41 protein-coding genes and 2 tRNA genes (2 of these 43 running past the window's edge) are annotated in these 57671 nt (G+C 42.7%); 22 read left to right on the top strand and 21 right to left on the bottom strand.

Annotated elements, in window-relative coordinates:
* The 4 genes from J0656_RS02025 to dcm form a co-directional block, all read left to right on the top strand.
* Positions 1 to 1638, top strand: the 3' portion of a protein-coding gene (locus J0656_RS02025; RefSeq protein WP_207031145.1) for a M1 family metallopeptidase. It extends 213 nt beyond the left edge of the window; only the last 1638 of its 1851 coding nucleotides appear in the window; its start codon lies off the left edge, out of view; it ends in the stop codon at positions 1636 to 1638.
* 112 nt (positions 1639 to 1750) lie between these two features.
* Positions 1751 to 2194, top strand: a complete 444-nt coding sequence (gene rnpA / locus J0656_RS02030) for a ribonuclease P protein component (RefSeq protein WP_207031146.1) — start codon at positions 1751 to 1753, stop codon at positions 2192 to 2194.
* Positions 2178 to 3803 carry a S41 family peptidase gene (locus tag J0656_RS02035; RefSeq protein WP_207031147.1) on the top strand — a complete coding sequence of 542 codons (1626 nt, stop codon included), beginning with the start codon at positions 2178 to 2180 and terminating at the stop codon, positions 3801 to 3803. The genes rnpA and J0656_RS02035 overlap by 17 nt, the downstream gene beginning before the upstream one ends.
* A 267-nt stretch (positions 3804 to 4070) precedes the next feature.
* Entirely contained in the window at positions 4071 to 5318 is a 1248-nt protein-coding gene (dcm, locus tag J0656_RS02040) for a DNA (cytosine-5-)-methyltransferase (RefSeq protein ID WP_207031148.1), read from the top strand.
* Positions 5319 to 5458: 140 nt separating this feature from the next.
* Here the strand turns inward: dcm and J0656_RS02045 are convergent, their stop codons facing one another.
* The 3 genes from J0656_RS02045 to rpiB are packed head-to-tail and all read right to left on the bottom strand — an operon-like array spanning position 5459 to position 7262.
* Entirely contained in the window at positions 5459 to 5902 is a 444-nt protein-coding gene (locus J0656_RS02045; RefSeq protein WP_207031149.1) for a GNAT family N-acetyltransferase, read from the bottom strand.
* A complete protein-coding gene (locus J0656_RS02050) occupies positions 5902 to 6825 on the bottom strand; it encodes a cation diffusion facilitator family transporter (RefSeq protein ID WP_207031151.1) in 924 nt (307 codons plus the stop codon). Before J0656_RS02050 ends, J0656_RS02045 begins: the two co-directional genes overlap by 1 nt.
* A 5-nt stretch (positions 6826 to 6830) precedes the next feature.
* A complete protein-coding gene (gene rpiB, locus J0656_RS02055) occupies positions 6831 to 7262 on the bottom strand; it encodes a ribose 5-phosphate isomerase B (protein WP_207031153.1) in 432 nt (143 codons plus the stop codon).
* Positions 7263 to 7856: 594 nt separating this feature from the next.
* On the opposite strand from rpiB, the gene rnr reads away from it, so the two are divergent.
* From rnr to J0656_RS02070, 3 genes are read left to right on the top strand one after another with little or no spacing between them, the layout of a single operon-like run.
* Positions 7857 to 10040, top strand: a complete 2184-nt coding sequence (gene rnr / locus J0656_RS02060) for a ribonuclease R (RefSeq protein ID WP_207031154.1) — start codon at positions 7857 to 7859, stop codon at positions 10038 to 10040.
* Between the two features lie 52 nt (positions 10041 to 10092).
* Entirely contained in the window at positions 10093 to 10773 is a 681-nt protein-coding gene (locus J0656_RS02065) for a head GIN domain-containing protein (RefSeq protein ID WP_176619089.1), read from the top strand.
* Positions 10774 to 10775: 2 nt separating this feature from the next.
* Positions 10776 to 11438: a LysE family translocator gene (locus J0656_RS02070; protein WP_176619088.1), complete on the top strand. Its 663-nt coding sequence runs from the start codon at positions 10776 to 10778 to the stop codon at positions 11436 to 11438.
* A 35-nt stretch (positions 11439 to 11473) separates the two neighbouring features.
* Here J0656_RS02070 and J0656_RS02075 read toward each other — a convergent pair.
* The 7 genes from J0656_RS02075 to J0656_RS02105 form a co-directional block, all read right to left on the bottom strand.
* Positions 11474 to 11544 (bottom strand) — tRNA-Cys (locus tag J0656_RS02075).
* A 76-nt stretch (positions 11545 to 11620) separates the two neighbouring features.
* A tRNA-Cys gene (locus tag J0656_RS02080) sits at positions 11621 to 11692 on the bottom strand.
* A 64-nt stretch (positions 11693 to 11756) separates the two neighbouring features.
* Positions 11757 to 12113 (bottom strand): dihydroneopterin aldolase, encoded by a 357-nt coding sequence (gene folB / locus J0656_RS02085; protein WP_108245644.1) that lies wholly within the window; start codon positions 12111 to 12113, stop codon positions 11757 to 11759.
* 47 nt (positions 12114 to 12160) lie between these two features.
* The gene (locus J0656_RS02090) at positions 12161 to 13120 is read right to left on the bottom strand and encodes a PorP/SprF family type IX secretion system membrane protein (protein ID WP_176619087.1); all 960 of its coding nucleotides are present in this window, start codon (positions 13118 to 13120) and stop codon (positions 12161 to 12163) included.
* A 22-nt stretch (positions 13121 to 13142) separates the two neighbouring features.
* Entirely contained in the window at positions 13143 to 27422 is a 14280-nt protein-coding gene (locus J0656_RS02095; protein ID WP_207031156.1) for a T9SS type B sorting domain-containing protein, read from the bottom strand.
* A 15-nt stretch (positions 27423 to 27437) separates the two neighbouring features.
* A complete protein-coding gene (locus J0656_RS02100; RefSeq protein WP_207031158.1) occupies positions 27438 to 29516 on the bottom strand; it encodes a PorP/SprF family type IX secretion system membrane protein in 2079 nt (692 codons plus the stop codon).
* A 6-nt stretch (positions 29517 to 29522) separates the two neighbouring features.
* A complete protein-coding gene (locus J0656_RS02105; RefSeq protein ID WP_207031159.1) occupies positions 29523 to 31781 on the bottom strand; it encodes a T9SS type B sorting domain-containing protein in 2259 nt (752 codons plus the stop codon).
* Positions 31782 to 32048: 267 nt separating this feature from the next.
* On the opposite strand from J0656_RS02105, the gene J0656_RS02110 reads away from it, so the two are divergent.
* From J0656_RS02110 to J0656_RS02125, 4 genes are all read left to right on the top strand, one after another.
* On the top strand, positions 32049 to 33734 hold the full coding sequence (locus J0656_RS02110) for a glutamine--tRNA ligase/YqeY domain fusion protein (RefSeq protein WP_207031161.1): 1686 nt from the start codon (positions 32049 to 32051) through the stop codon (positions 33732 to 33734).
* A gap of 296 nt (positions 33735 to 34030) precedes the next feature.
* The gene (locus J0656_RS02115; protein WP_166249734.1) at positions 34031 to 34360 is read left to right on the top strand and encodes a YtxH domain-containing protein; all 330 of its coding nucleotides are present in this window, start codon (positions 34031 to 34033) and stop codon (positions 34358 to 34360) included.
* A gap of 3 nt (positions 34361 to 34363) precedes the next feature.
* Positions 34364 to 34714, top strand: coding sequence for an LPXTG cell wall anchor domain-containing protein (locus J0656_RS02120; protein WP_207031164.1), 351 nt, complete (start codon positions 34364 to 34366; stop codon positions 34712 to 34714).
* Positions 34711 to 34926, top strand: coding sequence for a DUF6327 family protein (locus J0656_RS02125; RefSeq protein WP_207031166.1), 216 nt, complete (start codon positions 34711 to 34713; stop codon positions 34924 to 34926). The genes J0656_RS02120 and J0656_RS02125 overlap by 4 nt, the downstream gene beginning before the upstream one ends.
* Positions 34927 to 34994: 68 nt before the next feature.
* Here the strand turns inward: J0656_RS02125 and J0656_RS02130 are convergent, their stop codons facing one another.
* Positions 34995 to 35930 (bottom strand): SPFH domain-containing protein, encoded by a 936-nt coding sequence (locus tag J0656_RS02130; protein ID WP_207031167.1) that lies wholly within the window; start codon positions 35928 to 35930, stop codon positions 34995 to 34997.
* 93 nt (positions 35931 to 36023) lie between these two features.
* A complete protein-coding gene (gltX, locus tag J0656_RS02135) occupies positions 36024 to 37520 on the bottom strand; it encodes a glutamate--tRNA ligase (protein ID WP_207031168.1) in 1497 nt (498 codons plus the stop codon).
* 161 nt (positions 37521 to 37681) lie between these two features.
* Here gltX and J0656_RS02140 point away from each other — a divergent pair, with 161 nt between their 5' ends.
* The 6 genes from J0656_RS02140 to J0656_RS02165 all read left to right on the top strand — a co-directional run bounded on the left by J0656_RS02140 (position 37682) and on the right by J0656_RS02165 (position 45587).
* Positions 37682 to 41104, top strand: coding sequence for a hypothetical protein (locus J0656_RS02140; RefSeq protein WP_237688815.1), 3423 nt, complete (start codon positions 37682 to 37684; stop codon positions 41102 to 41104).
* Positions 41097 to 41516, top strand: coding sequence for an rRNA maturation RNase YbeY (gene ybeY, locus J0656_RS02145; protein WP_207031169.1), 420 nt, complete (start codon positions 41097 to 41099; stop codon positions 41514 to 41516). Before J0656_RS02140 ends, ybeY begins: the two co-directional genes overlap by 8 nt.
* 2 nt (positions 41517 to 41518) lie before the next feature.
* Positions 41519 to 43387 carry a tRNA uridine-5-carboxymethylaminomethyl(34) synthesis enzyme MnmG gene (gene mnmG, locus J0656_RS02150; RefSeq protein ID WP_207031170.1) on the top strand — a complete coding sequence of 623 codons (1869 nt, stop codon included), beginning with the start codon at positions 41519 to 41521 and terminating at the stop codon, positions 43385 to 43387.
* Between the two features lie 98 nt (positions 43388 to 43485).
* Positions 43486 to 44031 (top strand): hypothetical protein, encoded by a 546-nt coding sequence (locus J0656_RS02155; RefSeq protein WP_207031172.1) that lies wholly within the window; start codon positions 43486 to 43488, stop codon positions 44029 to 44031.
* Positions 44009 to 44839: a class I SAM-dependent methyltransferase gene (locus tag J0656_RS02160; RefSeq protein ID WP_207031173.1), complete on the top strand. Its 831-nt coding sequence runs from the start codon at positions 44009 to 44011 to the stop codon at positions 44837 to 44839. Before J0656_RS02155 ends, J0656_RS02160 begins: the two co-directional genes overlap by 23 nt.
* A 241-nt stretch (positions 44840 to 45080) precedes the next feature.
* A complete protein-coding gene (locus tag J0656_RS02165; protein ID WP_207031174.1) occupies positions 45081 to 45587 on the top strand; it encodes an OmpH/Skp family outer membrane protein in 507 nt (168 codons plus the stop codon).
* Positions 45588 to 45645: 58 nt separating this feature from the next.
* Here J0656_RS02165 and J0656_RS02170 read toward each other — a convergent pair whose 3' ends face one another.
* The 6 genes from J0656_RS02170 to J0656_RS02195 form a co-directional block, all read right to left on the bottom strand.
* Positions 45646 to 46095: a DoxX family protein gene (locus tag J0656_RS02170; RefSeq protein ID WP_207031175.1), complete on the bottom strand. Its 450-nt coding sequence runs from the start codon at positions 46093 to 46095 to the stop codon at positions 45646 to 45648.
* 52 nt (positions 46096 to 46147) lie between these two features.
* Positions 46148 to 46714 carry a Crp/Fnr family transcriptional regulator gene (locus tag J0656_RS02175; RefSeq protein WP_207031176.1) on the bottom strand — a complete coding sequence of 189 codons (567 nt, stop codon included), beginning with the start codon at positions 46712 to 46714 and terminating at the stop codon, positions 46148 to 46150.
* A 12-nt stretch (positions 46715 to 46726) separates the two neighbouring features.
* Positions 46727 to 47302 (bottom strand): DUF7010 family protein, encoded by a 576-nt coding sequence (locus J0656_RS02180; RefSeq protein WP_207031177.1) that lies wholly within the window; start codon positions 47300 to 47302, stop codon positions 46727 to 46729.
* Between the two features lie 181 nt (positions 47303 to 47483).
* Positions 47484 to 47939, bottom strand: a complete 456-nt coding sequence (locus J0656_RS02185) for a hypothetical protein (RefSeq protein WP_207031178.1) — start codon at positions 47937 to 47939, stop codon at positions 47484 to 47486.
* Positions 47940 to 47951: 12 nt separating this feature from the next.
* Complete coding sequence (locus tag J0656_RS02190; RefSeq protein WP_207031179.1) at positions 47952 to 48347, bottom strand: DoxX family protein; 396 nt, start codon at positions 48345 to 48347, stop codon at positions 47952 to 47954.
* 12 nt (positions 48348 to 48359) lie between these two features.
* Positions 48360 to 49511, bottom strand: a complete 1152-nt coding sequence (locus J0656_RS02195; protein ID WP_207031180.1) for a DNA polymerase III subunit — start codon at positions 49509 to 49511, stop codon at positions 48360 to 48362.
* A 181-nt stretch (positions 49512 to 49692) separates the two neighbouring features.
* On the opposite strand from J0656_RS02195, the gene J0656_RS02200 reads away from it, so the two are divergent.
* From J0656_RS02200 to J0656_RS02210, 3 genes are all read left to right on the top strand, one after another.
* A complete protein-coding gene (locus J0656_RS02200) occupies positions 49693 to 50883 on the top strand; it encodes a phosphoglycerate kinase (protein ID WP_207031181.1) in 1191 nt (396 codons plus the stop codon).
* A gap of 118 nt (positions 50884 to 51001) precedes the next feature.
* Positions 51002 to 52603: a lytic transglycosylase domain-containing protein gene (locus J0656_RS02205; RefSeq protein WP_207031182.1), complete on the top strand. Its 1602-nt coding sequence runs from the start codon at positions 51002 to 51004 to the stop codon at positions 52601 to 52603.
* A 12-nt stretch (positions 52604 to 52615) separates the two neighbouring features.
* Complete coding sequence (locus J0656_RS02210; RefSeq protein ID WP_207031184.1) at positions 52616 to 53620, top strand: DUF4837 family protein; 1005 nt, start codon at positions 52616 to 52618, stop codon at positions 53618 to 53620.
* Between the two features lie 73 nt (positions 53621 to 53693).
* Here the strand turns inward: J0656_RS02210 and J0656_RS02215 are convergent, their stop codons facing one another.
* From J0656_RS02215 to tatA, 3 genes are all read right to left on the bottom strand, one after another.
* Entirely contained in the window at positions 53694 to 53864 is a 171-nt protein-coding gene (locus J0656_RS02215) for a DUF6747 family protein (protein ID WP_176619067.1), read from the bottom strand.
* Between the two features lie 240 nt (positions 53865 to 54104).
* Positions 54105 to 56183: an OmpA family protein gene (locus J0656_RS02220; protein ID WP_207031186.1), complete on the bottom strand. Its 2079-nt coding sequence runs from the start codon at positions 56181 to 56183 to the stop codon at positions 54105 to 54107.
* A 195-nt stretch (positions 56184 to 56378) separates the two neighbouring features.
* Positions 56379 to 56576, bottom strand: coding sequence for a twin-arginine translocase TatA/TatE family subunit (tatA, locus tag J0656_RS02225; protein WP_166249756.1), 198 nt, complete (start codon positions 56574 to 56576; stop codon positions 56379 to 56381).
* Between the two features lie 166 nt (positions 56577 to 56742).
* Here tatA and J0656_RS02230 point away from each other — a divergent pair, with 166 nt between their 5' ends.
* Positions 56743 to 57612, top strand: a complete 870-nt coding sequence (locus J0656_RS02230; protein WP_207031188.1) for a M23 family metallopeptidase — start codon at positions 56743 to 56745, stop codon at positions 57610 to 57612.
* Positions 57613 to 57671 carry the start of a GH3 auxin-responsive promoter family protein gene (locus tag J0656_RS02235; RefSeq protein WP_207031190.1) on the top strand. It continues 1441 nt past the right edge of the window, so 59 of the gene's 1500 nt are visible here — the first part of the coding sequence; it begins with the start codon at positions 57613 to 57615; the stop codon falls past the right edge of the window.

A 57671-nucleotide genomic window follows, 5' to 3' on the forward strand; every position in this document is an offset into this window, starting at 1 on the left:
GCCTTCCAGCCCGGTAGTGAAATGGACATCAGGCTACAAAACATCAAAGATCCGGATAAACGGATGATGGTCGATGGAAAAAGCAGGATCGCATCCCTTTCGGAAAGTGAAATGGGCTACCTTCATGCTGAATCGCTTACCCAAGACGGCCAACCTGTTTCCTTTACAGAAGAAGGCACCATTCTTGTGGTCGATTTGGCCAAGCCTATTCCTTCCGGAGGAAAAACCACTTTGGAAATGAGCTTCAAGGGGCAGGTCCCTCTTCAAATTAGACGTTCTGGAAGAAATAGTAGCGAGGGCGTTGCGCTTTCCATGAGCCAGTGGTATCCAAAATTGTCAGAATATGATTTTGAAGGATGGCATCCAAATCCATACATAGCCCGTGAATTCCATGGGGTTTGGGGCGATTTTGATGTAAAGATCACCTTGGACAAAGATTATACCGTTGGAGGCTCTGGATATCTTCAAAATCCAGATGAAATTGGCCATGGATATGAAACTCCTGGCACAAAAGTAAAAACCAAGGGCAAAACCTTGACTTGGCATTTTAAGGCTCCGAAGGTTCACGATTTTATGTGGGCGGCCGATCCTGAGTATATCCACGACATTTATGAAATGGAAGATGGACCAACACTTCATTTTTTCTACAAGGATAACCCAGAATTCAATGAAAATTGGAAAAACCTTCAGCCAAAAACGGCGGAAGCCATGAGGTTCTTCAGCAATAATGTTGGGAAATACCCTTATAAGCAATACTCCGTGGTTCAGGGAGGTGATGGCGGAATGGAATATGCTATGAGCACCTTGATCACCGGCGAACGTGAATTCGGAAGCTTGGTCGGGGTAATGGTGCACGAAATGGCACACTCTTGGTTCCAGCACGTGCTTGCAACCAACGAATCCGAACATGAGTGGATGGACGAAGGTTTTACTTCGTTTATTAGCAGCTTGTGCATGAACCAGATCATGGAACAGAACAAACAAAACCCTTTTGAGGGTTCTTACCGTGGATATTACGCTCTGGTAAACTCAGGTCTTGAAATGCCACAGTCCACCCATGCGGACAGATATACGACGAATTTTGCCTATGGGGTTTCAGCCTATAGCAAAGGTTCTATTTTCCTATCCCAATTGGGCTATGTGATCGGACAGGACAAGTTGATGGAGACCATCCAAAAATATTTTGAAGACTTCAAGTTCAAGCACCCTGTTCCGAACGACATCAAAAGAACGGCAGAAAAGGTATCCGGTATGGAACTCAACTGGTATTTGACCGATTGGACGCAGACTACCAACACCATTGATTACGGTATCAAAAGTGTTGATGCCGATGGGGAGAACACCAAAGTTACCATGGAGCGCATAGGAGAAATGCCCATGCCTTTGGATATCCTGGTCGTTGGCAAGGATGGGACACAAAAAACATACTACGTTCCATTGCGTATGATGTACGGCGAAAAAGAAAACCCATATCCAAATTTGGACCGTACCGTTTTGGAAGACTGGCCATGGGCCTACCCAACGTACGAATTTACCTTGGACATGCCCTTGGAAAACGTGCAGGCCATTATGATCGACCCTTCTCAATTGATGGCCGATGTGGATGGTGAGAACAACGTATACCAAGCAGGGGAATAAGCAGCTTTCCTTTAACAGAACAACAAGGGTGGCCGTTTGTGCCGCCCTTTTTCATTTAATCTTGGATTTATTTAAGTAATTTGACCTTTCCAAAGAACTAGTCTCCATCACAATGTCTGAAGAAAATACAGATTCAAACGATACGAATACATCCCTAAGGTCCCCTCAAGGGGACATTTCCTTTCCAAAAAAAGAGAAACTGACCAATAAAAAATTGTTCGAAGCGCTTTTTACAGAAGGCAAGTCCCTTCATGAATTTCCGGTTAAGCTGATCTACCTCCCTTCAAATTTTAGTGATGGCGCCAGAGTAAAGGTCGCTGTTGTCGCCCCAAAAAGAAAATTTAAAACGGCGGTAGACCGCAACCGCATCAAACGATTAATGAGGGAGGCATACCGGCTCAACAAGCCCCTCATTTTTAACAACATTGAAAGGAATTTTGCGTTCATATTTTTATACCTTGGCAAGAAGGCTCCAAGTTTTGATGAAGTAGAAATAGCCATGAAAAAGCTGTTGGATGCCTTTGTAAATAAAGAATCCCATGAAAAGATTGATTAGAAAGCAGGTTTTGATTCCCGTGTTGGCAATTGTGGTCTTGGTCGGGGCCAGTAGTTTTAAAAGCGACTTTTTTGAAATTGCCAAACAGATAGAAATTTTTACCACCCTCTTCAAGGAGCTCAACATGAACTATGTGGACGAGACCAATCCCGCCGAGCTGATGGATTCCGCCATAAAGAACATGCTTGGGGAACTGGACCCTTATACCCAGTTCCTTAATGAGCAGGATGTAGAATCCTTTAAAATCAACAACGCTGGGGAATACTCAGGTATAGGTGCCCTTGTCCGCTCATATGAAAATAAATTGTTGGTCGTAGAACCGTATCAAGGGTATGCAGCCGACAAAGCTGGATTAAGGGCCGGGGACGAGATTATTAAAATTGGGGAGACTGTGGTCGCTGATTTCGACGATAACGCCGGAGAGCTGCTCAAAGGGGCCAACAACTCCACTGTTGAGGTTACTTTTTTGCGACAGGGAGAAACCAAAACCACCACCATCACCAGAGGAGGCGTGGAGGTAGATGCCGTTCCGTTTTATGATATGATCGATGATAAAACCGGATATATTGTTTTGTCCCGTTTTAACCAAAAAGCATCCAAGCAAACACAATCTGCTTTACAGGACCTTAAGGGACGTGGTGCCGAGCGGTTGATCCTTGATCTTAGGGGGAATCCGGGCGGGCTATTGTCCGAGGCCATCAACGTTACAAATCTATTTGTTCCGAAAGGAGAGCTTATCGTTACGACAAAATCCAAGGTCAAGAAATTCAATCAGGAATATAGGACCAGGAACAAGCCCGAAGATGAAGAAATCCCTTTGGTGGTGCTTGTAAATGGAAAAAGCGCATCGGCCAGTGAAATTGTTTCCGGAGGGCTTCAGGATCTAGACCGTGCCGTTATCGTCGGGGCAAGGAGTTTTGGCAAAGGGTTGGTACAACGCCCCCTCAAACTAACTTATGGTACGCAATTAAAGGTAACCATTTCCAGATATTACACCCCTTCGGGCAGATGTATACAATCCTTGGATTATTGGAACAGGGATGAGCAAGGAAATGCCGTTCGGAACACAGCGTTCAATGAATTTACCACCAGAAACGGAAGAAAGGTCTGGGATGGCGGGGGCGTAATGCCCGATATCACCATCGAATCCTTAAAAACAAATTCGTTGATCGACGCTTTGGAATCCAACAATATCGTTTTTGATTTTGCCACAGAATATTTTTACGATCACAGTTTTGATTCTGTGGACAACTTTAGCTTTTCAAGCTCGGATTATAGTGCTTTCAAGGCCTATGCCGCAGAGCAGAACTTCTCTTACCAGACAAAAACCGAACAAGTCTTGGAAGAAACCATCAATGGAGACGACACCTTATTGGGAGCCGATGTACAGGAAAAGTACAAGGATCTTCTCCTAGCGATAAATAGGGGAAAGATAAATGCATTGGATACCTATAAAGATGAAATCCAAAAGAATTTGGAGGACGAAATCATTACCAGGTATTTTTACAGGGAAGGCCTTTACAAGTATTATCTAAAACACGATGATGCAATTCTAACCGCAAAAGAACTATTGGCAGACAACACTAAATATTCCAATATTTTAAAGTAAAAAGTGCCTTTTACCAAATATCCTTATCAAGGCCAAAATATCGTTCCCAAAAAACAGCTCCATTGTCCCATGATCTCCGTGAAAACAACTCTTGAGGCGTTGCCCCAGGGTTTTCAATTTGCATAGGCCTTAAAGGGGTTGTCTTTTAATGCCTTCCTTTACCCATAATTTTGATGTGGGAACGTTCGAAAATCGGGGTCAAGGCCCATTTCCACAAATTTGTACGGCAATCCCTCATAAAAAAGGGAATTAATTCTATTTTTGGGCATGCAACAACTTAAGGTCTGTGAACTTTTTGCGGGTGTTGGCGGCTTTCGCCTAGGATTGGAAAACACGGAACACTACAAAGTGGTGTGGAGCAACCAATGGGAGCCTTCCACAAAAATACAGCACGCTTCTTTGGTCTATGAAGCTCGTTTTGGGGTGGAAAGTCATTCCAATTCCAATATTGAAACCGTCAAAACCAAAGAAATTCCCGACCATGATGTTCTTGTTGGTGGATTTCCGTGTCAAGACTACTCTGTTGCAACTTCCCTAAAGAATTCCAAGGGTCTTATTGGTAAAAAAGGGGTGCTTTGGTGGTCCATTCACCGAATTTTGTCCGAGAAAAAAAATAAGCCAACATATCTTTTTTTGGAAAATGTGGACCGGCTTTTAAAATCGCCCTCTAACCAAAGAGGAAGGGATTTTTCTGTTATGCTCCGTAGTTTATCAGATTTGGGCTATGCTGTGGAATGGCGCGTAATAAATGCAGCAGAGTATGGCATGCCCCAGCGCCGAAGGCGCGTTTTTTTTCTGGCATATTTTAAGGATACGGATATTTACAAAAAGCTTCAAAAAACCAATCCCTCCAAGTGGATTTTAAAGGAAAGCACTTTTTGTGACGCTTTTCCTGTTGACCGATCGGCAAAAAATCTGGTTGAATTTGATTTGGAAGAGGATTTGGTATCGTTGTCCAATAATTTCAATAAGGAACAAGGCCTCTCGCCATTCCTGAACACAGGAATTTGTATAAACGGAAAAGTATCTACTCTAAAAACTACGCCATCCTATGATGGAAAAAGGACCGTACTCTCCGATATTTTGAAAAAAGGTCCTGTTCCTTCCGAATATTACCTTGATGGCGCCGATTTGCCCAAATGGGAATATTTAAAGGGCGCAAAAAAAGAAATACGCAAGACCAGCGCTGGTTTTGAATACAATTATAGCGAGGGCAGCATGGTTTTCCCCGATGCCCTTGATCAACCTTCCAGAACTATTATAACCGGTGAAGGCGGCAAGTCCCCGTCCCGGTTTAAGCACGTGGTCCAAACCTCCAAGGGACTGCGAAGACTCTTACCTGTTGAATTGGAACGGTTGAACATGTTTCCAGATGATCATACCAAATTGGAGGGCATTTCGGATGCCAAGCGTGCTTTTTTTATGGGCAACGCTCTGGTTGTGGGCATTGTGGAAAAATTAGGTGTTTCCCTGTTCCGGAAAATAACCGAACTTGAAAAGCAACTTCAATGCTGAAAAACCTGTGAATCTTATTCTAAAATTGGATTTTTTGGAGCAGATTGGCGTGGCGTTTAATCAATTGATGTTGTCATTCTTTCTGTGTACTTATTAATCTTTTGAAGAATAACATCCCTATGGTTCCCTTGAGGGGACCATTATTCGCCCTTTAGCATCCTTTTGTGTGGAATGCCATCTTCCAAATATTCTTCTCCAGTGGCATTAAAACCTAATTCCGTATAAAATTTTAAGAGATAGGATTGTGCGGATATTTCTATGGATTTATCGGGAAACCTTTGGTTTATAGCTGCCAATGAGGCTTGCATAATCTGTTTGCCCAATCCATATTTTCGTTGTTCTTGGCTTACCACTACCCTGCCAATACTTATGTTGTCAAAATAATCACCTGGTTTAAAAATCCGAGTATAGGCAACAACCTCGTTATCTTTAATTCCCATGACATGGAGCGCTTTTTGGTCCTTGTTGTCCACATCTTGATATACACAATCTTGTTCCACTACAAAAACCTCGCTACGAAGTCGTAGAATTTGGTAAAGTTCTTTGGTAGAAAGCTCATCAAAAGTTTTAACGGATACTTGCATTAATCTTGGACTATTACGCTTTTGGAATCACACTTATCAAACTCGGGCTGTATGTTGACATGGTTTATGCCATGTTTATGGTAGACATGTTCCTCAATTTTTTCAAGGATTTCATCAAACTCGGAAAGGCGGATATCATTTTTAAAATCGATATGGGCCTCCATGTGCACTTCATCTTCATTGAGCTGCCATATATGCACATGGTGCACATTTTTCACCGGTTCTATGGTACAGATGGATTCCACAATGTCCTGGATTACCACTGATTTTGGGGTGAAAAGCATTAATACCTTGGTGGAATCCTTCAATAGGTCATATCCCATATAGATCAAATAGACACCTATGATCATGGTAAGGATGGCATCAACCCAATAGATTTGGAAATATTTCATCAAAATACCTCCTATCAATACGGCCACCGATGCCATCATATCGGTAAGTAGGTGCAAATAAGCGGATTTCATGTTCATATTGTCCTCCGAATCTTTTTTTAGGAGCAATACGCTAAAACCATTGCCCGCAATGGCTATCAAAGCGAGCCAAATTACCAAGTTGGATTCTATTTCTTGTGGTTCCATCAACCGTTCAACAGCTTCCTTCATTAAAATTATGGCCACGACCACCAAGGTCGCTGCATTGATAAACGCAGCCAAAATTTCCGCACGCTTGTATCCAAAGGTCTTTAGATTGGATGCCTTTTTCTTTCCCAACCGCCTTGCAACATAACTTATAATCAGGCTAAGTACATCACTAAAATTATGAAGCGCGTCGGACAACAGTGCCAAACTTCCTGAAAGCAATCCCCCAACAATCTGTGCCAACGTAATGCCAATATTCAGAAAAATAGAGATAAGAAGATTTCTTCCCTTAAGGTCGGGATGTGCATGCGAATGTGAATGTCCGTGGTGATGATGGTGGCCCATAGAACTTAACTACAAGGAATTTTTTCGATTCTACGTTCGTGCCTGCCCCCTTGAAACTCTGTTTTCAAAAACGTTTCCACCATATCCAAGGCTTGGGGAAGTGCTATAAATCGTGCCGGTAAACTTAAAATGTTGGCATCGTTGTGCTCCCTGGCCAATTGGGTAATCTCTTTGTTCCAGCACAGGGCGCCCCTAACACCTTGGTGTTTATTTATGGTCATCGTGGCCCCGTTGCCGCTACCGCATATAACAATGCCAAAATCTACCTTCCCTTCTTCCACATCTTTTGCTACGGGATGGGTAAAATCCGGATAGTCAACACTATCGGTTCCATCGGTTCCGTAGTTGACAACTTCTATTCCCTTAGATTTCAACAGACCGATAATGGCAAGTTTGTAATCGGTTCCCGCGTGGTCGTTTCCTATGGCAATTTTCATGGTTATAGTATTAAAATGGGTACATAGCAAAGGTACAACATCTTTTCATGTTCCGTTGTTTATAAAAATGATGGGATTTTTGCATTGGGTTAAAAAACAACCAATTAACAATAACACCATTTTGTTAATTATTTACATAAAACTTCTGGTAACGAAATTTTGTAATTCAATAAAATCGATCAGTAGGAATAATTATTTAATGTTGCGCTGATATTCGATTAAAAATTAATCAACCAATATCAAGAACTTTTTTACGGTAATTAACATTAAAAACACATTAACTTTTCAATAAATTGATGTTGATAACGGTTATTAAAAACTGTGTACAAAAAATCTAATCGTTTGATTTTTAAATTTCTTGTGGTCTTACAAATTGTGAACAAACTATTTTGATCGTTCAAAGCAACTTTTTTGAAAGAATTTTATTCCACATTTCAACGATCCATCATAACCATCATTTTAATTAAATTTTAAAAAGAAGAAAAAATATAATATTGATTATTGTTGATAAAGTTGACTTTGTTTGAGATTACTCTTCCTTTCCTTGTTGGTCAAGGATTATAATTCGTATTTTTCAAAAAAATAAGGACGTTAATGTCAAAGAAAAAGAAGAGAGCTGGTAGTCAGCGAAAGAATGAAATTACGAAGGGCATTTTCACCGTACTGGAAAAGGAACCATCTAAAAGCTTCAATTATAAGCAAATAGCATCAAAACTCGGAATAGACGATACACAGGACCGAAACCTTTTGATCAAACGTTTGGGACAGTTAAAGGCGAGTGAACGTATTTTGGAGCCCGAACGGGGCAAGTATCAAAAGAAGCAATCACTTCATACATATTACACGGGTAGGGTGGATTTGACCACAAGTGGCAACGCCTATATCATTGTGGATGAACTGGAAGACGACATCTTTGTACAGAACAATAATTTGAACAGGGCCTTTCATGGGGATACGGTCGAGGTTTTTATCAAACCAAGGCGTAAGAGCAAAAAAATGGAAGGTGAAATTTCCAAGGTACTCGAGCGCAAGAAGACCTCTTATGTAGGTATTGTGGACAAGCAAAAGAGTTTTGCTTTTGTTCGCCCTACGGATTCCAGGATGTATACCGATATTTTTGTCCCACCGGAAAAATTGAAAAAGGCGAACGATGGAGACAAGGTATTGGTCAATCTGGGTGATTGGCCCGATGGTACCGATTCGCCCTATGGAGAAATCGTGGAGGTATTGGGGAGACCTGGTGAGCACAATACCGAAATACATTCAATTTTGGCCGAATACGGTTTACCGCACGAGTTCCCTTATGAGGTAGAACAGTTTGCCAAAACATTGGATACCAGTATAAAGGAATCGGAAATTGCCAAGCGAAGGGATATGCGCGATGTGCTTACCTTTACCATAGATCCAAAGGATGCCAAGGATTTTGACGATGCCCTTTCCTTCCAGAAATTGGAAAATGGCAACTACGAAATAGGTATCCATATAGCCGATGTCTCACACTATGTTCGGCCGGATACCATTTTGGAGGACGAAGCCTACGATAGGGCCACATCGGTATATTTGGTGGACCGTGTGGTTCCCATGTTACCGGAGGTACTGTCCAACATGGCTTGTTCCCTTCGACCCAACGAGGAAAAATATACGTTTTCGGCGGTTTTTGAGATGGACGACAATGCCAAATTGGTCAACCAATGGTTTGGCAGGACCGCCATTAATTCCAACGAACGTTTTGCCTACGAGGAAGCACAGCATATTATAGAAACCGAACAGAATAAAATTCCAAAGGATATATCCATTCGCGGAAACGCTTATTCCGTTTCGGATGAAGTTGTGGATGCCGTTCTCACTTTTGATCGGTTGGCAAAAATCATGAGGCAGGCCCGAATGGACGCCGGAGCCATTTCTTTTGATAAGATAGAGGTCAAGTTCCATTTGTCCGAAGACAATGAGCCTGTCGGTGTTTTCTTTAAAGAAGCAAAGGACGCCAACAAATTGATCGAGGAATTTATGCTCCTGGCCAATAGAAAGGTTGCCGAGTTTATAGGAAAACAGAAAAAAACGTTTGTGTACCGGGTGCACGACAAACCGGATGAGGACAAATTAATGGCCCTTAACGGTGTTATTTCCAGATTCGGACACAGTATAAACCTAAAGGACAGTAAGACCATTAACCAGTCCCTAAACAAGTTGTTGGAGGACGTAAAGGGCAAGAAAGAACAAAACTTGGTGGATACCTTGGCCATCCGTAGTATGAGCAAGGCCATTTATACCACGGAAAATATTGGGCATTATGGTTTGGGATTTGACTACTATACCCATTTTACATCGCCCATACGGCGTTATCCGGATGTAATGGTCCACCGCTTGCTACAACATTATCTAGATAATGAAAAAGCACCAAAAGCCACCGTATACGAAGAAAAGTGCAAGCATTCCTCAGATATGGAGCTATTGGCGGCCAATGCGGAGCGGGATTCCATCAAGTACATGCAGATCAAGTTTATGGAGGACCACAAGGACCAGGAATTCCTTGGGGTGATTTCAGGCGTTACCGAGTGGGGCATATATGTAGAGATTGTTGAGAACAAATGTGAGGGCATGGTACGTATCCGCGATATTAAAGATGATTACTATATTTTTGATGAACGCCAGTATGCCATAGTGGGAGAGCGAACCAAACGGATGTATCAGTTGGGAGACGAGGTTTACGTAATGGTAAAAAACACTGATTTGGTCAAACGGCATCTCGACTTTTCGTTGATCGGTAAAAAGAAATAATACTATTTTGGAATAAAGTTTGTTATCCTATTGAGAACCAAATTTTTATAACATGAGAATTATTACGATTGTTATTTTGTTCCTATCCCTTCAATATATTGAGGCCCAGGATGCTACCATAACCCAAAACCTACAAAAGTTTACCGAAGTAAAGGGTTTTGATGGTATTTCCATCAATTTGATACGATCAAATGAAAACAAAGCGGTGATCACTGGTGCAAATACCACCAATGTGGCCATTGTCAATAATGAAGGTATTTTGAAAATCCGAATGGAGATCGTTAAAATATTCAGTGGATATAGAACCTATGTAGATCTTTATCACTCTGAAGAATTAGTGGTTATAGATGTAAACGAGGATGCAAGAATTTCTTCCGATGATACCTATGTGCAAAAAGTCTTGGAACTTAAGGCACAGGAGGGCGGGGAGTTGGAAATCAATTGTGAGGTGGACCAGCTGTTGATCAAAGCGGTTTCCGGCGGTAAAATTTTTGCTGGGGGCTTTTCCAATAACCAAGACGTGATCATCAATACCGGTGGTGAATACAGCGGAAGAAACTTTAAAACAAAGTTTACCACCATTAACGTCAATGCAGGTGGCAATGCCGAAATTTATGCATCGGACTACGTAAAGGCCAATGTAAAGGCCGGTGGCGAAGTACTGGTATATGGTGATCCGAAGAAAATGGACGAGCAGACCCTTTTTGGTGGAAAAATAAAAAGAGTGAATTAAAAATGATTGATGATATCCAAGCTGCGATCCCTTTGGGATTTCTATTGAGCTTTATGATCGGACCTGTTTTCTTTGTTTTGTTGGAAACGAGTGCCACAAAAGGTTTCAGGGCGGGTGTAAGTTTGGATATAGGGGTAATTTTGGCCGATATTGTTTTTTTGCTCATTGCCTATTTCAGCAGTTTTCAGTTATTGGAGAATTTGAGCAACGAACCTGGTTTATTTGTTTTTGGGGGGATGATCTTATTGGTCTACGGAATTTTTCTTTTTGTAAAGAAGGCCAAGAAAAAGACCAATGTCAGGGCATCCAAGGGTACTTATTTTGGACTGTTGGCAAAGGGTTTTCTTTTGAATTTTATAAATATCGGCGTATTGGCATTTTGGTTGGGGCTTATTATCGTTGTCGGACCCAGTTTGGAGAACAATCCCAATAGAATGATGGTATTTTTCGGTACCGTACTGGTAGTCTATTTTGCAACCGACCTGATCAAGATCATTTTGGCCAAACAGTTGAAAAAATACTTGACCCAAGAACGTATCGTTTTGATTAAAAAGGGATTGGGAATTGTATTGATCATTTGTGGTATCATATTGATAAGCAAGGGTTTTTTACCGAGCGACAGGTTCGATCTCCAGGAACGTATTGAAAGAATAGAGGATTTGTAAAACAAAAAAACCCAGCACTTAGTGCTGGGTTTTTGAGGCATCGAGCGGATTCGAACCGCTGTACAAGCTTTTGCAGAGCTCTGCCTAGCCACTCGGCCACGATGCCAAAGGGATCGCAAAGCTAAAAATATTTTATGAATATTTGGATTGAAAATAATCTAAATATTCATGTAATAAATTTGAGGCATCGGGTGGACTCGAACCACCATAAAAATCCTTGCGGGACTTTGTCTATCCAATTCGACCACAATGCCGTTTAAAATGATAAAAGCAAAAATATAAAAACATAATTTTATTCAATGCTTAATTATCAGCGGTTTATCGAGTAATTCCGAGTTTCACCGAAACACTTTCCACATCGCCCCCAATGGGTGGATTAATTTTGGAAACTTCTACTTCCACTTCGGTTACTTCTTGTATTTCTTTAAAAATACGATCAATAATACGCTTGGCCACATGTTCCAATAAATTGGAACGTACCTTCATTTCTTCTTTTATAATATTGTTCAGATGAACGTAATCCACAGTTTCACTCAACTGATCGGAGATTGCAGGTCGGGAAAGATCTGCGGAAATCTCAAGATCTACCCTGTAATCGCTCCCAATGAGCATTTCTTCCTTTAAACATCCATGATTGGAGTGTATCCTAATATTTTTTAACCTGATTTTACCCAAAACTGTGAATTATAAGAAAGGGCAAAAATACGTGAAAACACATTAAATCAATACATACATCTACAGTTACTTATTCCTTGGAAAAGATCCATTCCAACGGTAACTACATGCGTACCTGTGCTATATCCCAAAATTTCATTGGTGATTACCTGATAGGAATAGCCAAAATAGAAATTGCTTTTTTTAAGACCGGCTATAGGTGCTATGTACAATGGTTTTCCTAATTGATCGTTCAAAAAGCGATAGGTGAGACCCACGTAATAGTAATCTTCAAAATCACGGAAACGGAACTTGGCGTTCAGATCGGTAACGGAACGGCCATCGCTTTCGAACCACTGAAAGAATACAGAGGGTTCAATTTCCAGTTTACTGTTCTTGCTCTTGGAAATGCTGTACCCGGAATATACGTAGTAGTTTCTAAGCTTATTGGGTTCTATGGTAATAATATCGGTATTGAAATTGGACAGATCCTTGTTCAGGACATTCCCTGCATTTGCACTAAAGAAGAACTTGTCATAACGATAAAGTACCCCAAGATCAAAATTGTGGTTGGTGGTGGCCTTATCGTCAGCTGGTAATTGCCCGTTGTTCTCCCTGAATTGCTCCACATCTATCCTAAACTGGTTAAAGTTGTAAGAGATACCAAAAGAGAGAAAGATATCGTCGTACCTATCCAGTGTCAAATGGTGTGCAAAAGAAACCCTGGCACCTCTTTGTCTGGTATATCCATTGCTATCGTTATAGAGCATCATACCAACTCCCGATCTATTCCCTATTCTGGCATCTGCGGCCAAGGTCTGTGTATCTGGAGCATCTTCTATTCCTACCCATTGCGTAAGACCGTTTAGACGGACTTTTATATGATCACCGATACCTGCATAGGTAGGTGACATTAAAAAGGGATTATCGGCAATGTATTGGGATAATTGGGGTACGGTCAACTCTTGTCCCTTGGCAATAAATGCCAAGGAAAACAATAAGATGGCTACGTATATTCTTTTTTGCATGGGGCTATAGCAGGTTAAGTGTTTATTCTCTGTATAATGTAAAGTGACCTACAAACTCTCTGTTATCCTGTGCTCCCTCAAGTCGTACAACATACCAGTAATCTCCGGTAGGCAATGGTTTACCTTCGTAATTACCATCCCAACCCTTAACGTTGCGGGTCATCTCTTCCACTACTCTACCATAACGGTCATAAATCTTGATTAGTACGTCGGGGAACCCTTCAATGTTGTCAGGTATCCAAAAGTCGTTGCGACCGTCGCCATCTGGGGTGAAAAAGTTCGGGAATTCGATATCTATGAACTCCATAAAGATCTCTGCAGTGGCCTCACAACCATTCTGATCAATCACTGTTACCGTATACGTTCCTGTACTGCTAATGAAGTACGTGTTATCGGTTCCATTGGCCACATCATTGAAGTAGAAGGTATAATCCTCTACACCACCATCGGCAATTGCTGTAATTTGATTGATGGTTGTGTTCTCCAAGGTCAGTACCAATGGTTCAAAAGTAGCTATGGTAAAGTCATAGGTGGCGATACATCCATTGGCATGTGCTATGGTGAGGTAATGGTCGCCTGGCGTCATATTGGTAAAGTCGGCCGACAATTGCATATCTGCCGGGTCTGTGGAATCCAAGGCATACATTAGGTCACCGGCAATGGATTCGTCTTCCAAAGCAATGTTCAAATAGTTGTTAGGAATGTTTCCGGTACACTCGTACATAGGGGTTACCGTGGCAGCCAATATAACTCCTGGGTCCATTTCAACGATTACATTAGTTTCACAACCTTGCGCATCCCTGATGAACACCACATGTGCACCCGCGGTCAAATTTTGGAACAAGGTCTGATCTTGTACAAAATTTGCATCGGCACTACTGTTCAAACTTGTTTCGTATGGAGCTGTTCCTCCAGAAATTTGAATTTCAAAGGAACCATCACCACTTTCAAAACATACCTCATCGGTAATATTGATGGCTTCCGCAACAATGGGCTCTGGTTGCTCAAGTTCGAACTGGAACGTAATGAAACATCCGTTTACATCCTGGGCAATAACATCGTAAATGCCCGGTGCCAAATCGGTAAAGGTGTTTACGGTATCGAATCTATTAAGGCTAGGAGAAATGGCGTATAAAATTTCACCTGTTCCACCGGATACCTCAACGGAAATGGTACCATCTTCCATTCCGGCACAGGTAATATCGGTAAATTCTTGTCTTTCAACCTGCAAAGGAGCTGGGTCCAGGATAGGGATCATTGGAGATTCTTCCATACAATCTTCGCTGGTCACCCTAACATAATATTCACCGGCCATAAGGTCATCGAACCTTCCTGTGGTATTGGGTCCATCTACCAAATTGCTGAAACCGGGATCGCTGAACAATTCGTAGCTATAGTTGCCCAGACCACCAGTGGCTCTGGCAATAATAGTTGCAGTGGCTTCTCCGGCACAATTGATGAAAGCTGCCCTGTCATCTATTTCCAATATCAATTCAGGTGGCTCTCGAAGACTGACCTGATTGGAAATCATGGCAGTACATTGATTGGCATCCCGTACTTCAAATTGATACTGACCGGCTCCCATGTTCAAGAAATCATGATACGTAGGATTATCAAAATCTTCCCAAGTTGATGTGTTTTCATCAAAATACTGGTAAGGAGCTGTTCCACCCGTAGCGGATAAACGCATGCTTCCATTGGTCAAACACGTCAGGTCCTCAAGTTTGATCAGAGAAGCTCTTACCTCTGTTGGTTCCGAAATGGTAACGGTATCTGTTGTATCACTACAGCTCCAATTATCGGTAACCGTAATACTGTAGGTTCCGGCACCTAAATTGTTGAACATGTTGCTTCTTTGGGGACCTGTGGTGAATACAATGGTCGTTCCCGCTTCATCATAATAATTCAATTGATAATCATAGGAACCACTTCCTCCACTAACTGAGTGTGCCCACACAGATGCACTTTGGTCACCATAGCACAATAGATCTATTGGGGCAGCGTCTATACCTGCTATTATAGGTGCAGGTGGTAACAATGTCAAAGTTCTATCTTCAAAACAACCGCCAGCATCGGTAACCCTAATAGTATAATCATCTGCTGACAATCCAGTGAACACATGGCTTTGTACATCATTGATAGTGAAGACCTGCATTGTGTTCATATTGGTTAAAACGATATCATATGGGGCATATCCACCTACTGGTGCTACAAGAATTTCACCAAGATCATTGGTACAGGTAACGCTGGCTACTTGTTGTGGTGTAAAATCCAACTCAGCGCTTGGTGAAACTATGGTCACGGTACCTGAGGTGGCATCACAAAAAGGAGTACCTGTCGCGGTGACTTCAACATAATAGTTGCCACCTATCAAATCTGGGTGCGTTATCGCAAATGAACCCGACGCTGTGTTTTCATTTCCGGAAACGATCAGGGTTCCATCAGTTCTATATACTTCATAATCGTAAGCTCCTGCATATCCGGTAACATCTATCGTAATTTCACCTGCATCATAAAAGCACATTGCCGCAGCGGTCGCCGTTGCCACCACATCTATGGTATCGTAAGGAGCTACAGTGTAAATTGTCTGTACATAACAACCGGTAACATCATTGGTTGCCCTGAATGTATAACTACCGGGTTGGGTCAACTCAAAAGTTGCCGTAGTTGCTGTAACCGAGCTAGGTACCACACTTCCATAAGGATTTCCAACGGGCAACAATTCGAATGTGTAAGTATCGCCAGGGGTAGATTCCGTAACGGTCAGGATTACGCTTTCTGGATTCAGACAAGTTATAGCTATATCTTGAGAGGCATCCAATGTGAACGTGTTCAAAGGTTGAACTGTAATACTATCCGGGAATTCACAACCATTGGCATCCCTAACCACATAGTTGATGGTTTGTACGGTTCCATTGTCAACAACATCAAAAGTAGCGTTCGAACCGAAACCATTTCCATTAAAACTGTAGAAATATGGAGCGGTTCCTCCCGTGGCGGTAACAGATATGGTTGATTTATCCACTGAATTGCTAGGGGTACAAACGAACGGCGTTGCCGAAGCTGTCGCATCCAACACGGAAGGCTCAATAATGCTCTCTGCCTTAACGTCCTCACAAGATCTGGAAGAAACCACACGAACTTCGTAGTTTCCTGCAGGCAGATTTTCGAACAAAGGATTATTTTGTAATGGTCTGCTAGGCGCACCGGCACTTAGTCCGATCAATTCATATTGGTAAACAGGGTTGGTTGCGGTAGACGGATTAAGTACAGCTAAAATACTTCCATCACTTCCACCGAAACAGCTAACATTTTGTACTGTAGCATCCAATAGTTCTGGATCTATCTTGTCATCCAATACTTGGGAAACAACATAGGTACAAGGCTCGGTAGTATCCAAGTCTGTTATGGTAAATACATAGGTCCCTGGTTCCGTAAGGTTGGTGAAAACACCATCAGTATTAGTGATAACGGTCGATGTAACCGGGCTCACCGTACTGTATTGTAGGTTAGAAGAACCACCGGTCACCGTTACGGTTATTTCTCCTCCCGGATTGATGGTACAATCCATAGGTTTAACAACGGCTGCCGTGGCAGTCATAGCGTTGGTCAATATCACAGGTCCTACGGTGGTAAAACAACCCCATTGGTCTTCAATATAAACTTCGTAGGTACCGGCGCCCAATCCAGGGAATACGGTATTGGTCTGTGGTGAACCTACGTTGGCTCCATTTCGGATCAATTGATAGGTATAATTGCTTCCTTGGCCACCACTAACAGGATTGGTTGCTGGTATGCCCACAACTTCAATTTCTCCTTGAAGGTTGGTACAATTGGCTTGATTGATTCTTAAATCGGCCACAATAGGGTCGGGAACGGTAAGGTCAACATCTGTAAGTTGCACTGAACATCCTTCTTGGTCCATTACCCAAACTTCGTAAGTTCCAGCGGAAAGACCATCAAATCTTGCATTGGCCACGTAGTTTGCCGGGTTGTTCGGATCTGGGTTCGGAGTTGTATCTACATAGTAGGTATATCCGCCCCATCCACCTTGAACGTCGACAACTTCAATAATTCCGTCATTTCCTGGATCACAGGTTATCGGTGTTATTTCAGTATTTCCTGTAATGGCCGAAGATGGTCCTGCAATGGTAAAGGCTTCAATATTGGTACATTCCGGGAAGGCATCTTGTGTAATTTCCACAATATAGCTGCCTGCCGCTATGTTGATTGCCGCTGTTGGTCCTGTTGTAGCAGAGCTTCCATTGGCAACTACGGTATCATCGGACGGATCTGTCGGTGTTCCGTTGGTATTGTAAATGGTCCAATTGAACCCACCGGAATACGTGGCATCCAAAAGTTCAAAGGTTACTTGACCACTAGCCGTTCCATAACAAATTACATCGCTCACCACATTTACATCAATGGTAAAGGTATTGGGGTCTGCAATGGTTTCCGAAGTAGTGACGGTACAACCAGTATCAAGATGTCTGACCACAAAATTATGTGTTCCTGCGCTCAAACCACCGAATACGTTGGATGCTTGCCAAGTAGCTCCATTATCAATACTGTACTCGAAACGACTTGGGTCTCCCGCCGTAGAGCTTACGGTAATGGTGATTTCACCATCGGCCCCTGGATTACAGCTTATCGGATTGGTTATAGCAGCCGTTGCATTGGTGATTTCATCAAATGGCTCGATAGTGGCGGTGGTAGTTCCCACACAACCATTGTCGTCATACACATTGATGGTATAGCTTCCCCCGTTCACATCAGTTTCAATATAAACAGGGTTACTGCCGGATTGAACCACTACGGAGCCTACATCATTGATGAATTCGTAACGAACGTAAGTACCGCTTCCCCCTGTGATGGAAGAACCATCAACAGTGATAATGGCATTGTTCATGTTGTTGCCAGCAGTACAGGCAAATTGATCAACGGTCGGTGCAGGTACTATTATTTCCTCTGGTTCACTAATGGTAACCGTTTCAATATGGGTACAGTTGTTGGCTGCCGTAACTTCAATAGTATATGTTATACCAGTTACGGAACCAGCAAGACCAGTAAAGTTTGCAGTAAAGTTTGTATTTGATGTAGGTGCGATCGGTACGGATATTGATCCATCGGTGGCTGAAATGATTTCAAAGGAGTAGGGACCAATTCCATTATCTACTGCGGTTAGAGAAATTGTACCGTCATCGGCCCCATTACAGGTTACATCGGTATAGGTTGAGGTAAAAGATGGCAGCGGCGCATCGGGTACATCAACGGTAATGGATTGGGAACAGTAGGGAGCTGTTGTGCCAATATCGTACACCAATACTACATAACTACCGGCCGCCCCTGCTCCTGCCCAAGTAAATTGGTTGGAGGCATCCAGAGTCAAGGCTCCTCTTGGTTCATTATATGGGTCCGGACCGTCAATTTCGAACTCATAGTTTCCTGATCCGGAAAGTACTTCTATTTGTAATTCTCCGTAGGCCAGATTACCTGGTTCACAATCCAATGCAACAGTTTGTATTACATTGAATTCCAATGGAGGGTATATATCAAATGTTTCGGAATCCGAGCAACCATTTAGATCTCTAACCGATACGGATTGATTTGTGCCGGAACTTAGGCCTGAAATGGTATATTGGTCGCTGCCATCAAAAGTGAACGCCTGGTATGCCGAACCGTTCACGCTTATTTGGAACGGAGCCATTGCCACTGCGGCATTGTCCAAGGTTATGGTCACTTGGAACTGTCCTTCGTCCACACATTCGTCTACTACTACTAGCGATATTTCCGGGCTTGGATCTTCAAGTACGGTTATTGTCTCGCTTTGGATACATCCGTAGGCATCCATTACATATACCATATAATCCCCGGCCTCTACATTGGCAGAGGAGCTGCTGGTCCATCCAGCACTTGTAGCAGTTGGTGCCGGGTCGGTATCCAACAAATATTGGTATGTATACGGAGCGGTACCATATCTTCCTGTGGCGGCAATAACTCCGGCATTTGGGTTACAGTTGTCGTTTTGTGGACTTGTCACATCTAAATCCAGCGCATTGGCAGATTCACGAATCGTAAATTCTCCACCGTCTACGGAACAGCCATTATTTGGTCCTCCAACTTCTGATAACAACAGATAGTATTCCCCTGGAGGAAGTACACCAAAATTGTTAATGGTCACCGTTGTTGGAGTGTTAACGGGTGCTGTTCCGCTATAGCCCGTTGATACATTGGATTGCCTATTAAAAATTTCATAGTTTACCGAGGTTGCCAAAGCATCAAACCCGGTGAAAGTAAAGGAGATGTTTCCATCTGAGGAACCGGTACAACTCACATTGTTTATGGCATCCAGATTAGATGTCATTAAAGAAGGTGTATTGATCGGAGCTGCAGCTTCTTCAAAATAATAACAGTTGGTAGTGAGGTCAAAAACCACAAAGGTATAGGTGATGCCTGGAGTAAGGCCCGTAAAAGTTGCTGTGTCCCCACCTGGTGTATCAGGAGGAATATAATCGTTCGCTTGATCATCCACGTAAGGAGCGGTATAATTTTCCAAGATGGCAAACTCATAATTTCCACTTCCAACAGCAGATCCTACGGTAACTATTGCAGTACCTCCAGATACGCAATCTGCGGTAGTTGTACTCACGTCAATATCAAGATCATTGGGTGGGGATGCAATAATTTCTGTTGTATACGAAGCACATCCGTTGGCATCAACAACATCTATTTGATAGATTCCAAATTCCAATACGGTAAAGGTATGGTCTCTGGATCCAGGTGTAGTTGTATAGGTTTGAGGAGCAATACCGTTGTTGGCGGTAAGTATATAGGTATATTCAGCCGTTCCACCTGAAACCCCTGATACCGTTATCGAACCTGGGTTTGTTACACCAGAACTGGAATCACAAGTAATAGGTACATCCGTTGTAGTATAGGTAATAGGGTCTGGCTCCGATATTACAACAGGAAACGGGTCGGAAACACAACCTTTTGAATCTGTCACCGTAACTTCGTAGTCACCGGCAGGCAATCCTGTTGTTTGGCTGCCGTAATTGGTGGGGCCATTGGTTTCGACCACATTGATAGTGTATGGAGGAACGCCCACGGAAGTATCGATTACGATATCCAATGCCCCTGTATTTTCCCCATTACACAAAATATCCGTTGGTGTAATGCTGCTGATCACGGGTTGAGTTGCCGGGGTAATAATAATACTGTTTGTGGTAACTGTACAACCGGCGCTATCGGTAACACGGAACATGTAAGTTCCATCTATATTAGTATTGAATTCGTTTCCTGTAAATCCAGTTGAATTGTATGTTGCTCCGGCATCGTTGGACCATTCGTAGGTATAGATCCCCGAACCGCCCACTGCATTAATAAGAATGCTGGCATCGTCCAAACAAGTCAAATCATTGTTTAGAAAAGCTGATGCGGTCAAAGCTGGATTGATCGTTGCTGTATCAGTGGCGGAACAACCATAGTCATCACGGACCTCAATGGTATAGGTTCCGGCACCCAAGTTTATGAAGGTATACGTTATATCTGTGGCCGGAGTTGGGGTCATCCAAGCACCATTGTTTATTCTAAATTGATAGTTTCCGTTACCACTTGTTACATCTACCTGAATGCTTCCATCATTGTTTCCACTATAACATAACGTTGGTGTCAAATCAAACGCAATCATTTCAGCTGGATCAACTGTGATGGTTACGGTATCCTCGCACATATTGGCATCTCTTGCCCTTACCACATAGTCTCCGGCCGCTAAACCAGAGAACGTACCATTGGGTTGGTAGGCCGCTAATACGGTGCCACTGGTGTTTTCCAATTGATACTCATAGGTAGGTGTTCCGTCCGTTGCAGTAGCGGAAATGGTAGCCCCTCCATTTGTACATGTTAGTTCGTTGACAACGGTTGCGGTAACATCCAAAACATCAGGCTGAGCCAATGTCTGGTTAAGAACTACGGAACATGCAGAATCCCTTAAGTCTATAATTTCGATGGTATGTGGTCCTGCATCAAGGCCGGTTATGATAATTGGACTTGAAAGCTGGGTACCAGAAATTGCACCTCCGTCCACCTGATAGGTAAACCCAGTTGTTGGATCAAAATTTTCAACTTCAAACGTGATTGTACCGTCGGCTGCACCATTACAGGTAAGATCTGTAAATGCTGTTATGGCGCCGTTAAAAGCATTGCCATTCTCAACGGTAACATCCAATGTGAGGGATCCACCACATACTTCTGGAATTTGGTAGGCCTCAATATCATCGATTGCGATGTCGTTTCCGTCTGTTACGGAAGAGTTGGTACGGATTACAATATCCAGATTGGAGTTTGCTCCAGGGTTTAGGGTTACATTATAATCGTGCCAGTCGGAAGCTCCATTGTTTTTAGGAATGTTTCCCGTTGTAGTACTTTGGATAACGGTGCCGGAACCATCTACCAATTGTATTTCAATGGATGGATCACCACCGCTTGTTCCTGTTCTCAAAAGGTTAAAGGCCCAAAGCGATACGGTGATATCACGGTTTGGAATGACCTCGACATCGGTTTTTTGATAAACAATACCGCCAACTCCGGCCACTCCGCCAACATTGATGGCCAAGAACCTTCCATTAGCTATAGCGGTATGGTCGTTTGGACTTTGCCAACTTCCGTATGGATTGGCAATAACTTGTGTTACAGAGTATTCACCATCTTGTATATGGGTGTCTGTACCAAAACCACAGAGGCTTGCACTGCCGTTTTGTGGCTCGTAACAATAGACCGGGTCGATTTCAGAAATACTTGTATTTGGCCCTGTTCCAAAATTTTCTGAAAGTAGTATACTTGGTGTAGGAGCCGAATTACTGGTATAGTTTACGGTAATGGTATGGTTCCCAACAGGTACATTGCTAAATACATTGGAGTCGTTAGGTGTATTTGGAGTACCGTTAATTTCATAGGTGTAGTCAAAATCAGCGCTATTTGGGGTCACAGTTATTGTTCCTTCACCATCACATTCGTAATCTACTGTTGCCGTAGCATTCGGGGGAGTTGGTTCGGGTTCTATGGTAACCGTCATAGGGAAGGTACAAAGGTTTGCATCCCTAATGTAAAGGGTGTGGGTTCCCGGCATCAAATAGCCAATGGAACTTGCTCCATAAGTTGATCCTCCATCAAAACTATATTCATAGGGAGCTGTACCACCGATGGCGTTGGTAATTCGCACTTCTGCACCAATTCCTGGATTACATTCGGCCAAAGCTGTGACTGCTGCAGAGGCAGAAAGCGTCAACGGTTCGGTAATGGTATGGATTTCGGATACCTCACAATTGTTGGCGTCCCTAACACGAATGTTGTAACTGCCAGCAGGTTGGTTATAAAAAGTGTTCGATGTTTGGTAGGTTGCTCCATTATTTATACTGTAAGTATATGGCGCTTCACCACCTGTTGCGGAAATTGTTATTTCTGCTTGAGATTCACCACTACATAGAATGTCCGTATTGGAAACGGTAATGGCCAATGGGTCATCTTGAAGAATGGCAATATCGTAAGTAGCCTCGCAATATCCGGATGCTCCACCATTATCCCTTACATAGACATCATAGTCGCCCGTACTGGTTACGGTTACTGGGTTGGTAGTTGAAAAGTCGCTTACACCAGGGGTTACTCCGTTGGCAACCACGGCATACACATAGTTTCCGTCTCCACCGGCAGCAGAAATGGTTACATCGGTATCGGTTTCACAAGCGGTAATATTTGGTGCTGAAGCAACCACACTAAGTTCAGGGTCAATGGTAATGGATTCTGTATCGATACAATCGTTTCCATCCCTAACCGTAATGGTATAGGTTCCTGGGCCCAATCCTGTAAACACATTGTTGGTAACATATGGACCTCCGTTTAAGCTGTATTCATAATTTCCATCACCACCGGAAATTATATTTGCGGTAAGTGTTAATCCCGTGGCATCATCATAACAAATGTCGTTTGGAACAATGGCCAATTCGGGAGCTATGGCTTCATTGATCACAAAATCATCGGTGAATATACATCCGTTTGCATCGGTTACCGTATAGGTATAGGTTCCTCCTTGGTCAAGTCCGGCAAAGAAGCCACTTGATTGCGGACCAAAAGTTTCAGGTCCAGCAGTGATTTCGTAGGTAAAACTGCCCCATCCACCATTGGCGGTAATATTTACGGAACCATCTGCCAAACAGGTTGGTTGGCTTACTGTAAATGGTGCTGTTACTGCTGAAGGCGGCGCGTTGATTGTTACACTTGCTGTATCGGTACAGTTGGTAAGGTTATCCGTAACTGTGATGGTGTAAGTTCCGGCAGCCAAGTTGGTCAATTGAATGGAACCATTGGTCTGCGCTGTACCAGAGAAGTTATAGGGACCTGTTACGGTATAATCAAAATCTGTATTGAAATTGTTGACCGTATACTGGATTTCACCATCTTCTTCACCCAAACAGCTGATATTGCTGACTAATTGTCCGGTCACGGAAATTTCAGTTACCGGGTCAATGGTGAAACTTTCATCGTAACTACATCCATCGTTGTCGGTTACCCTGAACATATAGGTTCCTGGGGCCAAACCTGCAAATGTACTGTTGTTACCGTTGTTGACCGCACTGCCAGCGGGCGAAATTATTTCATAGACCAAGTTTGGACTGCCCCCCGTAACTGTTAGGGACACATCCGAAACAAAGCTCGGACACAACGGATCGGTTGCAGCAAAATCGATATCCGTTGGTGGGTCCAAAGGAGCAATCGTCAATGAGTCATCAAATGTACAACCGTTGGCATCCCTTACTGTCAAAGTATAGGTGCCATCCGTTAAGTTGGTAAAGGATTCTTCCAGCAAGGTGCCGGAATCGGCAACAAAGTTTACACCATCAACACTGTATTCATATGGTGCACTGCCTCCTTGAACGTTGAATATTCTAACTTCTCCAGGCTGTGAACAGGTATAATTTTGTACAATTTCAACCTCAGCATCCAAAGCGTTGGTTGGTGCGGATATGGAGTGGTACTCGTAATAATCACAGGATGCACTACCCTTTCTTTGGTTGATGACCACTACGTAGTCACCACTGCCAAGACCTGGGAAATTACCCGATGTATTGGTGGCCAAGGCATTGGCAAAGTCATAATTGTCCTCATCAAAACCGGTTGCATCAAATAGGTAGTATGTTAGTTGATATCCATTATCATCTACCAAATTGAAAGTAATGGTACCTGTGGATTCCCCATAGCACAGCACGTCCATTACGGATGTTGGATTGTATTCGGCGGCAGGTCTGAACTCGATTTCAACTGGATTGGAAAAAGCATGGCAATTGTACCTGTCTATTACCACATAGGTATATGTACCTGCACCTGCGGCACCGACAACGTCAAAAATTTGTTCGGTCTGGAATTCGGAAGGAGGAATATCCGCAACGGATGGATATGATATCTGCATTATCCCATTTCTGTCCACAAAAGACCAAATAGCATAAAGATGGGGTGTTTTACCTCCCGAAGAGGACATTTGAATGTTCCCTTCCTTACAGGTAATGTGCTGTGAAACCCTTGCTTCAAGGTCTAAATCCAATAGATCCTGAATGATGATCTGTTCGGTGTAAGAACATCCATCATCCGTGGTAACGGTAACATCGTAAGTTCCGTCGTTCAGGTTTTCAAAGGTGTGATTGTTGTCGTTGGTCGGGCCAAAGCTGTCCACAGAGGTTCCTCCTGAGGATATTTCGTAATAATATTGTGCTTCAACATTTAAAACCGAAATGGCAATTTCTCCAAGCCCCGTACAATTGTAAACATCTTGTGAGACAATGTCTACTTGGAAGTCACGGTCCAAAATACCGATGTTGTCCAAAACGAAGACACAACCGTCGGTCACGCCTTGCTGTCTCATTTCTACCATATAGGCTCCATTATTGGTGATCTCGAAAGTTTTATCGGGACCATAGGGAACCAGAACGTTTCCAGTGGTTTGGTCTACCAATTGAAACTCGTAGGTGTCCGGCATATTGATTACCTCTATACTACCTGGATTTGTACAGATGATATCTTCGGAGATATATTGTGGATTGAGCGGGTTCTTGTAGATATTGAAGTAGAATCTGCTAAAACATCCATTTTGATAGTTGATCACCAGTCGATACTGCCCTGTATTTTGGGCCAAAAAGTCGTTTCCTGTGTCAACGGTGTTCCAAGTACAACCAGTGTTGGTGTTCGCACAACCATCAACCGATGCACTACAGCTGGCCTCGTCCAATTGTTCCCAAACAATGCTGGTGGCATCTGGGATGTTTATTTGGAGGAGTTCGCTATCGTTTAATCCACAAAGGAATATTTCAGGAAGTTCGCTACCATCATTGGGGCAAATATCAATGGAACCATCGATAGTGTTGGAGGTGTCGTTGATCAATGCCGTGATAGGGTTGGATTGAACGGAACCGAACAATTCCACATTGATGATTTCCTGAAAGTCCTTACAAGGGTCGGCAACCTGTTTGTCAACGATATAAGTTCCAATGGCATTCACCAACATGGTACTTGGGTCACTGTCGGAATCGCTGTCCGTAATAACGGTATCGATGCCAACGTCTATTTGACCGTTTCCATTTTCGTCGCGGTACCAGATATAATTGTCAAAATTATCTCCTGCATCCAAGAGCACGTTGTCCCCACAGAGTTGTACGGTGCGCGTAAAATCGCAAGCTTCGAGGTCGTCCAATAAAAAGTTGGTAGCTCCGGGATATGGAAAGCCACAGCCATCAAAGTCGTATACACTGGGGTCGTCCGTTATTGGTGCTTGATTGATTGCTCCCGAGTAGGTGGAATAGGCAAGGTTTTCGATGATATCGGTACAGGCATCTATAAAATCAAAGCAATTTTCGGCCACTTGTACCCGCATGCGGATTATTGCTGCTGGATCATATTCTTCAACATAGCGATCGGGTATGGAGAATATTATGGTCCGGGTAGCTGGGTCGTAGGTGTAGGTTACATCGGTGGGCATGCTTATGCTGGACTCATCAAGGGTAACATTGATTGGCAATACGTCCCTAATGGTATATCCCACGGCATCGTCGTTGCCTACATTTTCAAAAGTAAGCACGTAATCCAAATATTGGCCCAGGTGCACTCCTTGTCCCGTAATGTCGTTTCCTGCAATATCCTCTACCGTTTTACCCAGATTTATTTTTGGTTCAATAATTTCCACATCCAATGAGGTGAAAAAGATGTCGTATTTATCTCCTGTGGACGAAGCCCTTAGTGTAGCTCCTGTTTCATCGTTGGGGATTACGGAATTGCTCGGGTTTGGAATGGTGAAAAGGTCTACATCCCACCCCAAAGTGTTGATACTATTGGGGTTTCTAGAGGTAACTATTGTACCTTCATTGGTAATATTACTGTTAAAAAAGTTTGTTGAAGGATTTGCACTGTTCGATAAAGTAGTAAAGCCACCATTGCTATCCGCTTTAATGGATAGTTGATCGCCTGTAATCCTATTATCCCCCTCTAAGGTAGCTACCCCTAATTTTGCCCTTACCGGGAATGGAGCCGGCAATGTGGTAAATCCATCTATGGGAATATCAACGGTTTCTCCGGCCTTGATACCTGCATAACCATCAAAAGTGGTAATATATTTACCTGGGTAGGTAGGGTTTTCATAAACTACCACCATGGTCCACCCCCCAGAAACACCTCCTTGTACTGCGTCTCCCGAACTTGCACGAACATTTCCGACAAAGTATTCACCATCGGGATTTCCGAGCGCAGTAACAATATCGGTTACATCTTTATAACAGGCATAAGGGGCATAGTTTCCAAAGTCGGAATCACCATCGCCATCAAATAAAATTTCATCTGCGGTAAGATCTAGATATGACCCCCCTGGTACCCGAAATTTAACTTGGTTGAAATCGCTACTTCTATTGGAGTCCAGATAAACAGCAGACCAATACAAACCGGCATATCTAATTCTGGAACAGCTGGGGTCCGGTACCGCCAATGTTGCACTACTGGAGCTAAAGGTAGAAGGGTCTCCGTCAATATCAATGTACTGCATGTTGAGATCATCGTTGTAGGATGAGCTCGACCCAGTAACATTGTATGGGTCTTCAGGGTCACCGCCACTGTTGTCCCTGTTCACAATGTTGTTCGCTATAAAAGTAAGGTCTCCCTTAAGCTGGTTTTCATAGCGAACATCTAAATTGTTCTTTATCTGTGAAAATCCTGTATAAGCAAACAGCAACATACAGGTTATTGTGCCCCACCTGAGTAGTGATTTTTTCATAAGCTGGTGGTTAGGTTATATGGTAGAGTTTGAGTTTGGTTTTATTCGCATGATCCACATATCGTCGTCATACGAAGCGTTAAGTTTGGAGTAGTAAGATGTTAGGGCGTTGTTCCAGGTCTCGTGCCTTTTTAAATACACATACCTGTTCTTGTCAGCTGGGCTGACAAAGTAGCTCGCGTGCAATCCTTTAGCATTCAATTCTTTAACAAATTGCTTTGCACTTGATGAATTATCAAAAACATTGGCGATTATATAATAACCTTCTGGTAGTCCATCCCCGGACTGCGTTCTAATGACCACGTGGTTTTTCCCGTTGGCAATACCGGCCACATTTTTGGACAATTGTCCAGATCCGTACTTGGAGCTGCTATTATCCATTTGACCGGAGTATCCGGCAATTTGTGGATCGTTACCATTTACGTTCATCACCCAGGCATCTCCTTGGTAAGTACCGTTCATTTTATTATGATAGGCTTCCAAGGCATCGGTTTTGCTTCCGAAGTCACCAATGTAAACGTAGTTAAGTCCGTTCTTTGGGTTCTGGAAATAGTCGGCATCTATACCTTGGGCCCTAAGTTTTTCAATGAACGCATTAAGGTTATCGGTGTCCCTGAATACGTTGGCGATGAGGTAATGTCCGCTTTCCACATTGGGAACGGCGTGGGACTTGAACCCGGTTGTTTTTTTGCTCTTTGTAGGTCTGTATGTATTGTCCTTTTCAGAAGCGGTATTCGAGGCGTATGTGGCTTTGGTATTGTCCTTGGCCTCATTGATTTTTATAACCTTTTTTGTGGATGTGTTATTGGTTAGCCCGTGATTGGCAACAGGTTGTTTTCTTCGGGCCACGATATCCGCGCTGTCCATATTGGCAAAATATACCGCTTTGGCTTTTTCTTCCAATGCGGGGTTCTGGCCACGGGTTTCTCGCTGAACCATTTTCATAACAGTTTCAAAACGTCTTTCCAAATCCTTTTTACGAGTGGACTCAATGGAATCCTGACGCATCAGCAACTCATCCAAAATAGCGTCGTTTTCGGCAAGTTTGTCCTGTAAACGGGCTATTTCAAGGTCTTTATCGGTGATGTTCAAACTGTCTTGTGGAACAGTCTCATCATTGGAAACTAATTCTTCACCTTCTTTTTCCAACATCACACGATCTTCGGTTAGGTTAGGTGTGAACGAATAGGCCAAAGAGATTTCGTGGGTAACGCCAAAGTTTTCAAACTCGTTGGAAAGACCTTTTTCTACAGTATATCCCAGTGAGATATTTTTGGTAAGGTTAAAACCAAGTCCAGCGGAAGCACCATAAAAATCATCGTAACCTGCTTGTACCCATCCCAATTTGGGAAGGTCAAGAATAAGGTTACCTCCAAGGGTCAATGTTTCTTCCCCTACCTTGCGAACTCGTGCCAAAGGCATCAGCCTTGCTTGTTCCATGATGCCCGAACTATTTTCAAATTGATGGGTATATTGTAGGTGTCCGGAGTAGGTTTTCTCGTTGAAATCGGTTACCGATTCACTTGTTTTTAAGTTGTAATCAAACAGGTTTTCGGCAAAACCACCAATGTCGAACTTTCCAATGGAAAAGTTGAAACCTGGTTGAAAGCTCACCAATGAACTGCTTTCCAAAGTACCCAACAATGGGTCAAAATCAACGGAATTGGCCCTATCTTGATTGAAGGCACTTTGGTAGTAACTTACGTTTGCCCCAAAGGTAAAGGTGCTTTTTGGGCTCAGACGCACACCATATGCATAGTTGGCATGCACTCCAAAATTGTTGAACAACCCTTCACGATTGGTAAATAGGCTTAAACCAACACCGCTTCTATCACTTACTCTACCGCTATAACTCAAGAAATACACCTGATTGTTATCATCGAAAGATACCGATTGGTTTCTGTGGAACAGGTTAATGTATGACTTGTCCTCCCTTACTGTGGAAAAAGTTGGGTTCAGCAAGAACCTATTGAACTTTAAAAGGTTTTGGGAGGGTACGTTATAAGGTACATATGCGCCTTCTTCTTGTCCTCTCATTCCCGAGAAGACAAGTAGAAATGGGGCAAGTAATAGTAGAGGTTTTTTGGTCTGCATTGCTGCTTATTTAATAACAGTGATGGTTCCTTGCTTAAGGCTTTTGCCACCACGTGTGACCTTGTAATAGAAGATCATGTTCTGTTTGTTGAAAGAAGTGGTGGATTGTGGCCAATTATTTTCATAGCCTGCTTGGCTAAATACTTGTTCTCCCCGCTCATTGAATATGGTGACGAGAACATTCGGGTCACGGGAATAGGTGTTGGGCAATACCCATAGATCGTTGATACCGTCTCCATTGGCGGTTATAACGTTCGGTATGGCGAACATATCCCTGTAGGTAATTGTAATGACCTTGCTTACGGTACAGGTTCCAAAAGTTGCGATCAGTAGGTACTCACCTTCTTCGCTAAAGTCGTAATAACTGTTGGAAGAAATGAGGTTGTTACCGGCATCGTACCATTCGTATGAATCTGCTCCGCTTGCGGTCAATGTTTCTGTTTCACCCTCAATAATGATGAGGTCTTTTGATTTGTCCAACACCAATAATGATTCATCAAATGCGGTAATGGTTACTTGATTTGATACTAATGGACAATCATTTGAAGTGATAACAAGTTGATAAACACCTGGTCCGCTAACGGTTAAGTTTTGTGATGAGGTATTGACTACGGTTCCGTCTTTTTTCCATTCAAACGATTCGTTGGTCAAATCCGTTGTACTCTCCAAAACGATGGGTTCCCCACCTTCACAGAATACAGTGCCGTTGGCTGTAATTTGAAGTGTTTCCTTGGAAGCCAATTTTACCTGCAGTGAATTGGAAGTGGCCTGGAAAGCATCAAGAGTCCCAATCAAGGTATACGCCCCATTTTCTTCTTGGTTTGAAACGGTAATAGTTTTGGCGGTCTCCGCAGCAATATTACTACCGTTGAGTTTCCATTGATAGCCAAAAGAGTTTTGAAGATCTGTGGTTACATCCGTTTTGGAACCGTTGCTGCCAACAGCATTAATAGTGGTAAGGCTCAAGGTGGCATCAACACTTTCGCAAGAACCGTAAGTTCCTATATAGTCCACTACAAACTCAAACGACTGTGGCGATACTACTTTTGTTGTGGCCGAGGCTATCGGCGCTGGGGCACATGATCCCCCACTGTCGGTTACCGTTACGTAATATTCTCCAATGGTATCAACATTTAAAGTATTGCTGGTGGCATCGGTGATGGCAACGCCGTTTTTATACCATTGATATGTGGCATTGGATGCGGATGTGGTAACTGACAATGTTTTGGTCTGTGCAGGAAGGAGTACAATATTCTCTTCATTGACCAAAGTAATTTCGAATGAGCTTGAGTTGGATACGGTAACCGGAGCCGACAACTCGGTACAAACACCAGAACCGGATATTTCAACTTTATAGGAGCCTTCAAAACCACTTGTTCCCGCATCTACGGTAAAACTGCTGCCGTCAACTGTGGGACCACTGACAACCGCTCCGTCTTTATACCATTTATAGGTCAATCCCTCTCCGCTGATGTTTGCTTGTAACAAATGGGTTTCCCCAGGGCAAAGGGATATACTGCTTGCACCATTAATGGCCAGTCCAGCACTGTTGCCGGTTGATATTTCAATATAATTGGACATCGTGTTTGCGGAACCTGAGCAATCCCCATAGTCCAATTCCACATAGTACATGCCGGGGTCAGAAACGGTGATGCTTTCTGTTTTTTCGGCAAGTGGGGTACCACTGCGGTACCAATTGTAGATATATGTTCCTGCATTGGGGATATTATGGGGCTTAAGAGTTACAGAGCCTCCTCCGCAAATTTGTATTTTACCTCCGGAAGGAATATTTCCGCTTCCATTTTCACTGATGAGCAAAGGAGCTTTATAATCGATATAATACATGGTGAAGGCATCCGAAGCGGGACTTGTTTTGGCAGGAGAAGTACTTCGGACCCTCATTTTATACTTATCTCCCCTTATATCCGAAGGAAGAGCAAACTGAAAGACAAAGTCGAAAACCTGGTTCTTGTCACTGACACTGGCAAGTTCAGTGGGGTTGGAAAAGTAGCCATTGGCATCCGAAAGCTCCAGTATAAACTTATTGTTGCTGGCCACCAAGGGCGGGTCCCAGTTAAAGCCGACGAAGTATTGATTAAATTCACTGGAAGCACAGATGGCATCCCATGCAACATTCCCCCCAAGGTTGGGGTTCACAGCAGGCTCTGGCTTGTACAACACTTGGGCTTGTATCCCAAAGGTGCCAAGCAGCATAAAGGCAAAGGCCAAGACCAGAATGCTATACGTTGAATTACTTTTTTTCATCACCGTTAGTTTTTAAGAGGGTTATGGGCTTAATAGCCCTGTTAGTTTGTGCCCCTTAATTGTAATTCATTCAAAAAGACGGTGTTCAGGCGCCTTTTTATCATATAGTATTCCAATAACAAATATGTCCCTAATTTCGTCGAAAGGAAAGATATTGTTGTAGGTGATACCAAAACTGTTGTGAAATCGCCTACTTTGTATACACAAGAGCATGAAAAATAGCTATCAACTAGGGATTTTACTACATTTGCGCATCAAATTATGGGTATGTCAGAAGAAGCTAGATCGCTCAATTTTATAGAACATATTGTTGAGGACGACTTAAAAAATGATTACAAAAAAGAGGAGTTGAGATTCCGTTTTCCTCCAGAACCGAATGGTTATTTACACATTGGGCACGCAAGCTCCATCTGTTTGAATTTTGGCTTGGGCCTGCGGTACAATGCCCCTGTAAACCTTCGGTTTGATGACACAAATCCTGCCAAAGAGGAGAAGGAGTATGTGGAGGCTATCAAGAAGGATGTCAGTTGGTTGGGGTTTGAATGGGACACAGAATGCTATGCATCCGATTATTTTCAACAGCTGTACGATTGGGCCGTTATCCTGATAAAGAATGGCAAGGCGTACGTAGATAGCCAATCTTCCGAAGATATAGCCAGCCAAAAGGGAACTCCCACCGAACCTGGCAAAGAAAGTCCATATCGAAATCGTTCTGTTGAGGAGAATTTAGAGCTTTTTGAAGGAATGAAGAACGGTGAGTTCAGCGATGGTGCACATGTACTTCGGGCCAAAATAAACATGGCGTCTTCAAACATGTTGATGAGGGACCCGGTTATGTATAGAATCCTTCACAAGGCGCACCACCGCACAAATACCGATTGGTGTATTTATCCGATGTACGATTGGACGCACGGTGAAAGCGATTACATTGAGCAAGTCTCGCATTCCCTTTGTACACTGGAATTTTTACCGCACAGAGAGCTTTATGACTGGTTTTTGGACCAAGTGGTATCTTCTGATAAATTACGCCCTAAACAACGTGAGTTTGCCAGAAGAAACCTGAGCCACACTGTGGTGAGCAAGCGTAAATTGCTTCAATTGGTGGAGAAAGGTGTTGTTGCGGGTTGGGACGATCCCCGCATGCCCACGATTTCGGGACTGAGGCGAAGGGGTTTTACCCCGGAATCCATCAGGAATTTTGCCGATACCATTGGAATTGCCAAGCGTGATAATGTTGTTGATGTTTCCCTGTTGGATTTTCATGTCAGGGAGCACTTGAATAAGATAGCGCCCAGGGTTATGGCTGTTTTAAACCCTTTAAAGGTTGTCATCACCAATTATGAAGTGGGCAAGGAAGAATGGTTGGATGCCGAGAACAATCCAGAGGACGAATCAGCAGGAAGTAGAAAAGTACCTTTTTCCCGAGAGATCTATATCGAACAAGAAGATTTTAGGGAGGAGGCCAACCGAAAATTCTTCAGGCTAAAACTTGGAGGGGAAGTCCGTTTAAAAAATGGATACATCATTAAAGCGGAAAGTTGCACCAAGGATGATAACGGGAACATTGTGGAAGTACAATGTACCTATGACCCCAAAAGCAAAAGTGGTTCCGGTACAGAGGAGAGTCTACGAAAGGTAAAAGGAACCCTTCATTGGGTTTCCATACCACATGCCATAACGGCTGAAGTTAGATTGTACGACCGTTTGTTCACAGATGCAACACCGGATAGCCATAAGGAAAGGGATTTTATGGATTTTGTAAACCCCGATTCATTGGAAAAAGTAACAGGTTATTTGGAACCAAGTTTGCGGGAAGCCAAAATCGGTGATCAGCTTCAATTTCAGCGCATGGGTTATTTTAATGTCGACAAAGATTCAACACCGGAACATTTGGTGTTCAACCGAACAGTTACGTTAAGGGATACCTGGGCCAAATTGGAGCAAAAGGAGTAGCATAATATTTTCTTATGGAACCTAAACCCGCCATTGAAGTTTGTTATGGAAAACGACTTCGTTGGACGGGTTTTATCCGCAAATATTTTAAGGCCTTACAATTTCCCTGTTGAAAGCCTAAAAAGCAGCTTACAGGTCTTTATTTGCCCTATTTCATCAAAAAATAGCTAAAGCGTCAATCATTCGTTCGATTGAATCGATCGTTGTGTGTATTGTGATATAATTTTGAGTAAATCGATTCGGGCAACACACTTGCCCCGATTTAAAAATCAAGTTTAATTTAAAGAATCAATAGTATGTCAAATAACACAGGAAATGTTTTAACCGCACTATTAACAGGAGCACTTGTTGGAGCAGGTGTCGGAATCCTTTACGCACCAGACAAGGGAAAAAGAACCAGAAAGAAAATCAAGAAAAGCGCTGTAAAGGCAAAGGACGATATCTCGCAAAGCCTTACCCACGCCAAGCAAGAATTTAGCAAAACCGCTGATGCCAAGAAAGTAGAGTTCGAAGAAAAGTTGGAGGACACTCTTTCCAGCATGAGCTATAAAGCAGATGACATTTTGGTGGCCCTTGAAAAAAAATTGGAAGACCTAAGAAAGAAGAACGCCCAACTACAGAAGTAATATATGGCCTTCGAAGAAATTAAAGAACAGATAGACCATGTAGAAGAAGGAGTGAGGTCCTATGTAAAAAACAGTTTGGATTTTTACAGGCTCCAAAGCTTTAAGTCCATGATGAGAGGAGTTACCATGGCGACCAAAGTGCTTATAATTGGTTGTGCGGCCTCTTTGGCCCTACTGTTTCTTTCATTGAGTGCTGCATTTTGGCTGGGAACACTGCTGGAAAGCACTTCGCAAGGTTTCTTAATGGTCGGAGGTTTTTATGTACTGATCGGTTTGCTTCTGTTCTTGTTAAGGAAGAAGTTTGAAAGCCCACTGCTAAAAAAGTTTTCTAAATTTTATTTTGAAGAATTATGATCAAGGCACAATACACATCGTTCGAAGACATTGATAGGGACCTTAAAATCTTAAAATTACAAAGACAGATAGATGAGGAACAGGTGAAGTTGGCCGTACAAAAAACCAAAGAGGAATTGTATCCGACCAATATACTGACAGGCATGGCGCCATTGCTGCAAAAATTGGCACTTACCATTGTAGCAAAAAAGCTGATGAACAAATTCAGTTGATTATAAATCTATCATAAAACAGAAAGGCCGCTTAGTAGAGCGGCCTTTTTTATGGTTTATAGGGATTTTTATGATTCTCCAGCATCTTTTTGGCTCTGTTTGCGTTTCATGGCTTCACCAATTTGATTGCTTGCCGTAAAGGAAGCTACCATATTGTTCAGCATGTCACTGCCCGCCTGTGGTGAGTTGGGCAATAGGATCAGGTTGGTGTCGGTTTCCTCACCGATTGCTTGTAGGGTATCATAATGTTGGGTTACCACTATAAGCGCAGATGCTTCCTGTGAATTGATCCCCACCTTGTTAAGCACTTCTACGGATTCTTCAAGACCCCTGGCGATTTCCCTACGTTGGTCAGCGATACCTTGTCCCTGAAGTCTTTTGCTTTCCGCTTCGGCCTTCGCTTTTTCAACAATTAGGATACGTTGTGCATCACCTTCAAATTGGGCGGCTATTTTTTCACGTTCCGAAGCATTGATACGGTTCATGGCAGATTTTACCTGGGCATCCGGGTCGATATCCGTCACCAAGGTTTTTATGATATCAAAACCATAGTCCAACATGGCATCTTGCAATTCTGATTTTACCGCGATGGCGATATCATCCTTTTTCACGAAAACATCATCCAATTTCATTTTAGGGACTTCGGCACGGACTACATCAAATACGTAGGATGTAATCTGGTCGTGTGGATATTCCAATTGGTAAAAAGCTTCGTATACTTTATCCCGAATCACTACATATTGAACGGAAACCTTTAGTTTCACAAATACGTCGTCCAAGGTTTTTGTTTCAACGATAACGTCCAATTGTTGAATCTTAAGGCTCAATCGGCCCGCGATACGGTCTACGATGGGAATTTTCATCTGAAGCCCTGAGCTGCGGATACTGTGGAACTTACCGAAGCGTTCCACGGCAACGGCCGTTTGTTGTTTTACAATAAAGAAAAATTTGAACAGGATAATAAGCGCTACAAACGCAATAGGTATTATTAAATAGTTGCCCATAGTGTTTAGAATTTATGTTAGAAATGAAAATTACGAAACTTGACTAAAGTATTAGTAGCCAATTGTTAAATAATGTTACATTTCTTTTGAATTCTAAAGTCGGTCTATGGCAGCTTTTATACGGCCAATACTTTCTGCTTTACCGATCAAGGCCATTATGTCGAAAAGATGGGGCCCTTTCATGTCACCAACTATGACCAAACGGAGAGGGGGCATCACTTTTCCGAAGGAAAGTTCTTTTTCTGCGATCCATGCCTTAACGGTTTCTTCAATTTTGGATGATTCAAACTCTTCGATGTCTTGCAAAACCTCCGCAACTTGCTGCATGATTTCTGGAGTATCTTCTTTCCACTGTTTTTTTACAGCTTTTTCGTTATAGGAGGTAGGGGACTGGAAGAAATAATCGGACAGCGCCCAAAAGTCCTTTACAAAATTGGCGCGCTCTTTAATGGAGGAAACTACTTGCACGATATAACCTGACTCAGCGGAAATCCCTTTTTTCTGTAGTTCTACAGCATATATTTCGGCAAGTTCATCATCTGTCTTAATCTGTAACCACTGCTGATTATACCAATTGTTCTTTTCTGGATCGAAACGCGCACCTGACTTGTTTACCCGTTCCAAAGTAAAGGAGCCTATCAATTCCTCTAAAGTAAATATTTCTTGCTCTGTTCCTGGATTCCATCCCAATAAGGCCAAAAAATTGACCACGGCTTCCGGGAAGAAACCGGCTTCACGATATCCTTCGGATTGGTTCCACGTGAGCGGAAATACGGGAAAACCCCCTTTTTCACCATCACGCTTGCTCAATTTTCCTTTGCCCACAGGTTTCATGATCAAGGGCAGATGGGCAAATTGCGGAGCATCCCAACCAAAAGCATCATACAACAGGGTATGCAACGCTAAGGACGGTAACCATTCTTCTCCCCGTATAACATGGGTAATTTGCATTAAGTGGTCATCAACAATGTTTGCCAAATGATAGGTGGGCATTCCATCACTTTTGAAGAGCACCTTGTCATCAAGTATATTTGAATCTATTTTTATTTCTCCGCGGATACTATCTTGAAGGAGTAATTCTTCGTTCTCTGGAGACTTAAACCTGATTACGTAATCCTCACCAGCAGCAATCTTGGCCTTGACCTCTTCATTGGTCAGTGAAAGAGAGTTGGCCAGTTTTAAACGATTGTGCCAATTATAGATAAATGTTTTCCCTTTGGCCTCATGGTCTTTCCTGTGTTGGTCCAAAGCATCAGCGGTGTCAAAAGCATAATAGGCTTTACCCTTTTGCACAAGCTCCAAGGCGTATGACTTGTACAATTGTTTACGCTCGCTCTGTCTATACGGCCCAAAGCCCCCTTCTTTTCCAGGTCCTTCATCAAAAGGAATGCCGCACCAGTTCAATGCCTCTATGATATAATCTTCCGCCCCTTCAACAAATCTGTTTTGGTCGGTATCCTCAATTCGGAGTACAAAGTCACCACCATTTTTTTTAGCGAACAAATAATTGAACAAAGCGGTACGAAGACCACCGATATGTAGGGGACCTGTTGGGCTTGGTGCAAATCGAACTCGTACTTTTTGACTCATAATAGGGCTGTATTAGGACGCAAAGATACATTGATGCCGATGAATTGAAAAGGGTTGTAGCTGCGTGTTTCTATATTTCCTAAGGTTTGGTAAATGGAGGTTTAACAAATTTTTTCTGCTCTTTTCGAACGGATCGGGTAATTTGGTAATACAAATACATCATGTTGATCGCATATCAGAACATATTGGCCAAGCTGGAGAGCTTTATCAAAAGGTTTTATACCAAGCAATTGATAAAGGGAATTTTCTTGTTCTTGACCTTGGGCACCATGTTTTGGATTGCCATAACTTTTTTTGAATACCTCTTATGGCTGGGTAATTCTTGGAGATTGACGTTGTTCGTTCTTTTTATAATCGTTGAAGCCTATCTGTTATTCCGATATGTAGTTGTACCATTGATGTACCTGTTCAGGATGAGAAAGGGGATGGACAATAAAACTGCGTCCAAATTGATAGGAAAGCACTTTGCAGATGTGGATGACAAACTATTGAATTTTTTAGAGTTGTCCGAAAACCCCAAAAAGTCGGATTTGCTATTGGCCAGTATCGAACAGCGAGCATCCAATTTGGGGCCGGTGCCATTTGCAGAGGCCGTTAATTTTAAGGAAAGTTATTCCTACGCCAAATACATCGTATTTCCCGTACTTATTTTTGCTTTTATCTGGATAGCTGGAGACATTGTTTCTTTTTTTAATTCCCATCAAAGGGTAATGCACTACGATATGGCCTACGAAAGACCAGCGCCATTTACTTTTCAGGTTATGAACTCTAAATTGGAAGTAATGGACAACGAGGCGTTGACCATACAAGTAAAAACTGTAGGGGATGTACGTCCGGAGAATGTGGAAATTGTTGTCAACCGAGAAGCATTGTTAATGCAGCATAGAGGGTCGTATTATGAATATACTTTTCAGCCACCTGTTCCTGAAACCAGTTTTTATTTGTCGGCCAATGGTTGGAATTCCAGAAGCTATAATGTGAGCAGTTTTAGGACCCCCACTTTAGTTGATTTTGCCCTTGAATTGGAATACCCGAAGTATCTTAATCTTATGTCCGAAATAGTTACAGGAACGGGTAATGCAGAAGTTCCTGAAGGCACAAAAGTTACTTGGAAGATTCATGGAGGTTATGTTGACGACATTAAAATGATTTCGGCGGATACTACGCTTTCTTTCACAAAGGAGAATGATCTTTTTTCCAACACAAAACGATTGTATAATGATTTGGAGTATGAGTTGACGACCTCCAACAAAAGGGTTCTGGATTTTGAGAAGTTAGCTTATCGACTGAATGTGGTCAAGGATGCCAAGGCGACGGTCCAGGTAGATCAAGTTCTGGATTCGTTGAATCCGAATCAATCCTATTACACTGGTCAAGCTGCTGATGACCATGGCTTAAGTGAGATTCGATTGGTTTGTTATCCTTCCGATGATGCCAACAAGATTCAAAGGTTATCTCTTGAACGCCCAAATACGAATGTGTATCAATTCTACTATACATTTCCATCTGGCTTATCCCTTGAGCCCGGTAAACGGTACAAATTGTTCTTTGAAATCGTTGATAATGATGGGATTAGAGGAGGAAAAGTGACTAAAAGCGCTGTCTTTGATGCTACACTTTATAATGATAACGAGTTGAATAACAAAGAATTAGAGTTTCAAAATACCACGCTGAACAAAATGGGCGAGTCTTTGAAATCTTTTAAAGAGCAAGAGGAAAAATTATCGGAGCTGAACAATCTTCAGAAAGAAGAAAAGTCGCTGAGTTTTGAGGATAAAAGCCAGATTAAAAATTTCTTGCAACAACAGAAAAGACAAGAAGAATTGATGCAGAAGTTCAGTCAAGATTTGAACAAAAGCATTGATAGGAATGCTGAGGACACTGAAATGAAGAAGATGCTTCAAGAACGTTTGGAACGTCAAGAGGCCGAAGCAAAGAAGAATGCCGCTTTACTCGAAGAACTTGAAAAAATCGCTGAAAAAATCGATAAGGAGGATTTGCAAAGACGTTTGGAAGAGTTGGGTAAGAACCAGGGAAAGAACACCCGTAACCTAGAGCAAATTTTAGAGTTGACTAAGCGGTATTATGTCACGGAAAAAGCTTCCCAAATTTCCAAAGAGTTGGATGAGTTGGCCAAGAAACAGGAAACACTTTCCGAGTTAAAACTAGGTCAAGATTTTAGTGATAAAGAGCAGCAAAAACTTAATGGGGATTTCAATGACTTAGAAAAGGAAATACGTGAATTGGAGAAGGACAACGAACAACTGCACAAACCTTTGGACCTAGATACGGATAAGAACAAGACCGATGCAGTAAAAGAGGACCAAAAGGATGCGCTGGAAGAAATCAATAAGCACCAAGGAATGGAACAATCCTCCCAGTCTGACGATAAGAGAAAAGCGGAGAACAATGCAGCCAAAAAGCAGAAATCTGCTGCCCAGAAAATGCGCGAGATGAGTCAGTCCATGAAATCTGGTTCCATGGGAGGGGGAGAAAGTGATGCGGAGGATGCTGAAATGCTCCGTCAAATTTTGGATAATTTGGTCACGTTTTCTTTTAAACAAGAGAATCTTTTTGATAATATTCAAAGCGCGGATGTTGATATCTCACAGTTTTCTAGAACAGTAAAGGACCAACAAAACTTAAGGAGATTATTTGAACATGTTGATGATAGTCTTTTCTCACTTTCTTTGCGCAGGGCCGAGTTGTCCGAATTCGTAAACGAGCAGATTACAGAAGTCTATTACAACATTGATAAATCACTGGAAAGTATTGCCGAGAATCAAATTTACCAGGGGGCTTCATATCAGCAGTATGTAATCAATGCCACCAATGCACTTGCTGATTTTCTGGCGAATATTTTGGATAATATGCAACAGAATATGAGTCCTGGTCAAGGAAGTGGAGGAGAGGGCCAAGACTTTCAGTTACCAGACATTATAAAAGGCCAGCAAGAAATTCAGGAAAAAATGAACGGCTCAGGCCAACAAGGTAAACCGTCCGAGGGTCAAGGCCAACAAAGCGGAGAAAATGAAGGCGGTCAACAAGAAGGGCAACAGGGCAACCAAGGCAAAGGCAAGAACGGACAGGAAGGTGACAAAGGCGAAAGTGGGCAAGGTTCCGGTCAAGGAAAGGAAGGCCAATCAACGGGAAACGGACTTGGAGAAATGAATCTCAATGAGGTGTATGAGATCTATAAGGAACAACAGTTCCTAAGGGAAAATTTGGAAAAGCAGTTGGAGGATATGATGCAACAGTCCGACAAGGACCTTGCTAAAAAGTTGATTCAGCAAATGGAGGATTTCGAAAACGATTTGTTGGAAAATGGCATCACAGACCGAACCCGCAGCAAGGCAAACAATATTCAACATCAATTGATGAAGCTGGAGAACGCTTCCATGGAGCAAGGCGAAAAGAAGGAGCGTGAAAGCGACACCAACGTAAAACAATATGTAAATCCGGTTACTACCAAGCCAGAACTACTTCAAGATTACAGGAATAGCATTGAAATATTAAATAGACAAGCATTACCTTTGCGGCAAAATTTTGAAAAGAAGGTAAAGGTTTATTTCAATAATGATTGAGTTTCATTTTAAAAGTGATTTATTGATTGATAACATATCCGAGTATGTCGATTGGATAAATAGGGTTATACAATCTGAAGGATTTTCCGTTGGTCAAGTGGATTATATTTTTTGCACGGATGAATACTTGTTGGAGCTGAATCAGGAGTATTTAAAGCACGACACCTTCACGGACATTATTACTTTTGACTATACAGATGGGAGCGCCATTTCGGCTGATATTTTTATTTCAACCGATCGAGTCAAAGAGAATGCCAAGGAGTTTGAAGAAGATGTTTTAAACGAACTTCGCCGGGTGATGAGCCATGGTGTTTTGCACCTAGCAGGATATGGAGACAAGAGCAAAGAGGAGTCCAAGTTGATGCGCGAAAAAGAAGACGAAAAGATTAAAATGTTCCACGTGGAACCATAGATATGTTTGAAAAGGAGTATGATGTTATTGTAGTAGGAGGGGGACATGCCGGAGCCGAGGCAACTGCCGCGGCGGCCAACATGGGCTCCAGTACTTTGTTGGTCACAATGAACCTTCAGACTATTGGGCAAATGTCCTGCAACCCTGCCATGGGTGGGATAGCCAAAGGGCAAATTGTTCGTGAGATAGATGCCCTTGGAGGATATAGTGGAATGGTTACGGACAAGTCGGCCATACAGTTCAAGATGTTGAACAAATCCAAGGGGCCGGCAATGTGGAGCCCACGGGCACAAAATGACCGTATGCGTTTTGCAGAGGAATGGCGAATGGCTTTGGAGAATACCCCAAAGGCATATTTTTATCAGGAGATGGTCAACGGTTTGTTGATTGAAGGAGATAAGGTTGTGGGAGTAAGAACCAGTTTGGGATTAGAGATCCGTGCCAAGGCGGTAGTGCTTACCAATGGCACTTTTTTGAATGGATTGATCCATATTGGCGAGAAACAATTGGGGGGAGGTAGAGCAGGGGAAAAAGCTGCAACAGGAATAACCGAACAATTGGTTGAGCTTGGATTTGATAGCGGGAGGATGAAAACGGGGACCCCTCCAAGGGTGGATGGGAGGTCATTGGATTATTCCAAAATGATTCCTCAACCAGGTGATGACCGACCAGAGAAATTCTCTTATTTGAACACTCCGATTCTTCAAACCCAACGTGATTGCCATATGACGCATACCAGTCAATTGGTCCACGATTTATTGCGTGAAGGGTTTGATCGTTCGCCTATGTTCAATGGTAGAATTCAAAGTTTAGGGCCACGATATTGCCCATCCATCGAGGATAAGATCAATCGATTTTCCGACAAGGATTCCCATCAAATATTCGTAGAACCAGAAGGCTGGAATACGGTGGAGGTATATGTAAACGGATTTTCCACTTCCTTGCCAGAGGACGTGCAATACAAGGCCTTAAAATCTGTAAAGGGATTTGAGCATGTAAAATTCTTTAGGCCGGGCTATGCAATCGAGTATGATTATTTTCCGCCCACACAATTGAAGCATACGCTCGAAACCAAGTTGATAAACAACCTGTATTTCGCTGGGCAAATTAATGGTACCACGGGATACGAAGAAGCAGCTTCGCAAGGTTTGATGGCCGGTATAAATGCACACTTGAAAATCAATGAAAAGGAACCATTTATCCTAAAAAGAGATGAAGCCTATATAGGAGTTTTGGTCGATGATTTGATCACAAAAGGGACAGAAGAACCTTATCGAATGTTTACCTCCAGAGCAGAATACCGCACTTTATTGCGACAGGATAATGCCGATTTAAGATTGACGCCAAAGGGATATGAAATAGGTCTGGCAAAAGAAGAGCGCCTAAAACGAATGGAGGAGAAGATGAGCAAATCCGATAATTTTGTCGATTTCTTCAAAAAAACCAGCTTTACTACCGATGAAATAAACCCTATTTTGGAGTCGTTGGATTCGTCTTTGGTAAAACAATCCGATAAATTGTTCAAGGTATTTTCAAGGCCAAAAGTGACCATGGACCACATGCTTCAATTGGATTCTGTTTCAGAATTTGTAAAGGAAAATAAATTGGATACAGAGGTCTTGGAGCAGGCAGAGATTCAAGTTAAATATTCCGGTTATATCGAAAAGGAAAAGACAAATGCGGATAAGCTACAGCGTTTGGAGAATGTCCGAATTCCGGATAATTTTGATTATTCAAAACTTAAATCACTGTCCTACGAAGCTAGGGAAAAATTGGAATCTATTCAGCCGGTTACTATATCCCAAGCATCCCGAATTAGCGGAGTTTCTCCAGCAGACATAAGTGTTCTTTTGGTGTATTTGGGGAGATAATCCAAAGACTTGTTCCACGTGGAACACATTTTTTTGTTTTCCGCTTATATACAAATGGCTCAGTTTTTGATTTCATTTTTGGCATAACACTACGCCAGATGAAACGATTTTTACCGACCATTTTTGTTTTGGTCCTTTTGAGTTCCTGTATTCCGTTACGGATTGCCCCAAACATAAGGGACTATAAATTGACCCAAGGCAAACGATTTAAAAAGGGGCTTCCAAAGAAAAGTGTCTTTGTTTTTGAAGACCCGAAAGACGCGAACGAATTTTACGAATACATCAATACAAAGTTTCAACTCGACGATTATTATGTAGATGTGCAGGTTCCCTTTTTGGTCAGTGGCAATACCTTTTACTTTTCGTTTTACGAGGTTGAAATTCCGACGAAGACCATAAACCTAATTCCGCTGGCTTTGGATGTGGCGTTAAGCAAATCGGCCGATATGGACCCGATTCTTGAAGATGCTTATGCCACACGTGTTGGAAACTGGTACATTGCCCTGGAAGTTTTTACTGACACAGAAGAGGATTGTTTATCTGAAGATTCAATTTCAAGAGAAATGGTTTTGTCCTATCTTCGGGAATTGAAAAACGAATATTTGACAACCGATAACTATAATGAAGTTGTTTTTAAAAACTAAAGACTTTTCTGTTTCCGGAGAACAGTTTGAATTGCATTGGGACGAAGAATTGGATATGCTAGTGACCCAACCGCAACCCGAGAATTTGACTCCTTACTACGAAAGCGAAGACTATATTTCCCATACAGACTCCAAATCTTCCTTCACGGACAGGCTTTATCAATCAGTAAAAGCTAAAAATCTTAAAAATAAGATTCAAATTGTTGAAAATCAATTAGATGAGACAAAAAATCTCCTCGATTTGGGTGCGGGAACCGGTGATTTTTTGATTGCGGCCCAAAATTCAGGTTTTCAAGTAACGGGTGTGGAGCCAAATCACAAAGCAAGAAAACTTGCGGAGCAGAAAGGAATCCGACTATCTTCAAATGTAGAGGATGTGGCCGGACAAAAATTCCAGGCCATCACCCTTTGGCATGTTCTCGAGCATTTGCCCAATTTGAAAGAGCAGATAGAAACCCTGGTCCAACTATTGGAAGAGGACGGTGTTTTGGTCATTGCCGTCCCCAACTTTAAATCCTATGATGCCAAATACTATTCATCCCATTGGGCGGCTTTTGACGTTCCAAGACACCTTTGGCATTTTTCAAAAACATCGATTTCCAAACTTTTTGCCCCACATCAAATGGAAGTGGTACAAATCGAACCGATGTGGTTCGATGCTTTTTATGTATCAATGCTTTCAGAAAAGTATCGAGGAAACAAACTGTACCTAGTTAGCGCATTTTTTGTAGGATTGTGGTCCAACCTCAAAGCCATCTTTACCAAAGAGCATTCTTCGTTGATCTACATTCTAAAAAAGAAGGAATAAACGATTTTGAGAGCCGCTGTCGAACGAATCCGTGCTCAGATGCACAATCATATCAAACCAAAGAGAACCGCCCAAATCGGCTTGTTTCTGAGCGCCGACAAAATAAGTGCAACAAATACCGTTGTTGTATTTCCATAGAAAACACTTATGGTTCGGTCAAGCCTGATTTTAACATCACAAAAACTTAATGAGCGCCTTTCCAAAAGCTTTTCTATTTTTGCGCATCTATAAAAAGTAAAAGATGAAAAAATTAGTAGTGCTTGCAATTGCCATTACAGCAATGTCGTGTCAGCAAAACAAAATTGGATATGTGGACAGCGTAAAAATCATGGACGAGTATCAAGAGAAAGTTGATGTGGAGGCCAAGTTCCAAAAAAAGGCCGAAACCATGGGCAGAAAACGTGACAGTATCTCACAAGCGTTCCAAATGGAATTGCAGGAATTCCAAGGCAAGGCACAAAGCCTGTCCCAGCAAAACGCACAAGAGCAATATTCAGAATTGCAACAACGGGGACAGCGCATTGGCCAGCAATTACAGCAAGAAGAGCAACAGTTGCAACTGACCAGCCAAGAACAAATGGACTCTTTGGTTAAGAAGGTGAAAAAAGAAATCAGAGCTTACGGAAAAGATAATGGCTACACCTATATTCTTGGTGGAGGCGAAGGCGGTTCTGTTATTTATGGTGACAAAGCAAAAGATGTTACGGATGCCATCCTGAAGATTTTGAACGATAAGTACGAGAATTAATACACTCGGTGCATTCAATACATTGATGAAGCCCACTCTAAAGAGTGGGTTTTTTGTTTTACCTAATTGAAGCAAAGTAAACCCATAGCATAAAAAAGAACTGCAACGGGACACGGAACCATAGGTAGTGTATTCCCGGTCCATTCATTTCCCCCGTTTGGTAGTTGATTTCTTCAAGGGCCGCTTTAATATTGGCTGGAAGAATCAAAATAAAAAATGCAATCAACAAACAAGCCGTTTGTTTTTGATATTGAGGCAGCAAAATGCCAATAGCGAAGAGAACTTCCATAATTCCGGTGATAAGCACAACTGCCTTCTTAAAAGGGATAAACGAAGGAACCATGGCCTCCATTCCCTGCATAAAAGCAAAATGTCCGATAGCAGTGAACACCAACATGCAGGACATCGCAATCCTGCCCGCTAATTGAAGGTGCAAATTCCTTTTAAAGACTTTTAAAATTAATGTTGACACTACAAAGGTGCCAACAAGCACAATGAGAGGTTTCATCTTTTTTTAGGCAAAAATCCAACATTACATATGGTAAGTCAATGAACCCAGGTTAAGAAATACGCCTGCGGATACGGCTCAGGGCCTGTGGGGTAACACCAATGTATGAAGCAATATATTTCAAGGGAATTTCACGAAGTAGCTCGGGGCGTTCTTCAAAAAGGTTGAGATAGCGCTCTTCGGCACTATCCCGCAAAAGGGAAAGCTCTCGCTTTGATTTTTTCAAGAAAAGCTCCTCGCTGGCCCTTCTCCCGATCAAGTTCCCAATCCTGGAAGATGCATAAACCTCCTGAAGTTCCTTATGGCCAAGACGCCAAAGTATCGTATCGGTAATCGTTTCTACTGTATATTCAGATGGTTTTTGGGTGAGAAAAGAGTCGTATGCGCTAACAAAAGCCCCATTGAAAACAAAACCAAAAGTGAGGTCCCCATCTTCTTTGGGAATGTAAAGGCGAACAATCCCTTTTTCTATAAATGACAAATAGTTTTCCACCTTGCCCGCTTCAACCAACTTACTTTTTTTAGGGAATTCATATCGGTTCAATTTTGATGAAAAAATTTCCCAATCGTCTTGTGAGATCCCAAATTCCGATTCGAAATATTGTCTGATTTTTTCCAAATCGTCAGTACGTTAAGGTTTACTTTTTTTATACGAGAAAAACATAAAGGAACCAAAACCCATTTCTATAATTGAGCCTGATAGGGCAGAAACGGCTGGGGAAGCCTTCAGAATAAACAGCACAAAGGAAGCTGCACCCAACATACCGCCCAAGATCCAATACGTTTTGATACCATAAAGCGTAGTGAACGTTAAATACCTTCCTCCAATGATCAACAACATGCCCTGAAAAAACCAAGTGTGGTTCTGTAACGATAGGAGCAGCGCCAAGGGAATGCACATCAACATAAAAACTGTTCCCTCCAAAGCTAGTTTGCCCAAGGCATTTTTTGGGGAATGACTTGTAGGAACACCTATAAGCTTGGCCAGCAACAACCCTAAAGGATGAATGAGCATACCGCCAAAAAACAAGGTCCAAACAGCGATTTGAGACGTAACGTACAAGGCCACCAAAGCGGCAGCCATCCAAACCATTCCGGAAACTAAAACTCCCAAAGAACCATCTGCATAGCTTTTGCGCAAATCGGCCTGTGCAGCCGAAATGGAATCAACAGAAGTTCCCTCTGTATTTTGTTCTTGTTCGTTCATTTTTTGATTTTTTCTTGTTGCCGATCATTACTAAAGCCATGGCGATAATTAGTAAAATATTGGAAACCATGCCCCAAATTTCACCATTTCCGTTTTTCAATTCTATCAGATTAATGACAAAAAGTACTAGACTGATCACTATGACCATTAACGGAGCAATCGCTTTTTTTCCGAACATGGGTTACATTTTAAGTTCTATATCGAGCTGTCGGCCCTCTTCCTTGGCCTTATTGTCCATTCGGGCCCCCATTGCCAGCCCCATGGACATGCCTACGGGCAGTCCAATGCCCAAAAACGCCATATTTCCCAAACTAAGTCCCAAGGCAGCACCAATGGGCAGGCCAAAAACTGTCATGCCCAGAACAAACCATGTTTTTCTAAAATAGTTTATGGGTACGATTTTGAGTTTCTGAGCCAACATTCCTACAATTTTTGATTGTTCTTTTCGGATAGCGTTCCGCAATGTTTTACCAGAATCGGTAACCGAATTCAATTGTGTTATGTGCTTGTTGATGACCAGCTCGATTTCTTCCGGCAGTTTCTTTTTTTTGATTTCAACGATCAATCGTTCGAATTGCCCATAGGCAAGTTTGGTTTTGTCGGATAGTTCTGGACGCTGGATAGGTTCTAGGATCATGCTGGGAAGGTTTTATTGCATCAGATATACCAAAAAAATGGTCGGGATCAAATATACCACGATGGTTTGCGCCCCTACATAATCCTTGGCCACTCGCTGCCCCAACAATAGCATTAACAACGTTATGGCAGAAAGTGTGGCGCCATAAAGACCGAACATTGTTTCCCCTTCCACAGCAAATTCAAAAATGCCCACTCCACACAATATTCCGGACAGCATTTCCAACACTAATACAACGCTCAGAAGAACAGGGACAGTTCCCTTGAAAATTGTTTTTGAGAAATGCCCGGTCAGCCAACCAAGATTGCCTTTCCAATCCAGGAGTTTGTCGATTCCGCTCTGTAAAAAAGTAATGGTAAGGAATGCCAGCAGTAGAATTTCCGTGGCATTTGAAAATAAATCATTCATGGTCAGTTTTATTTAATCGGCCTTGGCATGCAAGAGCCGTGTAAGTTTTATGGACAAATCCGTGAAGATCAACTTGGAATTCCCGTTGCGTTCCACGTGAAAAATGGCTTGCTCCAACTCCTTTACAATATCCAAAATATTGTTTTCATGTACAAAGGGAGCAAATTTTTTCAGGTCAAAACCCTCCATGTGTACTTTGGCATGTACAAGTTCGTTGGCCTTGTAGTTGAGCAAAAGGGCTTGTCGCATCATGGTAAGACAGTAGGCCAAGAACTTTTTTTGCACTTCGCGCCCCGTTTTGGATACCTCATCGCTCCACAAGATCAATTCTTGGATGGCACCCTTGTTTCCCTTGGCCTTAAAAGCACTGCGCACCCACTGTACGAACCAACGCTCAAAAACAAGATCTTCCGAATCCTTGTTCAAAAGGTCTAAGGCTTTATTGAAATTTCCGTTTGCCTCAAGGGCTATGGTGAGTGCCTCTGTCTGTGATACGCCCCTGAGCAAAAGTTCATCGGTGATCGCCTGTTCCGCCAAAGGAGGGAAGTTGAGGATCTGGCAACGGGAACGGATGGTATTGATGATCTGTTCCTCTTCTTCTGCCAAAAGGAGCAATACCGTTTTGTCCGGTGGTTCCTCGATCAATTTTAAAAGTTTATTGGCCGCGGAGGTGTTCATTTTTTCCGCCATCCAAACAATGAGAATCTTATATCCGCCTTCATAGGATTTCAAAGAAAGCTTCTTTACCATGTCCTGGGCCTCATCCACCCCGATCTGGCCCTGTTTTTTTTCGATGCCGATGTGCCGGTACCAATCAAACAAGTTGCCATAGGGCTGTTCCTTCACAAATTGCCGCCATTCCTCCAAATAATGGTCGCTCACGGCATGCGATTTTACCTTGTCCGAATTGGAAACGGGAAAGGCAAAATGTAGGTCGGGATGCGTAAGGGAGTTGCACTTTGTATTGCAGACAGGATTTCCTCCATCATTCTCTCCGCCAGTATTGCCACAAAGCAAATATTGTGCATAGGCCAAAGCCATAGAGAGCACCCCGGAGCCTTCGGGCCCAACAAATAGCTGCGCATGGGCAACCCTGCCTGTCTCAGCGGTCGTCACCAAATGATTTTTGATGTGCTCCAGCCCTAAAACGTTTTTAAAAAGCATGGATCAAAGATACATTTTTAAGTGTGGAAGTTTTGTATGGCATGTTTTCCTATCGATTGCTGGTTTAACATATCGAACCGAAAAGGTTAAAAAGAGATAAACTTTCAAATAATAGGCCTGTGCAACCATGGAAAAAGCAGGAAATCTTTACATTTGAAATTCTCAAAAAAGAACACATTACATGAAGACGATAGACGATTTTAACTTCGAAGGAAAAAAAGCATTGATCAGAGTGGATTTCAACGTACCATTGGACGGGGATTTCAACGTGACCGACACCAGTCGAATCGATGCGGCAAAACCGACAATCCTTAAGGTTTTGGAAGATGGCGGGTCCGCAATTTTGATGAGCCATATGGGCAGACCAAAGGGAAAAGCCAATCCGGATATGTCGCTTTCACACATTGTCGAGACCGTCTCGAATGTAGTTGGTGTACAAGTGAAGTTCGCCGAGGACTGTGTTGGCGCAAAAGCAGATGAAGCAGTTGCTGCCTTAAAGAGCGGGGAGGTGCTTTTGTTGGAGAACCTTCGTTTTCATGCTGAAGAGGAAGCCGGTGATGAGTCCTTTGCAGAGGAATTGTCCAAGCATGGCGATGTTTATGTAAACGATGCGTTCGGAACAGCGCACCGTGCCCACGCATCAACCACAATTGTGGCCAAGTTTTTCCCGGAAAACAAATGCTTTGGCTATTTATTGGCCAAGGAAATCAAAGCCATCGATAAAGTGATGGAAACAGGGGAAAAACCAGTGACCGCAATTTTGGGGGGGGCCAAGGTTTCTTCAAAGATCACCATCATCGAAAACATACTGGGCAAAGTGGACAACCTTATCATCGGAGGAGGAATGACCTATACTTTTGTAAAAGCTAAAGGCGGGAAAGTAGGCGACTCCATTTGTGAGGATGATAAAATGGAACTTGCCTTGGATATCCTAAAACAAGCAGAGGCCAAAAATGTGAAAGTATACTTGCCTGTGGATGTTTTGGCCGCTGATGATTTTAGTAACGATGCCAACACCCAATTTGTTGACGTTAACGAAATTCCCGACGGATGGCAAGGATTGGATGCCGGTCCAAAAACCTTGGAGATATTCAAGCAAGTAATCTTGGCTTCCAAGACTATTCTTTGGAACGGTCCCGTAGGTGTTTTTGAAATGGAAAACTTTGCCAAGGGCACCATTGCCGTAGGTAATTATATTGATGAGGCCACACAAAGCGGAGCGTTCTCCCTAGTAGGAGGAGGAGATTCCGTTGCTGCCGTCAAACAATTCGGGTTCGAGGAGAAGGTGAGCTACGTATCCACTGGTGGCGGGGCCATGCTCGAAAGCCTGGAAGGGAAAACATTGCCGGGCATTGCTGCAATATTGGGCTAAGTCTCACGTTGTGAGATATCAGGGCAAACGTTAAAAGTAAGAGAATTTTGTCTCGAGGCTTTATTCTTTCAGAAAAAAAAGCCATTTTCGTTCGCCCCGAAATCAAATTTTGTCCAAAATGAAACAGAGTTTAAGCGTAGCTGTTTTTGCTGTTCTGCTATCAGCAAGCCCCTTTGTGCGTGCACAACAATCCGAAATTGCACAGAACAAGTCAAAGGATTCCGTTTTGCTCCAAGAAGAGGAAAATGGGACCATCACGGTTTCCAACATTAAAATTGACGGTCAGCTTATGGCCCTGGAAACGCATGAGGACGGAAAATTCAAGCTACGCGACCTTGAGGAAGCTTGGCGGTATGACAGTCTCTGGCTGAAAGAACTCCACAGCAATGCCGATTTGTTCAGTGATATGTTGTTGGAGGTTCAGAATGATTCTGAATTGGAGGAGGCCTTTGAAATAGATTTGCCGACCGACACGCTAAAAGCAAGGTTGGCCCGTATGAACGAGAAAACCCCGTTCAATATTACCTACAATTCTTCTTTGGAGAGTGTCATCAAATCCTTTTTGACAAGGAGAAGGGACTTGATGCAGCGGATGATAACGGCAAGTCAGTTTTATTTTCCCCTGTTTGAACAGGAACTGGACAACCAAAATATTCCTTTGGAAATAAAATATTTGGCCATTGTGGAATCCGCTCTCAACCCAAAAGCACGATCTAGGGTTGGCGCAAAAGGGCTGTGGCAGTTTATGTACAGCACGGGCAAAATGTACGGACTGGACGTAAGCAGTTATGTGGACGAAAGGCACGACCCCATTATGGCCACAAAGGCCGCCAGCAAATACCTTTCAAGACTCTACGATATCTTTGGTGACTGGGACTTGGCCTTGGCAGCATACAACTCTGGTCCTGGAAACGTAAACAAGGCGATTCGACGTTCTGGAGGATATGAGAATTATTGGAACATCCGTCCATTTCTACCACGTGAAACAGCAGGGTATCTTCCAGCCTTTTTGGCCACCATGTACATTTTTGAATATGCCGAAGAACATGGCCTACAATACAAAAAGGCGGATAGGCCCTATTTTGAGACGGATACCGTTCATGTTAAGAACCTGATTACTTTCGACCAGATTTCAAAATTGGTCGATATAGGAACCGAAGAGCTGGAAATGCTCAACCCGGCGTACAAGCTCAACATCATACCTAAAGTAGAAGGAAAAAATTATGCCCTACGTTTGCCCATTGCCAAAATAGGCAAGTTTGTTTCCAATGAGGAAGAAATCTATGCTTACGCAAAAAAGGAACTGGATTCTTTGGAAAAGCCTTTACCGAACATGGTGACCGCGGAGGACCAGATACGTTATCGGGTGAAAAGCGGTGATTATTTGGGCAAGATCGCCGAACAATATGGGGTCGGTGTAAGCCAGATAAAAAGCTGGAACGGACTTCGAAGTAACAATCTTCGTGTTGGACAGCGCTTGACAATATATCCCAGAAAGCCATATATCGCACAGAAGACCTCAAAATCGAACAACTCCAACTCTGGAACAACCGTTGCAGGAGGTTCCAAGATCCATACGGTACAATCTGGCGACTCCCTTTGGACAATCTCAAAAAAATACCCTGGGGTTTCCATAGAAAATTTACGAGAATGGAACGGTATTAGTGGTAATAACCTAAAACCGGGCACAAAACTTAAATTGTGTGATTGTTCTTCGTAAATTTAACACAAGATGAAAAAACTAGGAACACTATTGTTTGCCGCTAGTATGTTGGCATTGGGAGCCTGTAAGAATTCAGGCCCAAAAGAAAAATTTTTACCACCCTCAACAGGGGGCATCAATACCTTGATGGTGGTTATGGACACTGAGCTTTGGAGAGGGCCGGTGGGGGAAAAGATAAGGGACGAGTTTGCCGCCCAAATTGTGGGACTTCCCCAAATAGAGCCGAAATTTACCATAACCCAAGTACCTCCAAAGGTTTTTAAGGGAACCACCACTCACTCGAGATCATTGTTGTATGTTGAACAAGATTCTACGTCTTTGGCCCATATAAAGGACGATGCCTACGCCAAACCTCAAAAAGTTGCGGTGGTTACAGGCCCAACAGAGGAGGTTATGATCAAAAACCTTGATTCTTTGGCAGACAGGGCCATAAAGGAATTCAGGGCCAACGAGATTGCCGAGGCGCAACGAAGGTTCGAGCGCTCTCTGAGCAAGGACAAAGCTTTGGAAGAGGAATTTGGGATACACATGAACGTGCCATCGCTCTACAAGGTGGGCAGAAGAGAGGACAACTTTGTTTGGATGGACATACAAATCCCAAAGGGAACCATGAACATCATTGCTTATGAGATGCCTTGGGACTATTTCAGCAACGACTCCACTTTTGTGGAGGATATTGTAAGAATGCGAGATTCCATTGGTCAAAAATTTATACCAGGACCTTATGAGAACACCTACATGATCACCGAAAAAGCTTTTGCGCCCTATGTTTTCCCTGCGGAAATTGGCGGTAAAAAAGCGGCGGAGGTAAAAGGTGTTTGGGAAATTCATGGGTATCCTATGGCAGGCCCATTTTTAACCTATATCATCAATGATGAGGAGAACAATAGGAAAATGGTGATAGAGGGATTCACTTTCGCCCCTTCCGAAGAAAAAAGGGATTATATGTTCGAGCTGGAAGCCATCTTAAAGACAGTGGACTTTAAGCCATCGGATACTACCTCCACGGACTAAAAAAATACTTATACAAAACCAAAAGGCCCGAACAATTGTCGGGCCTTTTGGTTTTTTAAATATGATGGACTTGTTAATCAAATGCAAAACCTGTGGCCATCCTATATACAAATGCATAAAGCACTATAAAGAACATAACAAAGCTAAACCATGCGAATACTTTAAAGTATTTTTCTATGATGATGTGCCCAAGGTTTCTAAACCCCTCCAAATAGATTTCTTTAACGAGTAGTAATTTTTTCATATGTCTGATTTAAGGATTAAATACAGGCCAAAGATTCGATATACTGGGATGGAACCGAAAACAAAAGGACAAAACGCATTAAAAACAAGGTGAAATAAGCAGCTTAGGACCAGTGGTCTACCAGCATATCCCTTTGATCGATAAAGTGCACGCGAACCAAGCGCTGTTGGTCGGACAGGGATATCGATAAAGTGCAATATTCTTGAAAAAGCAGGGAGCAAACCCCTCCGGAAGTGTGATTTATTCGGCTACAAGGATAAATTCCGACCTTCTGTTCAGGCGATGCTGGTCGGCGGCACACGGTGTTCCATTGGAACAATTGTTCAACAGGCGATCTTCCCCATATCCAACGGCGCTTAAGATTCTTGAAACGTCGATTCCTTGGGAAACAATATAGTCTCGAGTGGATTTGGCGCGCTTGTCCGATAAATATTTATTGTAGCTTTCCGAACCAATGGCGTCGGTATGGGATTCAATTTTTAGGGAAAGTATTTTGTTTTCCTTGAGTACCGTTACCAGTTTGTCCAGCTCCTGAGCGTACTTTGGTGTAATCTCATAACTGTCGAATGCAAAATAAACATTGCTTGGCTCGTACACTTCTGTTATTGGTTTTTCTTTTACGCCCTTCCTTAAGAATTGGGTAACCGGAACATTTTCATTCTCTTTGGTTTTTACAGAAATGGAGTCGTCCATAAAACCATTTTTTGTGGCCACAAGGGTATAACCCGTCGATGGATTTAGGTTTTTGAAAACGTATCTACCTGTGGTGTCCGAAACGGACTTGCTCAAGAATATACCGTCTTTATCATACAAAGATATATTGGTTTCTTCCAATGGAATGCCCGAGGACTCACTGGCAACTGAACCAACAATGGCGTTGAAGTTCGGAATGGACTTAAAGGAATAAATATCGTCATCCCCTTTGCCCCCTTTACGATTGGAAGCAAAATAACCTTGCTCGCCGGAAGCATCGATAATATACGAGAAATCGTCCCTGTTACTGTTGATGGGTTCGCCCAAGTTCACACCTACTCCAAAAGTTTCATTTGTACCATCGGATTTATATACATCCAGCCCTCCGAAACCCATCGGCCTGTTGGAAGAAAAATAGAGCGCGTTTTCGACCGCGTAAGGAAACATTTCCTTCGCTTCGGTGTTGATGGTCTTTCCAAGGTTTTTTGGCTCGGAGAACGCCCCATTTGCATCAATATCCACCACATATATATCTGTTTCGCCAAAACCCCCGGGCCTATCCGAAACGAAATACATTTTTTTCCCATCCGGGCTTATAGCAGGATGGCCTGTGGAATAGTTTTCACTATTGAAGGGAAGCTCCTCTGCCTTGGTCCATTCGCCATCTTTAAACTCGGAACGGTAAATCTTCAGGTGGTTGATTCCGTTTTCGCCCCGTTTTAGATGCTTTCCATAGTTGTTCCTTGTAAAATAGATTGTTTTTTGGTCAGGAGAGAAAGCCATTGAGGCTTCGTGATATTTGGTGTTGATCTTTCTAGAAAACTTTTTGGGTGCGGAAAGTTCACCGTCTCCACCTTTTTGTTGCGCAAGGTAAAGGTCCAAAAAAGGTTGATTGGTCCAGCGATACCGACGTGTCGTTAAAAACAAAGTGTCCTTGGCCGAAGCATAGACGATATCCGAGCCATTGTGAAACATGGGGGAGAAATCGGAGTAGGGAGAGTTGATTTTCAAATTTTTGATCGAAACATCATAAGTTGCTTCCCAAGTGCTGGGATCAACCTTATCGAGTTCATTTAGGGGCTCGTTTCTTTTCTGTCTTAAAATTTTGGTCAGGGTGGCGGCTCTTTGATATTTGCCCGTACCTTTTAAGGTTTCCTTGTACTTGAACAATGCATCCTCTTCCATTTCCTCTTTGTACAATTGGTGCAGCTCATGGTACCAGTGGTACGCTTTTTCCAAGTTACCTGTATAGTAATGGGAGTCTCCAGCTCTCGAGAGCAAGTGCTGGGTGTGTTTAGCTGCGGTTTTTTCCAGGACCAAATCAAAAATGCGGGCGGCCTCTGCATACCACATTAGGTCAAAGTACTCATTTCCTTTGTCGATGAGCTTTTCCGAAGTCCCTCGCTTGCGAAGATACCTGTCCAGCTTTTTGTCGTTAAGACCATCGAGGTGCTTTACAAAGTCTGTGGTTTCGGGCTCTTTTATAAGGTTCTCCTTTTCGGAGGTGGAAGAGGTTCCCCCATACTCGGAAAAGGCAAGCTCTTGGGAAAAGGTCCCAAGTGCGCACAAAAGAAAAATAAGCAAGATCAGTTTTTTCATTACCACTCCATCTGCACAAACAAACATGATGTGTTCGTTTGGAGGTTAAGCATTTAGAGGCCTAACGGTTCAGTTATAGCCGCTAAAGTAGGATAAGGTAATTGGGGTGATAATTTTTTGTTGTGAAAGAGCGAAATTGTGGCGCTGAATGGTAAAAAAGTGTTGTTGCTGCTCGAATTTTTTTGTAATTCGGCACACCTCAAACCGTCAAAAAGGTCAAGTTTAGGATTTTGACTCTTTTGTTTCGCCTTCCAATTTATCGTCTTCTTTGGTCGCGTCCTTGAACTCTTTGATACCGCTACCAAGTCCTTTCATCAGCTCTGGAATCTTTCTGCCTCCAAAAAGCAAAACAACCACGGCCACGATCAAAACAATCTGCCAAGGACCTAGCATACCAAGAAATATAGTTTGAGCAATCATAATATCAAAACCTTTAATTAGAAATGTAAAAGTACTAAAAAGAAGTGAAAGAGCGTGTTCGATTAACGAAAATTGGCATTTGAGAATGATTTTTAAGAACTTACCGGCCCAAGCTTTTTAAAAAGCTTAACATGCATATTAAAATCTAAGACTATCTTTGTTCATCATGGCAAAGGACAAAAAGAAAAGAAAGGAGATCAAACGCAAGCTATTGCACAAGTATCGCTTGGTCATTCTCAATGAAAGCACTTTTGAGGAAAAGATATCTTTTAAGCTGAACAGGCTTAACGTTTTTGTTACCGGTACCATGTTCATTATTGTGCTGATCGGAGTTACGACCTTGATCATAGCTTTTACCCCATTGCGTGAATATATTCCGGGCTACTCCTCTACCAGATTAAAACGGCAGGCAACCGACCTTACTTATAAAACAGATTCTTTGGTGACCGTACTCAATTATACCAATCGGTATTTGGATAATGTAAGGAAGGTCTTGCGGGGTGACATTGAAAACAACCAAGTGAATAGGGACTCTCTGTTTGAGCAGTACAAATTGGACCCTGCTTCCGTAGACCTTACGCCAATACGACAGGATCTATTGTTGAGGGAAGAGGTTGAGCTGGAAGATAAATACAATCTTTTTGAAAGGGATATCGAAAACTTGGGGACATTATTCTTTTCACCTGTGAACGGAACCATATCCCAAGGGTTTGATCAAAAAACGAAACATTACGCAGTGGATTTGGTGGCACCACGGGAAACCCCGGTCAAGTCTATTGCGGATGGCACAGTGCTTTTTGCGGAATGGACCACAGAAACGGGTTACGTAATGATCATAGAACATCAAGAAGGGATAACCTCGGTGTATAAGCACAATGGTTCCCTGAGCAAGGCACAAGGGGATTTGGTACGGGCAGGCGAGGTAATCGCATCAATCGGAAATACGGGAGAACTTACTACGGGGCCACATCTTCATTTTGAACTTTGGAGAAAGGGCAAACCGGTGGATCCCCAAAATTATATTGACTTCAACTAAATGTCCTTAAAAGCATTTGCCGCGAAAATATTTGCGAATCGGATAGCCAAGAAAACCGA

The sequence above is a fragment of the Flagellimonas aurea genome, from assembly GCF_017313785.1.
GTDB lineage: Bacteria > Bacteroidota > Bacteroidia > Flavobacteriales > Flavobacteriaceae > Flagellimonas > Flagellimonas aurea.

What these genes read in the sequence shown, in the direction of transcription:
- rnpA (WP_207031146.1), top strand. Translation starts at nt 1,751, where the DNA reads ATGTCTGAAGAAAATACAGATTCAAACGATACGAATACATCCCTAAGG.
- J0656_RS02035 (WP_207031147.1), top strand. Translation starts at nt 2,178, where the DNA reads ATGAAAAGATTGATTAGAAAGCAGGTTTTGATTCCCGTGTTGGCAATT.
- dcm (WP_207031148.1), top strand. Translation starts at nt 4,071, where the DNA reads ATGCAACAACTTAAGGTCTGTGAACTTTTTGCGGGTGTTGGCGGCTTT.
- J0656_RS02045 (WP_207031149.1), bottom strand. Translation starts at nt 5,902, where the DNA reads ATGCAAGTATCCGTTAAAACTTTTGATGAGCTTTCTACCAAAGAACTT.
- J0656_RS02050 (WP_207031151.1), bottom strand. Translation starts at nt 6,825, where the DNA reads ATGGGCCACCATCATCACCACGGACATTCACATTCGCATGCACATCCC.
- rpiB (WP_207031153.1), bottom strand. Translation starts at nt 7,262, where the DNA reads ATGAAAATTGCCATAGGAAACGACCACGCGGGAACCGATTACAAACTT.
- rnr (WP_207031154.1), top strand. Translation starts at nt 7,857, where the DNA reads ATGTCAAAGAAAAAGAAGAGAGCTGGTAGTCAGCGAAAGAATGAAATT.
- J0656_RS02065 (WP_176619089.1), top strand. Translation starts at nt 10,093, where the DNA reads ATGAGAATTATTACGATTGTTATTTTGTTCCTATCCCTTCAATATATT.
- J0656_RS02070 (WP_176619088.1), top strand. Translation starts at nt 10,776, where the DNA reads ATGATTGATGATATCCAAGCTGCGATCCCTTTGGGATTTCTATTGAGC.
- J0656_RS02090 (WP_176619087.1), bottom strand. Translation starts at nt 13,120, where the DNA reads ATGCAAAAAAGAATATACGTAGCCATCTTATTGTTTTCCTTGGCATTT.
- J0656_RS02095 (WP_207031156.1), bottom strand. Translation starts at nt 27,422, where the DNA reads ATGAAAAAATCACTACTCAGGTGGGGCACAATAACCTGTATGTTGCTG.
- J0656_RS02100 (WP_207031158.1), bottom strand. Translation starts at nt 29,516, where the DNA reads ATGCAGACCAAAAAACCTCTACTATTACTTGCCCCATTTCTACTTGTC.
- J0656_RS02105 (WP_207031159.1), bottom strand. Translation starts at nt 31,781, where the DNA reads ATGAAAAAAAGTAATTCAACGTATAGCATTCTGGTCTTGGCCTTTGCC.
- J0656_RS02110 (WP_207031161.1), top strand. Translation starts at nt 32,049, where the DNA reads ATGTCAGAAGAAGCTAGATCGCTCAATTTTATAGAACATATTGTTGAG.
- J0656_RS02115 (WP_166249734.1), top strand. Translation starts at nt 34,031, where the DNA reads ATGTCAAATAACACAGGAAATGTTTTAACCGCACTATTAACAGGAGCA.
- J0656_RS02120 (WP_207031164.1), top strand. Translation starts at nt 34,364, where the DNA reads ATGGCCTTCGAAGAAATTAAAGAACAGATAGACCATGTAGAAGAAGGA.
- J0656_RS02125 (WP_207031166.1), top strand. Translation starts at nt 34,711, where the DNA reads ATGATCAAGGCACAATACACATCGTTCGAAGACATTGATAGGGACCTT.
- J0656_RS02130 (WP_207031167.1), bottom strand. Translation starts at nt 35,930, where the DNA reads ATGGGCAACTATTTAATAATACCTATTGCGTTTGTAGCGCTTATTATC.
- gltX (WP_207031168.1), bottom strand. Translation starts at nt 37,520, where the DNA reads ATGAGTCAAAAAGTACGAGTTCGATTTGCACCAAGCCCAACAGGTCCC.
- J0656_RS02140 (WP_237688815.1), top strand. Translation starts at nt 37,682, where the DNA reads ATGTTGATCGCATATCAGAACATATTGGCCAAGCTGGAGAGCTTTATC.
- ybeY (WP_207031169.1), top strand. Translation starts at nt 41,097, where the DNA reads ATGATTGAGTTTCATTTTAAAAGTGATTTATTGATTGATAACATATCC.
- mnmG (WP_207031170.1), top strand. Translation starts at nt 41,519, where the DNA reads ATGTTTGAAAAGGAGTATGATGTTATTGTAGTAGGAGGGGGACATGCC.
- J0656_RS02155 (WP_207031172.1), top strand. Translation starts at nt 43,486, where the DNA reads ATGAAACGATTTTTACCGACCATTTTTGTTTTGGTCCTTTTGAGTTCC.
- J0656_RS02160 (WP_207031173.1), top strand. Translation starts at nt 44,009, where the DNA reads ATGAAGTTGTTTTTAAAAACTAAAGACTTTTCTGTTTCCGGAGAACAG.
- J0656_RS02165 (WP_207031174.1), top strand. Translation starts at nt 45,081, where the DNA reads ATGAAAAAATTAGTAGTGCTTGCAATTGCCATTACAGCAATGTCGTGT.
- J0656_RS02170 (WP_207031175.1), bottom strand. Translation starts at nt 46,095, where the DNA reads ATGAAACCTCTCATTGTGCTTGTTGGCACCTTTGTAGTGTCAACATTA.
- J0656_RS02180 (WP_207031177.1), bottom strand. Translation starts at nt 47,302, where the DNA reads ATGAACGAACAAGAACAAAATACAGAGGGAACTTCTGTTGATTCCATT.
- J0656_RS02185 (WP_207031178.1), bottom strand. Translation starts at nt 47,939, where the DNA reads ATGATCCTAGAACCTATCCAGCGTCCAGAACTATCCGACAAAACCAAA.
- J0656_RS02190 (WP_207031179.1), bottom strand. Translation starts at nt 48,347, where the DNA reads ATGAATGATTTATTTTCAAATGCCACGGAAATTCTACTGCTGGCATTC.
- J0656_RS02195 (WP_207031180.1), bottom strand. Translation starts at nt 49,511, where the DNA reads ATGCTTTTTAAAAACGTTTTAGGGCTGGAGCACATCAAAAATCATTTG.
- J0656_RS02200 (WP_207031181.1), top strand. Translation starts at nt 49,693, where the DNA reads ATGAAGACGATAGACGATTTTAACTTCGAAGGAAAAAAAGCATTGATC.
- J0656_RS02205 (WP_207031182.1), top strand. Translation starts at nt 51,002, where the DNA reads ATGAAACAGAGTTTAAGCGTAGCTGTTTTTGCTGTTCTGCTATCAGCA.
- J0656_RS02210 (WP_207031184.1), top strand. Translation starts at nt 52,616, where the DNA reads ATGAAAAAACTAGGAACACTATTGTTTGCCGCTAGTATGTTGGCATTG.
- J0656_RS02215 (WP_176619067.1), bottom strand. Translation starts at nt 53,864, where the DNA reads ATGAAAAAATTACTACTCGTTAAAGAAATCTATTTGGAGGGGTTTAGA.
- J0656_RS02220 (WP_207031186.1), bottom strand. Translation starts at nt 56,183, where the DNA reads ATGTTTGTTTGTGCAGATGGAGTGGTAATGAAAAAACTGATCTTGCTT.
- tatA (WP_166249756.1), bottom strand. Translation starts at nt 56,576, where the DNA reads ATGATTGCTCAAACTATATTTCTTGGTATGCTAGGTCCTTGGCAGATT.
- J0656_RS02230 (WP_207031188.1), top strand. Translation starts at nt 56,743, where the DNA reads ATGGCAAAGGACAAAAAGAAAAGAAAGGAGATCAAACGCAAGCTATTG.